The organism is Klebsiella sp. Lac1, assembly GCF_009825425.1.
In the GTDB taxonomy this organism is placed as follows: Bacteria; Pseudomonadota; Gammaproteobacteria; order Enterobacterales; family Enterobacteriaceae; genus Klebsiella; species Klebsiella electrica.
Map to the genome: position 1 here is coordinate 1603724 of NZ_VJZJ01000001.1, position 57671 is coordinate 1661394.

Genomic DNA, 57671 nt, shown 5'->3' on the forward strand with positions numbered 1-57671 from the left:
ACTTCTGCTTGCCGAGGTTGCCTACCGTAGCCTGCTGTTCAGCGGCAGGCGTAACATCATCAAGGGATTGCGTAAGCGGTTCTGCGGTGACAACCAGGGTTTCTGCCGCATATACGGGCATTGCCGGCATAATGAGAGAACAGGGAATCATCCCGGTAAATAAAACGAGTTTATATGAGCGCATTAATTTTGAGTTCAGACAAATGAAAGCGGAATGAGGCGGGTAAAATCTCGTCTCTGCCTGAAGGGTACGGTTTTTATTTGTATGACAAAAAGATAAAAAACATCGCTGTATATGTCAATATATAACGTTGGTTTTTGTAGGTCGGCACAGTCAACCTGCTACTGAATAAACAATGCTATTTATCTGTTTTTGCAGGTTTTAGTCTGCTGATGTGCCCCTGAAGAGAGCGATGGATTTTTTTCAGGTCCGCGAGAGGTATAAAACCGTTGTGCTGCAGATAAGCTTGTTATTGTCGTTCAGGGAAGGTGTAATCGATGAGGATTCCTCATCTTTTTCCGGGGCAGATGCGCCGGTAACACCACGAAGAGCGAAAATGACGCAAGGAATGACTGAATTCAGGTTTACTTCGTTTATGGCGCAGCGGGCTCAGGAGCTGGCGTTGGCCCTTGATGCAGATCAGCAGGCGCTGGTTAATCAACTGGACACGCTGGGGCGCGGACTGACCTCAGGCAAGGCCGCCGGCGCCAAAGGGCTGTACGTCTGGGGGCGTACCGGGCGCGGCAAAAGTTTTATTATCGATCATTTCTTTACCAGCCTGCCGCTGGCGGAAAAGCGCCGGGTGCATTTCCACTATTTCTTTCGCGAACTGCACCAGCGGCTGAACGCGCAGCCCGCGCTAACCCTGCCTGAGATGCTGGCACAGATGACCGACGGCTGTCGACTCCTGTGTTTTGATGAGTTCCATCTGCACGATCCGGGCGACGCCATGTTGGTGAAAGCGCTGCTTACGCTGCTGTTCCAACGCGGCATCATTCTGCTGGTTACCTCCAACTACCCCCCGGATCAATTACTGGCTAACCCGCTGTATCACGAACGTTTTGTGCCGTCGATTGCGCTTATCAAACAGCACATGACGATAGCCGCGCTCAATGGTGAAGAGGATTACCGGGCGCGCCATGCGCCGGCGGAAAATCCATTCTGCCGCGGGAGGTTTCTGGTGCAGCCCTCTGCACAAACCCGCCAGCGACTTGAACTACCGGATCCCTGCGTCAGCGCGCAGCCGCTGCAGGTGGGCTATCGTACGCTGCACGCCGCCTCTGCGCCGGCGCATTTTCTGCATTTCACCTTCAACCAACTGTGCATGGCGGCAACATCGGTGATGGATTATCTGGCGCTCTGTGAACGGCATGAGCGCTGGCTGCTGGATGCGGTTCCGCCTTTGCGTCAGGCAGGCCCGGCGGCGCAGCAGCGTTTTATTAATCTGGTGGATGTGCTCTATGAAAAGCAGTGTCAGCTGATCGTGGTGGCTGCCTGCGGACTGAGCGAACTGGTGGCGGATGTCGAACAGGAAGATATTCAGCGTACCTACAGCCGGTTATTGCAGCTGGGGAAAACATAAGAGGGGAAGGGGAAAAGCCCCGGCGGGCGTAGCGCCAGCCGGGGAGGGAGATTACAGATCGTAACGGTCGAGGTTCATCACCTTGGTCCAGGCCGCCACAAAGTCCTTAACCAGTTTCTCCTGCGCATCCTGGCTGGCGTAAACTTCCGCCAGCGCCCGCAGGACTGAGTTTGAACCGAAGACCAGGTCGGCGCGGGTTGCTGTGTACTTGCTCTCACCGCTCTGACGATCGCGGCCTGCGAACAGTTCGCCCTGCTCGTCGGTGGCGTTCCAGACGGTGGCCATGCTGAGTAAGTTGACGAAGAAGTCATTGCTCAGTACGCCGACGCGGTCGGTAAAGACCCCGTGCTGGCTGCCGTCATAGTTGGCGCCCAGTACCCGCAGGCCGCCCACCAGCACCGTCATTTCCGGCGCGGTCAGCGTCAGCTGCTGGGCTTTATCCAGCAGCAGCGTTTCTGTCGAGACGCCACCTTCGATACGGCGATAGTTACGGAAACCATCCGCCAGCGGTTCCAGCAGTTCGAAAGAGGCAATATCCGTCTGATCCTGACGGGCATCCACCCGGCCCGGAGCGAATGGTACGCTGACCCGCACGCCGGCAGCCGCAGCGGCCTGTTCGACACCCACCACGCCTGCCAGCACGATGATATCGGCCAGCGACGCTTTCCCCGAGGCTTTCTGAATGGCCTGCAGCGTCGGCAGTACTTTCGCGGCAACGGCGTTCACCGGCCATGATTTCTGCGGCTCCAGCGCCAGACGAGCACCGTTAGCCCCGCCACGTTTGTCACCGCCGCGGAAGGTGGAGGCAGAAGCCCAGGCCACCGACACCAGCTCGCTGACCGACAGGCCGGCATCGGCGATGGCGGTCTTCAGGCTGGCAATATCCGCCGACGTTGGGTGGTGGATGGCGGCGGGTAACGGATCCTGCCAGATCAGGTCTTCTTTCGGCACTTCCGGCCCGAGGTAGCGGGATTTCGGCCCCATATCGCGGTGGATCAGTTTGAACCAGGCGCGGGCAAAGGCTTCGTTAAAGGCCTGCGGATCGTTGAGGAAGCGACGGGAAATTTTGCCGAATTCCGGGTCGAAGCGCAGCGTCAGGTCGGTAACCAGCATGGTCGGCTTGCGTTTTTTCTCCGGATCGAACGGATCGGGGATCAGGTCCGGGGCGTCTTTGGCTTCGAACTGAATAGCGCCTGCCGGGCTGCGGGTCTGGACCCATTCGTATTTGAACAGGTTCTCGAAGAAGTAGTTGCTCCACTGGGTCGGAGTCTGTGTCCAGACCACTTCCAGACCTGAGGTGATGGCATCGGAACCGGCGCCGCTGCCAAAGCTGTTAGCCCAGCCGAGGCCCTGCGCTTCAATCGGAGCGGCTTCAGGTTCTGCGCCGACGTGAGTCGTCACCGCTGCGCCGTGCGTTTTACCGAGGGTATGCCCCCCGGCGATCAGCGCGACGATCTCTTCATCGTCCATTGCCATATTGCCGAAGGTGGCGCGAATGGCTGCGGCAGCGGAGAGCGGGTCGCCGCTGGCGTTCGGGCCTTCAGGGTTTACGTAGATCAGACCCATTTCGGTGGCGCCCAGCGGCTGTTGCGCCAGGCTTTCCGGGTGACGATGTTCGAGCCAGGCTTTCTCATGGCCCCAGTCTACGTCCAGATCCGGTTCCCAGACATCTTCACGACCGGCGCCGAAACCGAAGGTCCGGAAACCAGCATTTTCCAGCGCGACGTTACCGGCCAGCATATAGAGGTCGGCCCAGGAGATTTTCTGGCCGTATTTTTGTTTTATTGGCCACAGCAGGCGGCGGGCTTTATCGAGGCTGACGTTATCCGGCCAGGAGTTCAGCGGCGCAAAGCGCTGCTGTCCGCGGCCTGCGCCGCCGCGACCGTCAACGGTACGGTAGGTGCCCGCGCCATGCCAGGCCATACGAATAAACAGCCCGATATAGCTGCCCCAGTCTGCCGGCCACCACTCTTGCGAATCGGTCAGCAGCGATCTCAGATCTGCCTTCAGCGCGGCATAGTCGAGTTTTTTAAACTCTTCACGATAGTTAAAGTTTTCGCCGAGGGGATTTGAGCGGTTGGAATGCTGGTTCAGCAGGTCCACGCGAAGTTGATTAGGCCACCAGTCGCGGTTGGCGGTGCCGCCACCGGCACTTTGTGTGGGCTTCCCTGTGTGAAAAGGGCACTTCCCGGCGGATGCGTTGTTAGATGAATCGTTAGACGTGCTCATATCAGGCTCCGTTTGCTTTTGTGAATGCCATTACGATATACACTGCAACCAATAAGTGATACTTGAAAGAATCTACGGAATTAATAGTTATATCCTTTTAACAACAGGCAATAAAGAAATCCATGAAATATTTGTGGATTAAAACCAAAATACGTAAAGCCGCTTACGTAGGCTGCCGTTTGCTAATCAGTATAGGACACTGTCGCGAGGCGTCTGACGATAAAATCAGCGGTTGAAAAAATGCTAAGCGGGTGAATTCTGGTCATTTACTGGCCGCTGTCGTTACCGCGATAAATAAGGTTATCGCGGTTGATCGCCTGCGTTTCTGTCACCCGGCGGTGGGTTGCAAAATGTGCCCGGCTCCAGTTTTCGCTTTATTGCCTGCGGCGGCTTGTCCGCCGCACAGGTTGCCTGCACTAAATCTACGCATTGCCCTAAAACCACTCCCCATTATGGTGTGATGTCACGCCGCATCCAGCTATCTTACTGAATTAAAGATAATAATTTCCTGGCATGCACTTTGCAAAGACAAGCAAGAAGGCAGCGCAACAGACAATCAAGATGATCCAATAGCTGGCTAGGGTTCCGGTTCACGCAGGTGAATGTCTGGTCCGAGAGCTGGCGACCTCTGCGAGGTTACACGGCGGGACAAAAGCCCGGGAGACAGCAGCACCGTCAGGTGTCGCGCTGCTCCTGTTTTGTGCCAACCAGAGGTTCATAATGAAGACATCCCGCGTAATCCGCTCTTTCATGCTGTCGCTGGCGCTACTGGCCAGTTTCCCTTCCTTTGCCGCCGTAAAAAAAGAGTTCAACGTCTGCTGGACTATCTATGCCGGCTGGATGCCCTGGGGCGCCATCAGCAATGAAAAAATCATTGATAAATGGGCCGCGAAATACGGCATCAAAATCAATATCGTCCAGCTCAACGACTATATCGAGTCAATCAATCAGTACACCGCCGGCCAGTTTGATGGCTGCACCATGACCAACATGGACGCGCTGACGATCCCCGCAGCGGGTGGCGTCGATACCACCGCACTCATTACCGGCAGCTATTCCGACGGCAATGACGGCGTAGTACTCAAAGGTACCGGTAAAACGTTGGCCGATCTGAAAGGCATGCAGGTCTATCTCCCTGAGCTGTCGGTTTCTCACTATCTGCTGGTTCGCGGTCTGGAGAAGGCTGGTCTGCAGGAGAAAGATGTCAAAGTGGTGAATACCTCCGATGCTGATATTGTCTCCGCTTTTGGCACCCGCAGCGTCCGCGCTGCGGTAGCGTGGAACCCGCAGCTGTCGGCGATTAAAAAGACGCCGCAGACCAGCGAAGTCTTTAGCTCGGCGCAGGTTCCCGGTGAGCTTATCGACATGATGGTGGTCAACACGCAAACCCTAAAAGATAACCCCGCGCTGGGCAAAGCCCTGACCGGAGCCTGGTTTGAAATGATGGACAAAATGCATGCCGGAGACGTCCAGGTGTTGAACGCGATGGCGGCAGATTCCGGCACCGATCTGGCGGGCTACCAGGCGCAGTTGAAAACGACCCACCTGTTCTGGACCCCAGGCGAAACCCTGACGTTCATCTCCAGCCCGGAGCTGGCAAAAACTATGCAGCGGGTGGCGCAGTTTTCGTTTGATAAAGGGCTGTTGGGTGAAGGGGCACAAAGCGCCGACTTTATTGGCATGCGCTTCCCCGGTAACGTCACCGTCGGCGATAGCGCGAATACCCGACTGCGCTTCGACGATAGCTACCTGAAAATGGCCGCTGCTGGCCAGCTGTAATCATCGATGACGGGAGTGAACGCCATGCGCCAAATTAACCGCCATCCACAGCAGGGCATGCGGCTGATGCTATTGCTATTGCCCTTTGTGTTGCTGATCGCCGCCTGGTTTATTGGCTCCGCTATTCGCCTTGAAGCTAACCCGCAGGACAAGCTGTTGCCCGGCCTGTCGCAGATGGCGGCGGCCGTCGAACGGATGGCGTTTACGCCGGATAAACGCAGCGGCGAATACCTGCTGTGGGGCGATACGCTGATCAGCCTGACCCGCCTGCTCATCGGGCTGGCGGTGTCGGCGCTGCTTGGCCTGAGCATCGGGATCGTTGCCGGGGTGTTTCCGCTTTATCGCGCGGCGCTGTCGCCGTTGATGACCGTGGTCTCAATGGTGCCGCCGCTGGCGATCCTGCCGGTGCTGTTTATCGTCTTCGGTCTCGATGAGCTCTCTAAGGTGATGCTGATTGTGATTGGCATCACGCCGATGCTGGCACGTGACCTTGAACAGCGGGCGCGGGAAATCCCGGCGGAGCTGTTTATCAAAGCCCAAACCCTCGGCGCCAACAGCTGGACGGTGGTCCTGCGGGTGGTGCTGCCTCAGTTGCTCTCTCGCCTGATTACCTCGCTGCGTTTATTGCTGGGATCGGCGTGGCTGTTTCTGATTTCGGCGGAGGCCATTTCCGCCACCGCCGGACTAGGCTACCGCATCTTCCTCGTACGGCGCTATATGGCGATGGACGTCATCATCCCCTACGTCATCTGGATAACCCTGCTGGCCTGGCTGATGGATCTGGGGCTGCGCCAACTGCATAAATTCTGCTTCCCGTGGGCTGAAGGAGGCCGGACATGAGTTTTATCCGTATCAACAATATCTGGCAGGAGTATGGCGATCATGTGGTGCTGGAACGTATCAACGTAGAGGTCAAAGAAGGGGAGTTCTGTTCGCTGGTCGGAGCCTCCGGCTGCGGAAAATCCACCTTTTTGCGTCTGCTGCTGGGGCAGGAGCAACCGACCCGGGGCGCGATTACGCTCGACGGTCAGCCGCTGGCTCCTGAGCCGGATCGCTGTCGTGGCGTGGTGTTTCAACGTTATTCGGTCTTTCCGCACCTCAGCGTGTTGGATAACGTGACCGTCGGTCTGGAGCTGCCGTCTTCGCCGTGCCTCGGTCGCCTGTTCGGCGCCGGTAAACGCGCTGCTCGCGACCAGGCGGCGCAGATGCTGGACAAAGTCGGGCTCTCCCACGTCCTTGATCGCTATCCGGCGCAGTTGTCCGGCGGCATGCAGCAGCGGCTGGCGATCGCCCAGGCCTTTGTGATGCAGCCGCGGGTTCTGCTGCTCGACGAGCCTTTCGGTGCGCTCGACCCCGGTATCCGTAAAGATATGCACGCGCTGCTGCTCCAGTTGTGGGGCGAGACGCGAATGACGGTTTTCATGGTCACCCACGATCTGGCCGAAGGATTCAACCTCGGCACCCGTCTGCTGGTCTTCGATAAGGTACGCCACGACCCGCAGGCCCCTAACGCCTACGGCGCGCGTATTACCTACGATATTCCGCTTAATGAGACCCGGATGTCGCAGATGACCGGTACCGATAATACCGATAACAATGTCTACGCCTTAAGGAGATAGTCCGATGACAGCGCTTTTTCATACCTCACCGAGTCTGCGTGAAGAACTTCTACCGGGCGGGGGGCATACCTCGTTTGTTCTGCGCCGTGGTCAGATCCTGCGTCTGAGCGATATCGACGGCGGAGCGAACGTCAGCATGATGATGCTCAACCCGCACGAGAAAAGCGAACGTCTGAACCTGCCTGATACCCTTAAAGGGCAGCATACCGCGCGGCTAAGTGCCGGACACTGCTTCTATTCCGATATGGGACGAGTGCTGGCGGGCATCATCGCCGATAGCTGCGGCTGGCACGATCCGTTCGGCGGCGTACTCAATGCGCAAGAGACGGAGGAAAAATATGGCACGGGCCGCTACCAGGAGCTGCGCAACGCCTTCCATCGTAACGGCAGCGATAATCTGCTGGTCGAAATGGGCAAATGGGATCTCGGCCTCGAGGATCTGCTGATGGTGGTCAACTTCTTCAGCAAAGTCACCGTCGATGGCGAAGGACGCTTTCAGTTTTGTGCGGGCCATTCCACCCCAGGTAGCTACGTCGAACTGTTCGCGCCGATGGACGTGCTGATGGTCCTGACCGCGCTGCCGCACCCGATGGATCCGTCGGCCGAATATGCTCCGCGCCCGGTTCAACTGAGCTGGTATCAGGCCGACGATGAACAGGCGGCGATTGAATCGCTGTTTACCCGCGATGAAAACCAGCGCGCCTTCACCAACACCCAACTGTTTACCCATTGAGGAGCCCGCGATGAGCCTTGTAACCAGTACCCGTAACCCCGCCGATGCCGTCTATCGCCACGTGATTCCTGCGGGCGAACCCTGGTTGTTTGAAATCAAAGCGGGGCAGACCCTGCGTCTGCACGACCTTGAAGGCAATCAGGCGATCGACACCTTGTTTTATTGCGCTGACAGCCCGCGCGAGCGTTACGATGCGCAGCGCACGCTGCGTCGCCAGGGCAATGCTTACCTGACAACCGGCAGCGTACTGTACTCCAACCTCGGGAATCCGCTGTTGACTATCGTGGCTGATACCTGCGGGCGGCACGATACCCTCGGCGGGGCCTGCGCGCAGGAGAGCAATACCGTGCGCTATGCGCTGGATAAGCGCTACATGCACAGCTGCCGGGATAATTTTCTCTGTGCCTGCCTGCATGATGGCCGGCTGCATAAGCGCGATATCGCCGCCAATATCAACTTCTTTATGAACGTTCCGGTGACGGAAGCTGGCGGCCTGACCTTTGAAGACGGGATTTCTGGCGCCGGGAAGTACGTCGAGCTGCACGCGGAGCGCAACGTTATCGTGCTGATTTCCAACTGCCCGCAGCTGAATAACCCCTGCAACGGCTGGAATCCGACGCCGGCGGAGGTGCTGGTATGGAACTGACCCGCTGGCAGCGCTGGCGTCTGCTGGCCTGGCGTCTGTTTGCCGTTCGTGCCGACCGCCTGTTAAGCACACCATCGCGCAAGCCCTGAACGCCTGCGCGCCTCGGGGACGACCCCGGGGACGTCGAATTTTTTTGCGGGACGACCCGCCACGACGTGAGTCCCTTGTATGTTCAAAACCTTACTGATTGCTAACCGCGGTGCCATCGCCTGTCGAATTCTGCGCACCCTGCGCGCGATGCAGGTGAAGGGCGTGGCGGTCTATTCCGCCGCGGATCTCAGCAGCCTGCATATTCGTGAAGCCGATGAGGCTGTCGGCCTCGGCGACGGTCCGGCGGCGCAAACCTATCTGATGACAGAAAAAATCATCGCCGCCGCCATATACAGCGGAGCTGAGGCTATCCACCCCGGCTACGGTTTTTTAGCGGAAAACGCCGCCTTCGCCGAGGCCTGCGAAGCCGCCGGGCTGACGTTTGTTGGCCCGACGCCAGAGCAACTGCGCACGTTTGGCCTGAAACACACCGCCCGGTCGCTGGCAAAAGCACAGGGCGTACCGCTGCTGGAAGGTACCGGTCTGCTGGCCGATAGTGCCGAGGCATGCCGGGCGGCGGACACCATCGGCTATCCGGTCATGTTAAAAAGCACCGCCGGGGGCGGCGGCATCGGGATGCGCGTCTGTCGCGACGCCCGCGAGCTGGCGGATGCTTTTGACGTCGTCCAGCGACTGGGGCGGAACAACTTTAGCGACGCGGGCGTGTTTGTTGAGAAATACATTGAGCGCGCGCGCCATCTGGAAGTGCAGATATTTGGCGACGGGCAGGGCGAAGTCATCGCGCTTGGGGTGCGCGACTGCTCGATACAGCGTCGCAATCAGAAAGTGATTGAAGAGACGCCGGCGCCCAATTTACCCGTCGCAACGGTAGAGGCCTTGTGTGCGGCGGCAGTCGCGCTGGGCAAAGCGGTCAGCTACCGCAGCGCCGGGACAGTCGAATTTGTCTATGACAGCGCCGCGCGGCGCTTCTATTTTCTCGAGGTGAATACCCGGCTCCAGGTGGAACACGGTGTTACCGAGCAGGTGTGGGGCGTCGATCTGGTTCATTGGATGGTGGCGTTGGCGGCCGGTGATTTACCGCCGCTCACCACGCTGCTGGCCGACCTGAAACCACAGGGGCACGCCATCCAGGCGCGTATTTATGCCGAGGATCCGGGTCGACAGTTTCAGCCATCTCCGGGGCTGCTGACTGAGGTGGTTTTTCCGCCTGCGGATGGCGAGACGCTCCGTGTCGATCGTTGGGTGGAGGCCGGCTGCGATGTACCGCCATTTTTTGATCCACTGCTGGCCAAAATGATCGCCTGGCGGCCAACCCGCGATGAGGCTATCGCCGAACTGGACCGGGCGCTGGCGAACACCCGCCTGTATGGTGTGGAAACCAACCGCATCTATCTCCAGCAGATTCTGACCTTTGATCCCTTTACGCTGGGCGAGCCCTGGACCCGTTGCCTGGAACAGTTGAGCTATCGGACCGCGACCGTCGAGGTGCTCAGTGCCGGGACGCAGACCAGTGTCCAGGATTATCCTGGACGACTGGGCTACTGGGCTGTGGGCGTACCGCCGTCGGGACCGATGGACGATCGCGCGCTGCGTCTCGGCAACCGGCTGCTGGGTAACCTTCCGGGCGCGGCGGCGCTGGAAATCACCCTCAGCGGACCCACGCTAAAGTTTCATTGCGCAGCCCGGGCGGTGGTGAGCGGTGCCTGCGTTTCGCTCACCGTTGACGGTAGAGCGCAAGAGATGAACCGCGTATTCCGTATCCCAGCCGGGGCGACGCTGAAAATCGGTGCCATCGAAGGGGCGGGAGTCAGGAGCTACCTCTGTCTGCGCGGCGGTATCCAGGTGCCGGAATATCTTGGCAGCAAAAGCACCTTTACTCTTGGGCAGTTTGGCGGCCATGGCGGACGTGCGCTGCGCAGCGGAGATGTTCTGCATCTGGCGCCCGATGGCGAGGAGGAAACCGGCGCCGCGCTACCTGTTGCGCTAGTGCCACCGCTGACAACGGTGCGTACCCTGCGGGTGATTTACGGTCCGCACGGTGCGCCGGAATTTTTTGCCGCAGACTACATCGACACCTTTTTTGCCACCGACTGGGAGGTGCATTTTAACTCCAGCCGTACCGGCGTGCGGCTGATCGGCCCTAAACCGCTGTGGGCCCGCGACAGCGGTGGCGACGCAGGGCTGCATCCGTCAAACATTCACGATAACCCTTACGCCGTCGGCGCGGTCGATTTTACTGGCGATATGCCGGTTATTCTAGGCCCGGATGGCCCGAGTCTCGGCGGTTTCGTCTGCCCTGTGACGGTGATTGAGGCCGATCTCTGGCAACTGGGGCAGCTGAAAGCCGGCGACAAGGTGCGGTTTGTCGCCGTGGATCTGTCCACGGCCCGTCGACTGGCGGCAGGCTACCGGGAGGAGCTGGCGACGCTGGAGGCAATGCCCGTGGCGTGGCAACCCGCGCGGTTAACTTCCCCAGTGGTGATGAGCTGCGGAGAGGCGGATAAGCGTCTGGTGGCCCGTCTTTCCGGTGATACCCATCTGCTACTGGAAGCGGGCGAGGCGGAGCTCGATCTGGTGCTGCGCTTTCGCATTCATGCCCTGATGCAGGCGCTGGAGAGCCAGGCCCTACCGGGGGTGATTGACCTGACGCCGGGTATTCGCTCTCTGCAAATTCATTTCCAGCCGGAAACCCTGACGCCTGACGCGCTGTTAAGCTGGGTGAGCGCAGAGTGGGCGGCGGTGTGCGTCAGCGACGATCTGCAGGTACCGACCCGGGTGGTGCATCTGCCGCTGTCGTGGGACGACCCTGCCTGTCGCACCGCTATCGATAAATATATGACCACCGTGCGGCGTGACGCGCCATGGTGCCCGAGCAACCTCGAATTTATCCGCCGGATTAACGACTTACCGGACGAACAGGCGGTATGGCAGACGGTGTTTGACGCCAGCTATCTGGTGATGGGGCTGGGCGATGTCTATCTCGGCGCGCCGGTGGCGACGCCGCTCGATCCGCGTCATCGTCTGGTGACCACTAAATACAATCCGGCACGGACCTGGACGGCGGAAAACTCGGTGGGGATCGGCGGCGCCTATCTGTGCGTCTACGGTATGGAAGGACCTGGGGGCTACCAGTTTGTTGGTCGTACGCTGCAGATGTGGAATCGCTATCATGAGGTTGCCGACTTCGCCGGTAAACCCTGGTTGCTGCGCGTTTTCGACCAGCTGCGTTTTTACCCGGTTTCTGCCGAGGAACTGCTGCAGATCCGCCGCGATTTTCCGCTTGGCCGCTATCCGCTGCGCATTGAGCACAGCACCCTGCGGCTGGCGGAGTATCAACAGTTTCTGCAGCGGGAAGCCGTAAGCATCGACGCATTTCGCCAACATCAGCAGCGGGCCTTCAATGAGGAACGCGAGCGCTGGATAGCCAGCGGCCAGGCGCATTTCGATAGCCAGGAGGTGGCGGCTGAAGTGGATGACGAAGCACCTCTGCAGCGCGGGCAGCAGGGCGTGGAGAGTCCGATCTCCGGCAACCTGTGGCAGGTGCAGGCCGCCGTGGGGAGTCATGTTCGCGCTGGCGACGTTCTGGTGGTGCTGGAGTCAATGAAAATGGAGATCCCGCTACTGGCGCCGTGCGACGGCGTGGTGCAACAGATGAATTTTCAGCCTGGGGCGTCGGTACGCGCCGGGCAACGTGTGGCGGTGATCATGGAGGAGAACGTATGAGTCAGCCAACCTTTGATTTACGCCTTGCGACCCTCGCAGAGGCTTACCGACGCGACGAATTGACCCCGCGCACGCTGCTGGCCGAACTCCGCCAGAAGGCGCAGGTGTTGAATCCGGAATATCAGCTGTTTATTCATATCCTGACGGCGGAAGAGCAGGAGCCCTGGCTGGCGGCGCTGGATACGGTTGCACCGGAGTCGCTACCACTGTACGGCGTGCCGTTTGCCATCAAAGATAATATCGATCTTGCGGGAATTACCACCACCGCTGCCTGTCCGGCTTTCGCCCGCACCGCGACTGAGGATGCCACTATCGTGGCCCAGTTGATCGCCCTTGGCGCCATCCCGGTCGGCAAAACCAATCTCGATCAGTTTGCCACCGGCCTGAACGGGACGCGTTCGCCCTATGGCCGCTGTCGTAACGCTTATCACGCGGACTATCCCTCCGGCGGATCCAGCGCCGGTTCCGCGCTGGCGGTGGCGCTCGGGGTTGCCAGCTTCGCCCTCGGCACTGACACCGCGGGCAGCGGGCGGGTACCGGCTTCGCTCAATAACCTGACGGGGCTGAAGGCCAGCAAGGGGCTTATCTCTACCGCTGGAGTAGTGCCAGCCTGTCGGACCCTCGACTGTACGACGTTTTTTACCGCCACGGCCGACGAGGCCAGCCAGCTGTTGGCCCTGACCGCCAGGCCCGATCCGCGAGATGTCTACAGTCGCCGTAACCCGCTGTGGAACGGTCGTCAGGCGTTTGGCGCCCCGGCGCCGGGTTTTCGCTTCGGCGTGCCGCAGACGTTGAACTTCCTTGGTTGTGCGCAGAGCGAGTCACTGTTTATGCAGGCGAAAGCACGTTTGATGGATCTTGGCGGCGTCCCGGTCAATCTCGATATGACGCCGTTTCTCGCCGCCGCACGCCTGCTGTACGACGGCCCGTGGGTCGCAGAACGTTATGCGGTGGTGGGGCCGTTGATTGCGCAGCAGCCTGACGCGGTGCTGCCGGTGATTCGCGACGTTCTGGCGAAAGCGCCGGATACCGATGCCGTGGCCACATTCCGGGCAATGTACCAACTACAAGAGTACAAGGCGCAGTGTGATGCGTTGCTGGAGACACTGGACTGTGTGCTGACGCCAACCTGTCCGCGCCCGGTGACGCTGGCTGAACTGGCGGCAGAGCCGGTGCAGCGCAATGCCGATCTGGGCTACTACACCAACTTTATGAACCTGCTGGATTATGCGGCGGTGAATGTGCCGGTCGGTTTTCTGGCAAACGGATTGCCCTCCGGCGTCACCTTGTTTGGCCGGGTTTTCACCGACCAGTACCTTCTCGGTGTGGCCGATGCTTTCCAGCGCGTACAGCCACTACCGCTGGTCGGCGGGAGCCTGCTGGCCGCATCTTTGCCTGCCGCCACCGGCAGCCACGATCGCATGGCGCTGGTAGTCTGCGGTGCCCATCTTGACGGCCTGGCACTGAACGGGCAGCTGCGGGAGCGGGGCGGGCATTTGCTGGCGGCCATGCACAGCGCCCCGCATTATCGGCTGTATGCGCTGGCCGACGGGCGCCGTCCGGGGATGGTGCGTGATGAAAACGACGGCACGGCCATCGCCGTGGAGGTCTGGGAGCTGCCTTCGTCCGAGCTGGGCTCGCTGCTGGCGGCTATTCCCGCCCCGTTGGGACTTGGCAAGGTCGAACTGTCTGACGGGCGCTGGCTGAGCGGTTTTATCTGCGAAGGATATGGTCTGCAGGGCGCCACCGACATTACCGGCTACGGAGGCTGGCGGGCCTGGCTGACCCGCGGCTGACCCCTGGGCCTCTGTCTTAACCGGGCAGAGGCCGATTTACGACAACGTCACATCCATTTTCATCCCCTGGTTTTTGCGATGGCCTGTCGGGCATCTAACATGCTGAAACATTTCTGCTAAATCATTAGCAACCTTTCTGTAGGGCTGGCGCGTCGATAACGCTATTCTGCCCCGCTTTTTATTTTTTTCGCTTTTTATGCAAACTCAAGTGAATTGCCGCTAATGACCCTATTGAGAGATGAAATTCGCGATCACTCAGCGGAAGAGATGCTGTTTATTCATCGTGCCGCGATCGCGTTTCTACTGGTGGTGGTCTGCTTTGGCGTGCTGGTTTTTAACCTCTATCGTTTACAGGTTGAGCAGCACGATTTCTATCAGACCCGATCGAATCAGAATGACATTAAAATGCTGCCTATCGCGCCAAGTCGTGGGCTTATTTTCGATCGCAACGGTATCCCGCTGGTACAGAACATCACCCTGTACCGCCTGCAGGTGATCCCGAGCAAAATTACCGATATGACCGCGTTGCTGAACGCGTTGACGCCGATCGTCGATTTGACCCCCGATGATATCGCCAGCTTCCGCGACGATATGCATCACAACAGTCGTTACAAGCAGGTGACGCTGAAGTCGGCCCTGAGCGATGTTGAAGTGGCGCGGTTTGCGGTGAACGAGTTTCGTTTTCCTGGCGTCACCGTGGAGAATTACCAGCAGCGTGACTACCCCTATGGCGCCCAGCTGGCGCACGTGGTCGGCTATGTGTCGAAAATCAACGATAGCGATCTGCAACGACTGGCTAAAAAAGGCGAGTCGGAGAACTATGCCGCGGACCATAATATCGGCAAGCAGGGTATCGAAGGCTATTACGAAAAAGAGCTGCACGGTATTACCGGTTATCAGGAGGTGGAAGTCGATAACCACGGGCGCGTGGTGCGTCTGCTCAAAGAGGTGCCGCCGGTCGCCGGGAAGAATATCTACCTGACGCTGGATCTGCATTTACAGCAGTATATTGAAGGGGTACTGAAGGGGCAGCGGGCGGCGGTGGTGGTGGTTGATCCGCGCGATGGCGGCGTGCTGGCGATGGTCTCCAGTCCTAGCTATGACCCGAATCCCTTCGTGAAGGGAATTGGCTATAAGGCCTACCGTTCTCTGCTTGATAATCCGGACCGCCCGCTGATTAACCGCGTGACCCAGGGGCTCTATCCGCCGGCATCGACGGTAAAACCCTATATGGCGCTGTCGGCGCTTTCCGCTGGCGTGATTACGCCCACCACCACCTTTTTCGGCGCGCCGACCTGGACGCTGCCCGGTACCCAGCGCCGCTACCGCGACTGGCTGAAAACCGGCCACGGGATGTTGAATGTGACCAAGGCGATTGAGGAGTCGGCGGACACCTTCTTCTATCAGGTGGCCTTTGAAATGGGCATTGACCGCATTCACAGCTGGCTGAGCAAGTTTGGCTACGGGCAGTTGACGGGGATTGATTTGAATGAAGAGTATGCCGGAGTGTTGCCGAGCCGCGAGTGGAAGCAGAAGGTGCACAAAAAACCGTGGTATCAGGGGGATACGATTTCGGTCGGCATCGGCCAGGGCTACTGGATCGCCACACCGGTCCAGATGGTCAAGGCCCTGACGACGCTTATCAACAACGGCAAGGTAAAAAATCCTCATCTGCTCTATTCCATGAAGCGCGGCAATAAAGTTGAACGCTATCAGCCGCCGGATAATACGCCGCAGGTGGGCGACCCGAAATCGCCGTACTGGGGTATCGTGCGCAACGGGATGTACGGTATGGCTAATTTGCCAAACGGCACCGGTTATAAACTGTTCCATACCGCGCCGTATCAGATTGCCGCAAAATCCGGTACCTCGCAGGTCTTCAGCCTGAAAGAGAATCAGACCTACAATGCGAAGATGATCCCGGTCAGATTACGCGACCATATTTTCTATACCTTGTTTGCCCCGTATCAGCATCCAAAGGTGGCGATGGCGCTGATTCTGGAAAACGGCGGCGGCGATGGCGTTGTCGCCGGGCCGACGGCGCGTGCTATTCTTGACCACATCTTTGATCCAGCCAACGCCCCGGATGTGGCGCAAGGGGCTGAAACCGGCGTTCCGCAGATAGACAGCGCCGACGCGCAGTAGTGGCGAGTCGTGGCGGAGAGTATCGCCCGGCGCGGGCATGGCTTCACCTTGCCGGCGCCGCGCTTATTCCCGCACGGCGGTCATTCATAGAGATTGGTTATTTGTCGAAACAGCCGCTTTTCTCCATAGTGAAAGAACTGAGGAAAGCATCGAAGGGTAACGGGGTATGGCGTTGAGAAACAAACTTCTTATTGTGCAGACCGGGGCGCCGCCGGCGGAAATTGAGGCTGAACAAGGCGATCTTCCACTGTGGTTTGGTCGGCTGCTTGCGCCCTGGCAGCGGCAGATAGCTACCGTGCGTGTCTATGCGGGGGAAGCGCTGCCGGCTCCGGATAGTCAGACCGTGGCGGTGTTGACCGGCTCATGGGCGATGGTCACCGATCGGCTGGCGTGGAGCGAGAAAACCGCGGCATGGATCCGTTCAGCGATGGCGGTGGAGATGCCGTTATTTGGCATCTGCTATGGTCATCAGCTGATGGCCGACGCGCTGGGCGGCGAGGTGGCGTATCATCCGGCAGGGCGCGAAACGGGATGCAAGGCGATTACGCTTTCCGCCGCCGGACGAACGGACCCGCTGTTAAGCGACCGTCCGGCACATTTCCCTGCGCACCTCAGCCATCTGCAAACGGTCGTCAGACTGCCGCCGGAGGCGACGGTGCTGGGCGCTTCTGAGCACGATCCCCACCAGATAGTGCGCTATGCCCACCATGCGTTGTCAACGCAGTTCCATCCGGAATTTACCCCTGAGATTGCGCGTTCATTAATCCGCTATCGCGACGACGTGCTGCGGACAGAGGGGATCGACCCGCAGCAACTGCTGGATAAGGTGGAGCCGTGTCCGGTTGCCGCAGGAATATTAACCCGCTTCGTGGCCAACTATCTGGAGCCGGATATCTCGCATCCGTAATACGCCGCTGACCGCGCGTCTATGTTTAGGTGACAGTGTCACTTATTTCAGGCGGCAAACCGACGTAAAAAGCCGATAAGGTGAGTTATCGGCTGTTATCAGGCAAGTTTCCCGGCGGGGATTATTGAGCGGGGCGGCCTGTTACTGCCGCCCCGCTTGATGTTACTTCGCCAGCAGTTCCTGCGCGGTGCGTTCCACCAGATTCAGCAGCACCTTCACGTCCTCAAGCGTCACGATCGGGTTCAGCAGCGTCAGCTTCAGGCAGGTCATGCCGTTGTGCTCGGTCACGCCGACGTTGGCTCGCCCGGAGTCGAGCAGCGCATCCCCGACACGTTGGTTGAGCAGGGCGATAGCGGCATCATCGCTGCCGGCCATCTGCGCCGGGCGAGAGCGGAACAGCACGCTCGCCAGCTGCGGCTGCATGACCAGCTCCAGCGTTGGCTGAGATTTAACATACTCCGCCACGTTTTTCGCCATGGTGACGCCGTGATCGATGATCTCTGCGTACTGCTTCTGCCCCAGCGCTTCCAGACCCATCCACAGCTTCAGCGCATCGAAGCGACGGGTGGTCTGCAGCGATTTGGCGACCAGATTCGGCACGCCGTGTTCTTCATCGAACTCGGAGTTCAGATAGGCCGCCTGATAGCGCATCAGCTCGTAGTGGCGCGCATCTTTTAACAGGAACGCGCCGCAGCTGATGGTCTGGAAGAACTGCTTGTGGAAGTCCAGGGTAATGGAGTCCACGCACTCAATGCCGTCCAGATAGTCGCGGTAGTGCTCAGAGAGCAGCAACGCGCCGCCCCATGCCGCATCCACGTGCAGCCAGATCTGATGTTCCGCCGCCACGCCAGCGATAGCACGCAGCGGGTCGATAGCCCCCGCGTCGGTGGTACCAGCGGTGGCGACGATCGCCATAATCTGCTCGCCGTTCGCCTGCGCATCTGCAATTTTCGCTTTCAGGTCAGCCACGTCCATCCGCGCGAATTCGTCGCTTTTCACCGGCGTTACGGCGCGGTAGCCGAGGCCCATCAGCGCCATGTTCTTCTGCACCGAGAAGTGGGCATTTTCAGAGCACAGCACTTTATACTGACGCACGTCACCCGGCAGACCGTCCTGCTGGATGGAGTGTCCCCGACGAGCGAAGAAGGCATCGCGCGCCAGCATCAGCCCCATCAGGTTGCTTTGGGTACCGCCGCTGGTGAAGACGCCAGCGTCGCCGGCCGGGTAGCCGACCTGCGCGCGCAGCCATTCGATCAGCTTCATCTCGATGATAGTCGCCGACGGGCTTTGGTCCCAGGAGTCCATGCTCTGGTTGGTGGCGTTAATCAGCACTTCCGCCGCCTGGCTTACCACCAGGCTCGGACAATGCAGATGCGCCACGCACTGCGGGTGATGCACCGACAGGCTGTCTTTCAGGAAGTACTCGATAGCCCGTTCAATCGCCGCCTGGTTACCCAGGCCCTGCTCGGTGAACTCAAGAGTAATGCGCTCGCGCAGTTCGCTGACGCTCTTACCCTGATACATCTCAGGCTGCTGCAGCCATTGCGCGACGGCCTGGCTGGTCTGGGCGATCGCCTGCTGATAAGCCTCAATACTTTGCGGCGAACCAGCAAGAATCGGATTCAATTTGGACATTGCGGTCACTCGCTCCACTCAGACCGGTTGCACACCGGCGGCCAGCATGGCCTGTTCAAATTTGTCGAGGAAAATTTCCAGCTCGGCGTTGCTGATCAGCAGCGACGGCAGCAGGCGCAGGACGCAGCCGCCACGGCCGCCGCGTTCGAGGATCAGACCCGCTTCGAAACATTTCTTCTGCAGCAGGGCGGACAGCGCGCCGTCAGCCGGGTAGCAGCCCATATGATCCTGCTCGCCGTTCGGGTTGACTATCTCGATACCGATCATCAGACCCAGACCGCGAATGTGACCCATGACCGGGAAGCGTTTCTGCATGTCGGCCAGTTTGCCTTTCAGCCACTCGCCCTGGGCGGCCACTTTGTCAGCAATGCCGTTATCTTTCAGATGACGCAGAGTGGTCAACCCGGTGGCCATTGCCAGCTGGTTACCGCGGAAGGTACCGGTATGGTGACCCGGTTCCCAGGCGTCAAACTGCTTTTTGATACCCAGTACGGCCAGCGGCAGACCGCCGCCTACAGCTTTCGACATCACGATGATGTCCGGCTCAATACCGGCGTGTTCGAAGGCAAACAGTTTACCGGTACGGGCAAAGCCAGCCTGAACTTCGTCGATGATCAGCAGAATGCCGTGTTCCTGAGTCACTTTGCGGATGCGCTGCAGCCACTCGACCGGAGCCGGGTTCACGCCGCCTTCGCCCTGAACGGCTTCGAGAATCACCGCCGCCGGTTTACGCACGCCGCTTTCCACATCGTTGATCAGGTTTTCGAAGTAGTAAGTCAGCGCTTTCACGCCCGCTTCGCCGCCGATACCCAGCGGGCAGCGGTACTGATGCGGATACGGCATAAACTGTACTTCCGGCATCATGCCGTTGACCGCTTCTTTCGGCGACAGGTTGCCGGTCACCGACAGCGCGCCGTGGGTCATCCCGTGGTAGCCGCCGGAGAAGCTGATGACCGAAGAACGGCCGGTGTATTTTTTCGCCAGTTTCAGGGCCGCTTCCACGGCGTCAGCGCCGGACGGGCCGGTGAACTGCAGGCAGTATTCTTTACCTTCACCCGGTAACAGGGAGAGCAGGTATTCGGAGAAGCGATCTTTTAACGGGGTAGTCAGATCGAGCGTATGTAACGGCAAGCCGCTGGTAATGACACTTTGGATGCTTTGCAGCACATCAGGGTGGTTATGGCCAAGAGCGAGGGTACCAGCACCGGCAAGGCAATCCAGATACTGTTTGTTATCCGCATCGGTTAACCACACGCCTTCCGCTTTTGTGATAGCCAGCGGCAGCTTGCGCGGGTAACTCCTGACGTTCGATTCGAATTCAGCCTGACGGGCCAAAAAGGTTTCGTTGTTAGCGTCCAATAAATCTGCACTTAAAGTATCAATACGGACTTTATCCGTCATCATATCACTCCCACAACCAGCGTTACGGTTGAACTCTGGTTGAATAATTGGTTTAAGAAAATGAATCGCCATTCATAAAGCGCGCACAATATATGGCTTTTTAAATCGTCATTCAATGTTTTATTTATTGAGGTATTTTTACGTTATTTTTACACCGCAAAAATCAATGCTAATGCATTGATTTTAATGGATTATTCAAAGTGTTGTAAAACCATTAAAAGTGTAATTCTTAGTGAGGGAAAGCGCCGGGGTTTATTACCGCTTCGCTAAATGAGCTGACGGAAATTCTTCCGTCAGCAGTAAGGTTACTCAATCCAGTTCGACCGCATATTGCGTTAAAGGTGTGATTTTTTTAACCAACTTGTTGTTATATAAAAACTGTTCATAAGCCTCGTAGCGGGCCTTATCCAGCGCCGCAGGCCTGGCGGCAAACAGGGGGGCCGTCTGCTGCCAGGCCTGCTTGTTCAGTTCGCTATTCAGCTCCGGATGGGCGGCGGCAAACGCCTGCCAGGTTTCCTGCGGATGTGCGCGCAGATAGGCGACACCTTCCTGCAGCGCGGCGAGGAATTTTTTGATTTTGGCCGCATGAATTTCATCGCGCCGCGCGACAATCACCAGCTCATCGTAGGCCGGCACGCCGAAATCTTCGACGTTCATCACCTGCGGGTCTTTACCCTGCAGTTTAAGCTCCAGCGCTTCAATATTACGATAGCCGCCAATCACCGCATCAACCTGACCGGCCAGCAGGGCGCTGGTCAGCTGGAAATTGACGTTAATCAGCTTGATGCTTTGCGGATCGATATGGGCATGTTGCGCCATCGTCGCCAGCGTAGCCTGCTCGATACCGCTGACCGAGTAGCCGACTTTTTTCCCTTTTAGGTCGGCGGGGGTTTTGATGCGTTTATCCAGGGCGATCACCGTGTTCAACGGCGAGTTAATCAATGTACCGACCCGCACCAGCGGTAGCCCCTCATCAGCAAAAAAGTGCACCTGCGGCTGATAGGTGATAGCCAGATCCGCCTGACCGGCGGCCACCAGACGCGGCGGCAGGGCCGGGTCAGACGGCGGTACTATCTTAACGTCCAGCCCTTGCGCTTTAAAGGCACCAATCTGTTCCGCCACCATAATCGGCGCGTGGTCCGGGTTAATGTACCAGTCCAGCACCAGGGTCAGCTTTTCGTTGGCCATCGCCTGTCCGCTGATAAACGCGGTTAATGCGACGGCGGTGAAAACGGGTTTACGCATGATTATTCCTTATTCCGGCGTCCAGTTGATCAGCCGGTGTAACAGAGCATCCACTGCCAGCCATAGCACAATGGTCAGCAGCACTAAAATAAACAACGCCGCAAAGCAGACATCGGTTTGCATGCGCGCATTGGCATTGAGCATCACATAGCCCAGTCCTTCGGCGGACCCGACCCATTCGCCGATGATCGCGCCGATTGGCGCGACGGCAGCGGCCATGCGCAGACCGGAGCCCAGCGCCGGCAGGGCGGCCATCAGGCGGACATGGCGGAGCTGCGCCCCTGAGGAGGCGCCCATTGTTCGAGCCAGATCGAGGTAGTCGTGATTAACCCGCCGCAGACCGTCAAAAAATGCCGACGTCACGGGGAAGAAAATCACCAGAACCGCCATCATCACTTTGGCGCTCATCCCGAAGCCAAACCACAGCACCAGCAGCGGGGCGAGGGCGAAGACCGGAATCGCCTGACTGGTCAGCACCAGCGGCATCAGCCAGCGCTGTAAGCGCGGCGATATCATCATGCACAGGGCCAATACCACCCCGAGCAGCACCCCGAGCGCCAGACCACTGAGGATCTCGCTCAAGGTAACCAGCGCGTGCCAGCCCAGCCAGCTGCGGTTGTCCCACAGGGCGACAGCCACCGCCGATGGCGACGGCAGCAGGAACGCCGGGATGCCGCTGCGACTGAGCAGCCACCAGAACACCAGCAGGCCGCAGAACACCACGCCGCCGCGACAGAGTTTCCCTCTCATCTGTTGGCCCTCATCAACTGTTGCAGCAGCTCTGCCTGGCCCAGCAACAGCGCCGGATCGTCAGGCGCCCGCGGCGGTATCCCCGCCAGGTGATGGGAATCATCGATGCCGCCGGGCGGCGGCGCGAGCACCAGCAGGCGATGGCTGAGCCGGCAGGCTTCCATCGGGTCGTGGGTAATCAACACCACGGTACGCTGAGTCAGCAGTTCCGCCGCCAGCGTCTGGATACGCGTGCGGGTAAGGGTGTCCAGCGCCGAAAAAGGCTCATCCATTAACACGATCGGCCGATCTTCATACAGCGTGCGCGCCAGCGCCGCCCGCTGACGCATGCCGCCGGAGAGCGAGGCCGGACGATCGTTGGCGCAGTGGCTGAGCCCCACCTGCTCCAATAAGGTTGCGACCCGCTGGCGATCGACGCGCTCCCCGCGCAGGCGGGCGCCAAGCGCAACGTTGTCGCGCACGCTCAGCCACGGATAGAGCAGATCTTTTTGCCCCATCCAGGCCAGACGAGGGCCCAGCGGCCGCCCGTCGCTGGCCTGAACCTGACCGTGGGTGGGGGCGGCCAGTCCGGCGATAATTCGCAGCAGACTGGTTTTTCCGGCGCCGCTGGCGCCCAGCAGCGAAACCCACTGTCCAGCGGGAATATCGAACGACAGCTTGTCAAAAATGACCCGCGAGCCGAAGCGCAGGCTTAATTCCCGCACGGCAATGGTCGGAGCCATCACCGGCCAACCGCCGCGGCATTCAGCCCCATCTGCCAGAAGTTGGCTTCCAGACGGGTGGCGGTGGTGAAGATGACGCTCAGCTCTGCGAGGCGCGACTCGCCGCCGCGCTGCTGCCAGACGCTTTCCAGCAGGCCGATGGCCGCGGTGACGCCGTCGAGATAGCCCGCATCGCCGTAGTTACGGATCCAGGAAGCATAGGGGTTGTCGGTGAGTCGGGTGGCCGGGTCGTGGAGCAATCCAAGGCCGATTTCCGCATAGCCAGCCACGCAGGGCATCAGCGCCGCCAGCAGATCGAGCGCATCGCCGGCATGACCGATATCCAGCACGTAGCGGGTGTAGTTCACCGTTTCCGGCGCTTCGCTTTCGGCGGCCATTGTGGCTTCATCCAGCCCCCAGCTCGCGCAATAGCCGACGTGCAGCGGCAGTTCGCCAAGGATCTCGTTCATTGAGGCGGCCGCGGCGCGCATCTCCGGGAGCGTGCGCAGTTTGCTGACCAACAGGGCATAGCACCGGGCAAAGTGGAGCAGGAACAGGTAGTCCTGCGTCAGATAGCGTCGGAAAGCGCGTTCGGGCAGGGTTCCCTCGGCAAGCTGGCGGAGAAAGGGATGGGCGACGTACTGTTCCCAGTCGCATCCCGCCTGCTGGCGCAGACGACCATAAATACCCTGGGTAAAGATCGGCAGAATCACAGGACCTCCTGATAGCGGGGAGATCCGGGTGTGCGGAAGTATGAACAGGCAATGGCGGTAAACTGGCAAAATTGCCGACCCGTCCCTTCGCTGGCATGACCCAGATCAGGTTCAAAGGGTTCGGCTTACGCCATCTCAGCCCTCACGGGACACCCCTCGGTTGCGCCATGTTATACGGCATTCACTTTTTGATTACAATCCCGGCCGCGGGTGATTTTGCGCCGGTTTATGTGACACTGTCACGTTTTATGGTGCTTAAATGCTCAACGGCGGCTGGCTTTGGGTGTGTTTTTAGCTGGCTGTTTGTGCAGAATTAAGCGTATCGGCAAATCACTCAGCAACGGCGGACACCATGCCGGGCCCGGCTTCTGTCATCGACAGCGCCGTTTTGCTTTCCCGATATCCTTCCCGTAAGCAAAAAGGAACTATACTTCCGGCGTCTGCATCTCGGTTCTGAACTTTCGACATCATTTCATTAGCTTACGCCGTTGGACTATATTGACGATAAGCGCGTCGTTCAGGGACGTGATGCCTGCTTGCTGGAGGGCTGCATGTTATTAAAAGAGTTAATGATTTTTGATTTACTCACTACGCCTGTCTGGGTGGTTCATCCTTTCAAAGAAGCCGTCGTCTATTGTAATCAGGCCTCCAGAACTCTTAGCGGAGAGATGTCGCTGGATGACATGCGCAAAGGCCCGCTCTCCACCTGTCCAGAGCGCAGCCTGCAGAATTATCTGTACTACTTCAAAAACATTGCTGAAGTATTCGAAGTATGGACCATTCAAACGACGGAGGGTCCGCGTCCGGTTTATTGTAAAACCACCCTGATTAAATCAGCAGAATATGACACTCTAATTCTTTTCGAAGCCGTCAAAATCCTGCAGCAAAATGACGCGGTTAAGGTGCACCCCACACATCATTACAAACGGCGCAGTAATCGTTTCTTCGCGCGATTTTTTATGACCAGTTCCGCCCCGATGCTGCTTATCGACCCTGAACAGGACGGCCGAATTGTTGATGCCAATATCGCCGCGCTGCGGTTTTATAACTACACCGCCGATGAGATGCGCACCCGCCATACCTGGCAAATCAATATCCTGGGAAAGGACGTGCTTCCCGTTATGCACGGCGTGGCAAGCTTGCCCGGTGGCCACAAGCCGCTTAACTTTACCCATATTCTGTCCGATGGCTCTATCCGCTATGTTCAGACTTATGCCGGGCCGGTGGTGCTGAATCGTACCCGGTTGATGCTGTGTATTATTCATGACGTTACGGAAGAGGTGCATCTGAAGGCAGAACTTGAATTTGCGGCCACTCACGATCCTTTAACCGGATTACTCAATCGACGTGAGTTTTATCGCATTGTGGATTCCTCGTTATCTCACGCTGAAGGTTTTTGTCTGCTGCTGGTTGATGTCGATAATTTTAAAGCGATTAATGATAACTACGGACATCAAAAAGGCGATGAGGTACTGCAGGCGATTTCCCGAATACTTGAGTCCACCGCCAAAATTGAGGACAAAATCTATCGCTGGGGCGGAGAGGAGTTTTTATTATTTCTCCCCGGAGCGTCAATCGCGCCGGCGCTGGCGATGGCGGAAGCGATTCGCCACGCGGTCAGCTGTTACCATACCCCTGAGTATACCGGTACGGTAACGGTCAGCATTGGCGTCGCTGAACATCAAGAGGGGGAAGAGATCAATCAGCTGTTTAATCGCGTCGATAAAGCGCTGTATGCGGCGAAGAAAGAAGGGCGCAATCAAGTGAAGCTGTATCTGGTCGAAAAATATTAAAAATCGGTAGCAAGACTGGTCTGCCGAACATCTTTTTTATTTTTTTAGCAATATTTCCGCCGCTCATTCGTCTACCTCAGCACAAGGTTACTTTTCACTACGTTAATGAGGTCATACTGATGAGAGGTTTTGGAATGCACGGATATGAGCGCGATCGCCGCTTCGGTCATCATCGCATGGCTAAGCCGCTGATTATCGGCGTGGTACTGATCGCAATTCTTGGCCTGCTGGTGATGTCGCTGTGGAATGCGTTGCTGCCGGCCATTCTTGGCGTCAAGAGCATTGGTTTCTGGCAGGCGTTAGGTCTCCTGGCGCTGTCGCGTATTCTGTTTGGCGGTCTGGGCTTGCATCCCGGTATGTTCGGGATGCGGCGCCGGATGCACGAACGCTGGATGAAGATGAGCCCGGAACAGCGCGAAGAGTTTGTTCAGCGCTTCCACCATCGTGACCCGCGTGGGCACTGCGGCTGGCGCGAACGCCGGGAGGAGAAAGCCCCGCCGCAGAACGATGCGGTCAAAACGACGCCAGACGAGTGAGTCAGATGAAAACAGGGGGCGCCGGGGAGTCGCTGTTGCTATCGGCAATCAACGCCTGTCGCTCACGGCTGAGCGCGTTTATTCGCGGCCGGACGCCGGTACGCGACGATGCGGATGATATCCTGCAGGAAGTCACCTGTCAGCTGATGACCGTGGAACAGCCGGTGGAGAACGTGGCGGCATGGCTGTTTCGCGCGGCGCGCAACGAGATGACCGACCGGGCGCGCAAAAAACACGAGCTGCCCTTAGCGGGCTATGTGAACCCGGATGACTTTCTGCCGGAGGATGAGCTTGCAGAGACGCTGTTTGGCGTACCGCAGACGCCGGAAGAGGAGTATCTGAAAGCGTTGCTGTGGGAGGCGTTGAATCAGGCGCTGTCCGAACTGCCTCCAGCCCAGCGCGAGGTCTTTGAGAAGACCGAACTGCAGGGATACAGCTATAAGGCGCTGGCTGAAGAGTGCGGTGCCAGCGAGCAGGCGCTGCTCTCGCGCAAACATAAAGCCGTGCTCTATCTTCGTACCCGTTTGCGAACCTTCTACGATGAGCTGGTCGGCGGCTGAGTCCGCCGCCCGGCCCGCGCTTTCCCCTTGCGCTGCGCGCCTGACAAAATCCTGAATACCACCACAATATCCCCACCAGGGGATATTTTTATATTTATCCCCTGGTGGGGATATTAAGGAGAGTGGTGCGGAACCGCTCCGGTTGACATTATCCCCGGTAGGGTATAAATAGTGTTTTATCCGCAGAAGAGGATAAGGAGACACGATGAGCCCTTCACCAACGATATACAGCCCGGTTCAGCTGGCAAACTATCTCAAGCTGGTACGCCAGAAAAACCAGTGGACGCAGAGCGACCTCGCGCAGCGAATGGGGATTAAACAGGCCACCGTCTCTAACTTTGAAAATCATCCCGAGAAAACGACGTTAACCACGGTGTTTAAAATTTTACAGTCGCTGGAACTGTCGATGGCGATTTGCGAAAAAAATGCGCCGGATAGCGGCGATAACCATGATAACCCACAGGATCTGGACTGGTAATGGCCACTCTCGTGACATGGATGAATAATGAGCGAGTCGGCGAGCTTATCAAGCAGGCCAACGGCGCGCATCTTTTCCGCTATGAAGAGGCGTGGATGCGCAATCCTCGCGCCAGGCCGCTCTCACTGTCGCTCCCGCTGCAGTACGGTAACATTACCGATGAGGCGGTGTTTAACTACTTTGACAATCTGCTGCCGGACAGTCCGCGGGTACGGGACCGCATTGTTAAGCGCTATCGGGCGCGTTCAAAGCAGCCGTTTGATCTGCTGGCCGAGATCGGCCGGGACAGCGTCGGCGCGGTGACATTACTCCCGCCAGGAGAAAATGCGCCCCGGGGAGCACTAAGCTGGGAGCCGCTGGATAACCACGCCCTGGACGCGCTGCTGACGGCCTACCGGTCGGATATACCGCTCGGGATGGTCAACGAACATGATGATTTCAGGATCTCGGTGGCCGGAGCCCAGGAGAAAACCGCGCTGCTGAAAATCGGCGAGCAGTGGTGTATCCCGACGGGTACCACGCCGACCACCCACATCATTAAGCTGCCCATTGGCGAAATCAAACAGCCGGATGCGGTGCTGGATCTCAGCGAAAGCGTCGATAACGAATATTTGTGTTTAGCTCTGGCTCGCGCGCTGAGTTTTGCCGTTCCGCAGGCCAGTATTATTCAGACCGCCAGCACCAGGGCGCTGGCGGTTGAACGTTTCGATCGCCGCTGGGCGCAGGAGAAGACGGTGCTGCTGCGTTTGCCGCAGGAAGACCTGTGTCAGGCCTTCGGCATTCCGTCATCGATTAAGTATGAGTCCGACGGCGGGCCGGGCATTCGGGCAATTATGGCTTTTCTGGTTGGCTCCAGCGAGGCACTCGAGGATCGCTATAACTTTATGAAGTTTATGGTGTTTCAGTGGCTGATTGGCGCAACCGATGGCCACGCGAAAAACTTCTCGATTTACCTCCAGCCGGGCGGCAGCTACCGCTTAACCCCGTTCTACGACATTATCTCCGCGTTTCCGCTGCTTGGCGGGAAGGGGCTGCACCTGAGCGATCTCAAGCTGTCAATGAGTCTGAAGGCCAGTAAAGGACGTAAAACGGAGATCCAGACGCTCTATCCGCGTCACTTTCTCGCCACGGCTAAAGAGGTCGGGTTTGCCCGGCCGCAGATGCTGGAGATTCTGCGCTATTTTGTCGATAACGTTCCCCGCGCGGTTGAGGCGGTAAAGGGGACTTTACCGCCTGACTTTTCACAACCGGTGTATGAGGCGATCACCGATCGCTTACTGTGGGTCCATTCACGCTTGCAGAACGCAATGGCGGCGTCGCCGGCGGGCTGAGTGCAGGCCCGGCGTAACTTCCCCAGCGGCTTTTCAGGTAGTTCACCGCCTGCTGGGTCTGCGGCTGGTTGAGATAGTTTTCCCGGAACAGGATAGTCCCCTGGATTTGCGGCATCGACTCGTTCAAATCCAGCTGTTTCTTCAGCTCCGGCACGCCGCCGTTGACCATCCAGTCGGGTTCATTCTTCGACGGTTCGCCAATTTTATACAGCGCCACGCCGATATACAGCCGGGTGCCGGTCGGTTTCACCACGTCGGCCCACCATTTCGCCAGCACATCATAGCGGGCCGCGTCACGGGCAAAGGGCCAGTACAGCTGGGGGGCGATGTAGTCGAGCAGACCCTGCTGAACCCAGCTGCGGGTATCGGCGTAAGACTCATCATACGCCGCCGCGCCGCGGGTATCAGAGCCCGCCGGATCGTGGGAGCGGTTACGCCAGACGCCCGCCGGACTGACGCCAAACTCCACATCGGGATTGAGCTGCTTGATGGTGCGTGATACCTGGGCTATCAGCTGCTGGGTATTGTGTCGCCGCCAGTCCGCTTTGGAAGCATATCCCTGCCCGTACTGCTGGTAGGTCTGCGAGTCGTTCAGCGCCGAACCCGGCGACTCGGTGTAGAAGTAATCGTCAAACTGCACGCCGTCAACCGGGTAGTGTTCCACCACTTCGGCAACGATGCTGGTTATCCAGTCGCGCACTTGCGGAATCCCCGGGTCGAGGACAAAGCGGTCGCCGGCGGTACGAATCCAGTCGCGATGCAGCACGAAGACGCTGGAGGGAACTTGCGACAGCGTCCCGTTGAGTTCGCTGACGGTTTTGGGCCGGGTGTTCACGGAGACGCGATAGGGGTTAAACCAGGCATGGACCCGCATACCGCGTTTGTGGGCTTCATCGAGCATAAACTGCAGCGGGTCGTAGCCCGGATCCTGGCCGATGTGGCCGGTCAGCATATCGGACCACGGCAAAATTTTTGACGGCCATAGCGCGGTGCCATCCGGTTTGACCTGAAAGAAGACGGTATTAATGCCGAGGCTTTGCAGCTTATCCAGTTTATCGGTCAACGCTTTCTGCTGCTGGCGGATACGCAGCGCAGGATCGCCAGTCGTCACCGAGGCGACCGGCGGCCAGTCAAGACGAGACACCGTTGTCAGCCAGACGCCGCGTACCGGCTCATGGGTTTTGGGGGCATGGGGCTGTTTCTGCGCCGGGGGGAGCGGAGTCACCAGAGAGCCGGGCGGTTTGCCGGAACAGCTCACCAACAGCAGCGCGGCGGCCACAGCCGCGGCGGACAGAGTCACTTTAGAGAAAACAGGGACGCTACGAGAGCAGAAAATCATATTCGTCATCGTTATAGGTCGTTGCGTTGAAGAGGCATTTTCCTACGATTCGAATTCAAGTCAATCAGTGTGTGTATTCTCCCGCTGTTTCCTGGGCAGTACGGGCCCCGGCGGTTGCTTGCGCCGCCACAGCGGCGGGTTGTTATCGCCCCTTTTCCTGTCAGAGGAGGCCCGCTTTCACGATGGGAATAATAAGGGTGAGTTATGAGTGCGTAGCGTGGAATCCGCTGTTAACGCGCCGCTTGTCATGCGTCTTGTTATATTGTTCACAATACCGCAACAAAATTATTCACACTCATGATCATTTTCGCACTTTTGCACCAGGGCAGTGCGCAACGAGTGAAAAGAGCAACTATGTTTAGCTCGCTGGTCGATATGGACGCCGCAGTTCCCGACTCGCCACGTGATGGCAACCGACCTCCTGACTGGTGCTGAAATGCGCGTCAGCCGCAGGCGATAACGGTGTTATCACGCGTTATTGCCATCCATTACCCGGCTGTCTGACGCGCCATCTCTCCCTGGCGGGATTTTTGCTTCTTCCACTCTGGCCGTGACGGCACATTGTCAGCCTTCGGCAAACCAAACAGTAATTGATATTTTCCGTGCCATAACCGGGCGCAAGGCTATAAATCGCTGAGGAATATCGAATGTCTCTGAAACTGAAAAAGTTGACGCTTCATGTTGCGATTGCGGGTTGTATGAGCGTGGCATTTTACGCGCAGGCGGATGTGAAGATTGGTGTTGCCGGACCGTTTACCGGGCCGAATGCGACTTATGGCGCCCAGTACTGGAAAGGGGCCTCGCAGGCGGCGGCGGATATTAATGCGGCGGGAGGAATTAAAGGCGAAAAAATTGTGCTGGTTCAGGGTGATGATGCCTGCGAACCCAAACAGGCGGTAGCGGTGGCGAACCGCCTGGTCGATGAGTCCGGCGTCTCTGCCGTGGTGGGGCATTTCTGTTCGTCATCCACCATGCCGGCTTCCGAGGTCTATGACGAGGCCGGTATTCTGACCATCACCCCGGGCTCGACGAACCCGCAAATCACCGAACGCGGTATGAAAGATATGTTCCGTATGTGCGGTCGCGACGACCAGCAAGGGGCGATTGCGGCGAACTATATACTGGATGTGCTGAAGGCGAAAAAAATCGCCGTGATCCACGATAAAGATACCTATGGTCAGGGACTGGCGGATGCCACCCGCGCCGCGCTGGCGAAACGCGGGACGAAAGAGGTGCTGTACGAGGGGCTGTCCCGTGGTGAGAAGGATTTCAACGCGCTGGTCACCAAAATTGGCGCGCTGAAGCCTGACGTCGTCTATTTCGGCGGCTGTCATCCGGAAGCCGGTCCGCTGGTTCGGCAGATGAGAGAACAGGGGGTACAGGCGAAATTCTTCTCCGGCGATTGCATCGTGACGCAGGAGCTGGTGACCGCCGCCGGTGGCCCACAGTTCACTGACGGCGTGCTGATGACCTTCGGTCAGGATCCGCGAACCATTGCCGAAGGGAAAGCGGTGATTGAAAAATTCCGCGCCAGCGGTTTCGAACCGGAAGGCTATACCCTGTATGCCTACACGTCGATCCAGGCGATCGCCGCCGCCTATAATGCCGTCGGAACCGATAACACCAAAGCCAGCGAATGGCTGAAAAACCACAGCGTCGATACCGTCATGGGCAAAAAGGCCTGGGATGGCAAGGGAGACCTGAAGGTATCGGATTACGTGGTTTATAAGTGGGATGATAAAGGCAAATATCACCAGCTTTAACCGCCATAACTCTCCGCCCCTGAGCAAGGGGCTATTCGCGAAAAGGCAGGCCAGGCTGTTTGCTGCCCGTTTGCCGGCAGGATGGTGTCTATGGAAGCGTTCTTTTTACAACAATTGATCAATGGGCTGACGCTGGGCGCCGTATATGGATTAATCGCCATCGGCTATACCATGGTGTACGGCATCATCGGCATGATTAACTTCGCTCACGGCGAGGTGTATATGATTTCGGCCTATCTGTGCGCTATCGGGCTGGCGTTGCTCTCCGGGTTTGGGATTCACTCTTTTCCTTTGCTGATCTTTGCCACGCTGATCTTCACTATTGTGGTGACCGGCGTCTACGGCTGGACTATCGAACGTATCGCCTACCGACCGTTGCGCAACTCCACCCGCCTGGCGCCGCTGATCTCAGCTATCGGCATGTCGCTTATCCTGCAGAACTATGTCCAAATCAGCCAGGGACCCAATCAACAGGGGATCCCGACGCTGCTCTCCGGGGTACTGCGTTTTGAGGTTGGCGACGGCATCGTGCAAATCACCTGGACCAAAATATTTATCCTCGTCGCGGCGCTGGTGGGCATGATTGCCCTGACGTGGATAATCCAGCATACCCGGCTCGGGCGTATCTGTCGGGCGACGCAGCAGGATCGGCGCATGGCCGCCATCCTTGGGATTAATACCGACAGGGTTATCTCGCTGGTTTTTGTCATTGGCGCGGCGATGGCCGGTCTGGCTGGCGTGCTGGTGACCATGAACTACGGCACCTTTGATTTCTATATCGGTTTTATTATCGGTATCAAAGCCTTTACCGCCGCCGTGCTGGGGGGGATTGGCTCGCTACCTGGCGCGATGCTCGGCGGTTTACTGCTGGGAGTGGCCGAAGCGCAGTTCGCCGGGCTGGTGAACTCGGATTACAAAGATGTTTTTTCCTTCGCGCTGCTGGTGGCGATCCTGATTTTCCGTCCGCAAGGGTTGCTGGGTCGTCCGATGGTTGCCAAGGTTTAAGGGGGCGAACATGGCTGAAGTGTCCCGTAAGCCGGGGCTGGATATCAGGCGCTGCCTGATCGACAGCATCCTGGCCGGATTGTGCGCGCTGATCGTATTTGGCCCGATCGTGGGCATTGTGCTTAAAGGTTACAGTTACAATCTGTCAACGCAGCGGGTGTTGATACTGGTTGGCATCGTGATGCTCGGGCGGCTGCTGCTCAGTCTGCTGTTGCAAAGTCGCAGCTGTCGCCAGTTCCTCGCCCGCTTTGAAGGAACGCATGATGGCGTATATGTGAGACCCGCGGGCTATCGTTCGCGGCTGCGCTGGGTGATTCCGCTGCTGGTGGTCCTCGCCATCCTGTTCCCGATTATCGCCACGAAATATCTGCTGACGGTAGCCATTCTCGGGCTGATTTATGTGCTGCTGGGACTGGGGCTGAATATTGTGGTCGGTCTGGCGGGTCTGCTCGACCTGGGCTATGTGGCCTTTTATGCCATTGGCGCCTACGGGCTGGCGCTGGGTTATCAGTATCTGGGGCTGGGTTTCTGGGCAATGCTGCCGACAGGCGCCATTATGGCGGCGCTGGCCGGCGCGCTGCTGGGATTTCCGGTGCTGCGCATGCATGGCGATTATCTGGCGATTGTTACCCTTGGGTTTGGTGAAATTATCCGCCTGGTGCTGAACAACTGGGTCAGTTTTACCGGCGGACCGAATGGGGTTTCCGTCCCGGCGCCGACGCTGTTCGGTCTTGAGTTTGGCCGGCGGGCCAAAGACGGCGGGGTGCCCATCCACGAGTTTCTGCACATCAGCTATAACCCCAACCTCAAATTTATCTTTATCTACGCCGTGCTTTGCCTGGTGGTCCTGCTGGTGCTGTTTATTAAGCACCGACTGGCGCGGATGCCTGTCGGACGCGCATGGGAGGCGCTGCGTGAAGATGAGATAGCCTGTCGGGCCATGGGACTGAATCATGTGCTGGTGAAACTCTCGGCGTTTATGCTGGGGGCGTCTACGGCGGGGATTGCCGGGGTCTTTTTTGCCACCTATCAGGGGTTTGTTAACCCGACCTCGTTTACCTTTTTTGAGTCGGCGCTGATTCTGGCCATCGTTGTACTGGGCGGTATGGGCTCGACGCTGGGCGTGGTGCTGGCCGCATTTGTCCTGACGGTGGCCCCGGAACTGCTCCGCGGGTTCGACGAATATCGGGTGCTGCTGTTTGGTGTCTTGATGGTGCTGATGATGATCTGGCGGCCGCGTGGGCTGGTACGTACCAGTCGTACCGGGGTGGCGGTACGCAAGGGAGTGGCGCCATGAATGACCATATTTTGCAGGTCGAGCATCTGATGATGCATTTTGGCGGTATTAAAGCGCTCAATGATGTCAATCTTGAGGTCAAAAGAGGGTCGATTACCGCGCTGATTGGCCCTAATGGCGCGGGAAAAACCACGGTATTTAACTGTCTGACCGGGTTTTATCGCGCGACCGGCGGGACGATCAGGCTGCATGCCCGTTCGCGGATGACCGACGTGATTCAGGTACTGGGACAAAAGCTTCATCCGACGGATTTTCTCCATCCTGCCGCGCTGGGATCGCGGCTGTATTACAAAATGTTCGGTGGGGCCCATCTGGTTAACCGGGCGGGGCTGGCGCGGACCTTCCAGAATATCCGGCTGTTTCGTGAGATGTCGGTGATTGAAAATCTGCTGGTGGCCCAGCATATGCAGGTAAATCGTCATTTACTCGCCGGGATCTTCAATACCCGTGGGTATCGCAATGCCGAAAGCCGGGCGCTGGATCGGGCCTTCTACTGGCTGGAGGTGGTCGGGATGGCGGATTGCGCTAATCTGCTGGCGGGAACGCTCTCCTACGGGCAGCAGCGGCGGCTGGAGATTGCCCGCACGATGTGTACCGGGCCCGAGATTATCTGTCTCGATGAGCCGGCGGCGGGGCTGAATCCCGTTGAGACTCAGGCGCTAAGTCAGATTATCCGCTTCCTGCGCCAGTATCACGGCGTGACGGTATTATTGATTGAACATGATATGGGGATGGTGATGGCGATTTCCGATCACGTGATCGTGCTCGATCATGGCGATGTTATCGCCCGTGGCGAACCGAAGGAGATTCAGTCGAATATCAGCGTGATCGCGGCCTATCTGGGAACCGATGAAGAGGAGCTTGCCGAATGAGCCAACCGTTGCTGGAATTTCGTCAGGTTGATGTGTTCTATGGTCAGATTCAGGCGTTGAAGCAGGTCTCCTTAACGGTAAAGGAAGGAGAGACGGTGGCGCTAATCGGCGCCAACGGTGCCGGGAAATCGACGCTGTTAATGTCCATTTTTGGTCAGCCGCGCATCGCCGAAGGAGAGATTCGCTATCGCGGCGAGGATATCAGCCGACGGTCCACCCATTTTATTGCCAGTAACGGTATCGCCCAGGCGCCGGAAGGGCGGCGGATTTTTGCCGATATGACGGTGGAAGAAAACCTGCTGATGGGGACAATTCCCGTGGGCAGCCGCTATCAGAATGAAGACAAGGCGCGAATGTATCAGCTTTTTCCTCGTCTGGAAGAGCGACGGGCGCAGCGCGCCATGACGCTATCGGGAGGCGAGCAGCAGATGCTGGCGATTGCCAGGGCATTGATGAGCCGGCCAAAACTGTTACTGCTGGATGAGCCCAGTCTTGGCCTGGCGCCGCTGGTGGTCAAACAGATATTCCAGATCCTGCGTGAGCTGACGCAGCAGGGTATGACGCTGTTTCTGGTGGAACAGAATGCGCATCATGCGCTGAAGCTTTCCGACCGCGCCTACGTTATGGTGAATGGTCAGATTCAATTAACCGGAACGGGCAGGGAGCTGTTGAACAATCCGCAAGTGAGGAATGCCTATCTCGGCGTGGCCTGATAAGTGACGGTGTCACTATTTCGCGTAATTCAAGCGTAAAACTATCCCCCTCCGCCGACGATTTTCTGCCGGCGTTTGCCTTTCTCGCCAGGGCAAGCTGCTGATTTGTGCAGGATAAAGGCGATAAACGTGCTGGCCTTTATTCCGCGGATGCGGGCATACTGAATGACCTTTATCTGCTCAGCGCGCTACCGACGTCAGCGGGACGCAATGCAGGTGCGAAATTCACGCGGGAGAAATGGAATGAACTTACCGGTAGTTGCCGTTATTGGGCTCGGTGCCATGGGGCATGCTTTTGCCAGCAATCTGTTAAAAAAAGGTTTCACTGTTCATGGCTGGAACCGTACCCCTGAGCGGGGTGAGGATTTGATAGCCAGCGGATTAACTCTTCATGCGACGCCGCAACAAGCCGCGGCAGCGGCGGAGGTGATTCTGTCGGTTCTGACCGATGGCGAAGCGACCCTGAATGCGATTCGCGAAATAGCTCCGGTTTGCCAGCCAGATGCCGTTTTTTGCCAGATGGGGACGATTGGCGTGGAAGAAACGCAGGAGGCTGTGGATCTGCTGGCGTCGCTTCGCCCATCGATGGTCTACCTCGATGCGCCGGTGTCGGGAACCAAAAAACCGGCGGAGAATGCGCAAATTCTGGTGCTGGCCAGCGGGGATCGTCAGCGAGGGGCGAAGGCCGAGAGCGTCTTTGCCGCAATAGCGCGCGGCACACAATGGTTTGGCGACGCCGGCAACAGTCAGAAAATGAAGCTGGTACTGAACGCCTGGCTGATCACCATGATGGAAGGGGTGGCTGAAAGTACGTTACTGGCGGCGAAATTAGGTTTTACTCCCGAAGCGTTGTGGGGCGCGCTTGACGGCGGCCCGCTGGCGGCACCGTATGTGAAAGCCAAGCTGGAGATGATCGCGGCGAATGATTTTACTCCGCAGATGCAGCTCAGTCATGCGCTGAAAGATGCGCGGCTGGCGCTTGACGCGGCGGAAGAGACCCAACTGCCGATTCTCTCCGCCATTGCCGACTGTTGGGATGAAGCCGCCGCCGAGGGATTTGCCGGGCGTGACCTGGCGTCGGTCTATGCCTGGCTGGCGGGAAGACCGACTGGCGGACAGTAATGCCAAAAAAAGCAGGGTGCCTGCGTGAATTGTTGTGCATTCCCGGAGTGCTAACAGCCTGGAATTCACGTAGCGCACGCATTTTTCATTAAATCGTTATAAATCATAATGTCATGCGTAGCGATTCCCGTTTTGGGCACCGCTACGCCGACAAAGTATGGCGGGCTGGCTATTTCACCAGGCTTAACACCCTATCCGACAGCCATAGACTGAAACTGTCGGATAGCGTTAGCCATAGAGACTTACATCAGGATTTACCTTGGGGTTCCATCACAATTGACCCGGACGATGTTATCCATCTCCGGCTTCATGCTCGCAGGCGTCCAGTTAATTAATCCCAAATCGAGTTGGGCATTCGCCGTGGTCGTCAGAATAAATGGCGTATTGGTTTTAGAAAAATCCATATTTTCTTTGAAACAGGTTAACGGAATGCTTAGCGTGACCCATTTATTTAGCGGGAGAGTATTTAAGGTATCATTGATGGCAATGGAGGAGGCGCATGGCCAACCGCACTGCATACCGATTTCCATTTTGCGGTCGGGGTTTTTCTTAAGGCGCAAAGTTACCATCAAGTTACTGTTCGCCTTGAGGTAATTATTCCGGTTGATCCCTTTAACATTGGTTGTCTGTAATTGAACAGAGGCCCCGGTACTCTCGCTGGTCCCCATAAATGTGACCTCACGTGCATCCTGCTGCCTTTTATAATCGACAGGGCGCACGCTAATATACTGCATTGCGGATTTACCGTTTACCGATACCTCAGTACCGGTCCAGTTACTCTCATCTCCCATTCTTAAACGATGCTCTTCAGAAGCCTTTTCACCGAACAGCTCAAGTCGGGTGGTGGCGACTGGCGATTTCTCCATGCTTAACTCCCGGCACCCCAGACGACGCTTATCAAGCGGTAAGCGATCCAGATCTTGATAATTCGCCGCCGGTCGTGAAGGCGAGTTGTAGGACAATCCGTAACCGAAATTAAATAATACATTCTCTTTGTCCGGCTTTTGCTCAAATTCCGGGCGCTGCCATTCAGCGATATTGGTTGGCGTTCTGTTGATGGTGGTCGCACATTTTTGTGCTGGCCATGAGAACGACAACGTTCCCTGGAAATCATGATTTATCGTGTTGTTAGCATCACGGAAAATAACATCGGTAATGCCTTGCGCTTCGGTCCCGGGTAACCAGGCGGCAACGAATGCATCGGCAAGATTGATCTCTTCGTTGACATAGAGCGGTCTGCCAGAGAGCAAAATAACAACCGTCGGGATGCCGGCTTTATTGAGTTGCCTTAATAGTTTGACATCACCGGAATAACCAGCCTTCAGCTCTGAGTAAGATAGCGTTTTATTATCAGGAATATCACCTAACCACTCTGCATAAGAGTCTTCACCCATGGCAACAATCGCCACGTTGGGCCTTTCTTTAAGATCCAACTCGCTTGAGGAGAGGGTCATGACGTTGTGTTTGCCAATGGATTTCTCCACTGCCCCCACGATGGTAACGGCGCCAGGAAAATCCGATAAGTTATTCTCCGTCCCTTGCCAGGTGAGGCTCCAGCCGCCAATTTGCTTGCTAATATCATTCGCGGCGCTACCCGCCACCAGGACTTTAAGATCCCGGCTAAGGGGCAGGATATTATTCTTGTTCTTTAGTAAAACTAATGATTTACGTACCGCTTCCCGTGCCAGGGCGCGGTGGTCAGGATTCCCAAGAATGCTCTGACTTCCTGCAAGACTGCGCTGAGACGGCATCGGTTTATCCCACATACCGGCCCGCATTTTGACCCTCAGGATGCGACTGACAGCATCGTCAATTCTGGAAACGGGAATAGTTTTGTTATTTACACTATCAAGTAAGCTGGTCCGAAATGACATCCAGTCCTTTCTTGCCGTGACCATGAAAATATCTATTCCAGCCATGACTGCTGCTTCGCAGGCCCCCATACTACAACCTGATATTTCACTATGGCCGTTCCAGTCGGATATGACTACGCCATCAAAACCCATTTTGTCCTTAAGTACCTGGGTGAGCATATAATAGCTGCCGTGCAGTTTACCGTTATACTCGCTCCCGGCCTTCATTCCCTGCGCGGAATTTTTATCGTTTTTCCAGCTATTAAACGAGGCCATCACGGCCTGCGCGCCGGCATCCAGGCCTGAAAAATATCCTACCGCGTGTATATTACGCAGGTCATCCTCTGAATAATGGGTATCGCCGCGATCAACACCGTACAGGGTACCGCCATCGCCAACAAAATGCTTGACGGTGGAAATAACGTGATGTTGTCCCTTCAGGTCAGATGCAGAACCTTGTAGACCCCTGACCATCTCTTTTGCATAGGCATAAACGATCGACGGGTCCTCAGAATAGCCTTCGTAAGTGCGTCCCCAGCGATCGTCACGTGGTACAGCGACAGTGGGAGCAAAGGTCCAGTCAAGACCTGTGGCCGCAACTTCGAGTGCCGTTGCCTGACCAATTCTATAAATTAAATCCGGATCGCGGGCGGCCCCTAAGCCAATATTATGTGGGAAGAGTGTGGCCTGGAAGACGTTGTTATGGCCATGAACAGCATCGGTAGCCCACATAAAGGGGATTCTGAAACCACGGCCAGCAAAAGCCTTATCCGTTGCTTTCCAGTATTTATCTGCTTCAGTGACCCAGCTACGGGCCAGGGAATGCTTATTGTTATCCGGCCAACCTCCGCCGCCGTTAAGAACGGAGCCAATTTTATATTGAACCACTTCCTCAGGCGTGATTTCCCGAAAGTCGGGCTGCAGCATTTGACCAATTTTTTCTTCAAGGGTCATCTTTGCAAGAATGTCTTTGACTTTATTCTCAAGTATTTCATCTTTGGCAATGGCGCTATGTATCGTAGGCCAGTCGGAAAAGTAAGGCGCAACGGCAACTTCATTCGATGCCAACGCGACATTGGCGGTCAATAAGGCAGCCAGCGCGCAGTTAGCCCCCAGCATGATTTTCATACACTAACCCCAGAGTAAGTTTCATAGAAATCGATTTCACATGCATGTCTATGCCGTGTTCATGTTTTATGCATGACGCATTCGTGAGCTATAAGAGCATGAACAACCTTCGCAATCTATGCCTTGCTGAAGGAACTGCAAGGCTCATCTTCTAAACATAGATGGCAATCACAAAAATCGATCGGATATCTAGAAATCGATTTCAGATGAGTAGTGATGTGGCTATGATGGCAATGGAGTCGTACATGACACAAGGTGCTTTACATGTAGTTCCTTATGGAAATCATATGGTCAGCTATATTTACTGAGGTTGCTTAATGACTGCCGACTGGCGTTGATAGTAATTCCGGGATGGGCTGTGTATATGAATTTGTAAATCAACACAAACTACAAAATATTTAGCACGTAAACAATTCCATTCATCAGAAGGCGGCGAAAGGAGTTGCATCAATCTATTTAATTGCTGATTGATTTTTCTGTGATCTATTTTGTTGAATCATTAGGTTTAGGGTGCCTCAATTCGGAGAGTTTACAATGAAAATACGCAGAACAGTTAAGTTCTCACTCATTTTCTCAAGTCTTTTTGCTTTACAGGGTTGTGTCAACGGTGATGGCAGCGCGAATGATCCGAGTGCCAGCCCGGCAGAGGAATTAGTGAATAATGGTAGTTTCGCCTCTGGGACGGATGGTTGGTGGGGCGCAGGCGGCCAGCTGGAGCGGGTAGACAGTATGGGATGTTTCACCTTCACGAATGGCGGGGCGAATCCCTGGGATGTCATTTTTGCGCAGTCCGGGATCCCGCTGGCCGAAGGTCAGTCTTATAATCTTAGCTTTACAGCAGTCACGAAGAAGCCGATTAGCGCCAAGATTTTGGTTCAACAAGATGGCGCGCCATATACCAACTATTTCGTGCAAGACGTTGAATTAAACGAAACGCGAAAAGATTTTAATTTTAAATTCACGCCGAAATCAGCAGATGAGAAGGCCCAGTTCCAGCTACAGCTGGGTACCCAGTCTCCGACAACGGTTTGTCTTAGCAACGTTTCCTTGAAAGGGCCCCGGCTGAAGTTAGCAACGAACTTTGCGCCGATTAGGGTAAACCAGGTCGGGTACTTGCCGCATGCCTTGAAACGAGCAACCATGGTGAGTGATTCGACGCAGCCATTGAACTGGACTCTGCTCAATAGTGTGGGGACGAAAGTCGCAGAAGGTCAGACTAAACCTTTCGGTATTAATCGTGCCTCGAATGAGAACGTTCATATTATCGATTTCAGCCAGTACACTGAAGAAGCAGACAAATTAACTTTGGTTGTTGATGGTAAAAAGAGCCATCCATTTAATATCAGTAGCAAACTGTATCATCAGCTGAAGTACGATGCGCTCTCTTTCTTCTACCAGCAGCGTAGCGGTATTGCTATTGAGAAAGAGTATGTTCAACGCCCCGATCTTGCTCGTCCGGCGGGGCATCCATCAGAGCGAGTAACCTGCTTTAATAAGACCGACGCCAAAGGTAATAAATGGCCTGGCTGTGATTATAAACTGGATGTTACCGGTGGCTGGTATGATGCGGGGGACCAGGGTAAATACGTGGTAAACGGGGGTATTTCCACATGGACCTTAATGAATTTCTTTGAGCACGAGAAATACTCTCGCAATATTAAGGAAAGTGCATTTCGCGATGGTAAGGTAAAAATCCCAGAAAATCACAATAGCAAGAACGATCTTCTGGATGAAGCGCGCTGGATGATGGACTTCATGCTGGCAATGCAGGTCCCTGATGGCAAGAAGGCGTGGGTGCCCGTCGGAGATCAATCCGCGCATCTTGAGGCGCTCAAGCTGACAGAGATCGATGCTTCAGGGATGGCGTTCCACAAAGTGGCCGATGAGGCCTGGACCGGCATGCCGCTTCCTCCACATAAAGATCCTCAACCGCGTTATTTAAGTCAGCCGAGTACTGCAGCGACCTTAAATCTGGCGGCGACGGCGGCGCAATGTGCACGTGTCTGGAAAGATACGGACGCGGCCTATGCGAAACGCTGTCTCACTGCGGCAGAGAAAGCATGGAAATCGGCTAATAAACATCCGAATATTTATGCCTACGATAACTTTGTTGGTTCTGGCCCGTATGATGATACCAAAGTGGATGATGAGTTCTATTGGGCTGCGGCTGAGCTGTTTACCACAACAGGTAAAGCGGAATATCTCGATGCGATAAAACATTCGCGCTACTACCTCGCCAGTCCTAAGGGCGATAAAGAGGCGACGGGCGATCTCTTCTGGCAGGATGTCTCTGCTGCCGGTACCATTACCCTGGCGATGGTGCCTAACAATCTTCCAGCTGAAGAAGTTAGCAAAGCCAGACAGACCATTATTAATACTGCGAATGCCTACGCGCAAAGCGTTCAGACCGAAGGATATCTGATCCCTTATTCTGCTGAGCAGTATCCATGGGGTTCTAACTCGAATCTGATGAACCGGAGTATTTTCCTTGGTCTGGCGCATGATTTCACCGGAGACCGCAAATATGTCCAGGCGATGTCTGACGCCATGGATTATATTCTCGGTCGCAACCCGCTTGATCAATCCTATGTATCCGGTTACGGTAGCCGGCCGCTCAAGAATCCACATCATCGATTTTGGGCACAGCAGATCGACCCGTCATCACCGCTTGTGCCGCCAGGCGTAATGTCCGGCGGGCCAAACTCGATAAATTTCAGCGACCCTATCGCTGCCAGTCTCAAAGGACATTGTGTCGGGCAAACGTGCTGGAAAGATGAAATTGGCGCATGGACTCTGAATGAAGTGACGATTAACTGGAATGCTCCTTTCTTCTGGACAACCAGCTATATTGATGAAGGCTATCTGAATAAGTAAAATTGAAAATATAATATGAGGTGCGGCATGATGATATGCCGCACCTTTTTTTATGGCTGCTAATGAGTGTGAGTTCAACGGGTCATGGAATGGGGATGCGTGAGGGCAGTCACTGAGGACGCTTATTCGCCGTTGGCGGGCAACGAGGGGTAGTGACCGGGTATAGGTGCGATATCTGCCAGCTGCTCGTCTCGTCGGGGCAGAAAACAGGCGCTGATACCGTCTGCCTGTTCTGGGTTTACCCTTCCACCATGGTGCGTTTTCTCGCCAGACACCGGATGACTGAGATCAGACAGACATAAAAATTATCACAACAAGTGGCCGCATTCGCTTACAAATGAGAGGGAGATGTCCATGAATACTAATAACGAAATACTGTTTGTGCTAATCCCAGAATATGCCGACTGGGAGTTTGCTCTGCTGGCTCCAGGACTGCGCCGGGGATTCGGTATTTGGGAGCCGCAATATGAAGTCAGGACCGTTGCTGCCGACGATGGGCCAGTAATGTCAATCGGAGGAGTTCGCTCTCTGCCGGATTATACTTTCCAAACTTTGCCTGACGATTATGCCGCTCTGGTGCTGGTAGGCGGTACGAATTGGTGGGGGAAAGAGGCGCAGCGAGTTGTGCCCCTGGTAAAACGAGCGATGGAGCGGCAGATTGTGGTCGGTGCAATATGCGATGCTTCAGCGTTCCTGGGCGCAAATGGTTTTCTCAATGATGTCGACCATACTTCAAATGGGCTGACATACTTACAGAACAAGGCGGGAGCAGCCTATAACGGAGCAGCAAGGTACCTAAATGCACCTTCTGTTCGTGATGGCAATCTGGTAACCGCCAGCGGCGTCGGTTTTCTTGATTTTACCTGCAATATGCTTGCCGCATTAAATGCTGCTCAGGAAAAGGAAATTGAAGCAATGAAAGCGGCGTTTACATCCGGGATGTTTCCCGAAGCCTGATGCGGTTACTGATAACGGGACAGCAAAGTGAAACGGATCTGGGATATTGATGAGCTGAAAGAACACTGTAGTCTGAGGTTTGAAGAAAACCGACGGCTCAAAACCAAGCCCGCCAGAAATCACCTGCCATTTGCTGTTCAGCTTAAGTTTTATCAGAACACAGGACGTTTCCCTTCGACAATCAATGAGATCCCGGAAACACCACTCCATTATTTAGCCGATCAGTTGGAGGAGGAAGGCCCGCATTAATTTTCAGGCCGGAAGGAGAGTAGACTGGCAGCATAAAATGAAACCTTCCTGGCTCACAAGGAAAGGTTTTTCTCGATATGGATCATGATTAGAGAATGTAAAACATCCATGAACTTTCGCTAAAATTGAGTTGACCAAAAAGCTCACTCATCAATGGTCACTTATTTGAATTCCAGAGCGGTTTTCCGGTTGACAATCTGTAGCTCAGGAAGCAGGGATTCATTTTCGTTTTTTACTTCATCACCACCGTTAATTAAGCTAAGCAGCGTCTGCGCTAACTTAACCCCGGTTTCATAAATTGGCTGCTTAATGGTGGTGAGGGGAGGGTTGCTGTATGTTGAAAAGGGCAAATCATCGAAGCCAATGATGGAAATATCATCAGGCACATCTAAATCAGCCTCTTTGAGGCCAAGTATTGCGCCATATGCAGTTTGATCATTGGCACAGAATATGGCGCTGAAATCAATATTACTGGCGACCAGATTCTTGATCGCCTGACGACCACCTTCTTCGCTAAAGTCACCTTGCACAACGAGGTCGGGATTATACTCAATACCGGCAATGCTCAGCGCCTGACGGTAGCCATTGAGACGATCAATCGCATCCTTTTGATCCGTCTTACCAACAATATGCGCAATCTTTCGATGCCCGAGATCTAATAAGTATTGCGTTGCCATATAACCGCCGAGGCTATTATTGACATTAAACGAACGGACCTGCGCTGTATTAATATCATGGCCTGCTGCTACGATAGGGACCTGAAGAGATAATTCGATAAGACTCTGTTGGCTAACGTGCCCGGTTAATATAATTATGCCATCCACGCGTCGATCTATTAATAACTGCATACGTTCGAGTTCCTGCTGCGATTTCCAGTGACCGCTCACAACAACAGGAACGTAACCGGTTCCTTCAAGGGTTTTTTCCACACCACGCAACATTTCATTAGAAAATGGACTATCAAGATGCTGTGTCAGCACGCCAAGCGTCATTGACTGGCCGCTCTTTAATGATTGCGCCATGAGATTGGGCCGGAAATCTAACTCCTTTATAGCCTGCTCAACCGCAATACGCTTCTCTTCAGCAACTTTAGCCGATCCTGTCAATATACGAGAAACGGTACTTGCAGAGACACCTGCGACACGAGCAATATCATAAACTGTCGTGCTTTTCATCCTGGCTTTCTTCACGTTCTTCACGTTGCTCTCTATTACATTTAATGGTTCAATAGAATCGTCATGGTTACCCATAGAGCAGGGTACGATAGATGTGGTGAGTACTCAACTATAAATTTTTCCTTTCATTATCCTCAATCACAGAAAAGAAAACATCTCTGGCTTTTGTAAATCCGGAACATTCAGCTTCACGAACATAGCCGATCGCTTGTTCATAGTCTTTGAAAGATAAAGATTTTCGTATCATTTCATAATATTGTTGCGCGCTAATACCGGCAACAGGTCTGGGTGTATTTTGCAGACAAACAGGCGTCCTTGCCGGGATTTCGTCAGGAGCATAACGCTCATCAGCACTTTTTATAAGTTCAAGCTTTATCCGGCCCGTGGTTGAATGGGGGACAGCGAGCTTAGAAAATTTACCAACATCTGAAACCCGATCGTAACGCATGCTATTTTGTAACAATTCATTGTTGACAACAGTACTTCCGGAAGCGTCTTTCGTGGTTGTAAAAATTAACAAATACAGTTTTGTATAACCATCCGGTAATGAGAATGAGCCTTTGTAGAGGTTGGCGCCGAATGAATCCTCGCTATAGGGGAAATGGCTACTTTTTATTACATTAATAACGTTAAAGTTTTCATCTAAAATCATCACCGATGGAATGAACACGCTAAAATCTAATGGCGAGCTTAGTTTTACAGAGCGACCTGCCTGTTTGCCTTCGACAGAATAGGCCGCAACATAACTTTTCTCTGAGTTAAAAGAAAAAACCTGGCTGTTTTCATTGATTTGGGCTATGACACTATCGCCCTGGACAGGGATATAATTGATATTACTGAGTTTATCGATAGCAGTCTTTGCCTCAAGAGCATTTCGGTCGATGGCGACCTGTTCCTGAAATGAATGAGCATTCATACCTGATGTCGATGCTACAAATGAATTACAGCCAGTCACCATCAGGCTGATGAGTAATAGAGACAGATTTAGCGAAGATTTTTTATTTTTCATACTTAATAAAGCCCCTGTGATAGTAATTTTTTAAAATCGAGTAAGTATTAGCGAGAGCTGTTTATTATAAAATTAATTATGCTAGTGCGGTGAGCGTCACATCAGATGTAAAGCGGATCTTTAGATCCGCTTTACTATCGACCTGCCGTCATTACCACCACATATCGGCCTGGACACCGACGAGGAAGTCGCCGCGACTGTCCATCCAGCTCACATCGTATTTACGGTCAACATAAGTCGCGAGCAGTCGAATTTCCGGGGATGGCCCCATTCCCGTATTTACGGTGAATGTCGGAACAAAACTAATTTTACTGGAGCGGCTGCCCTGGTCCATATTGTTCACGACAAGTTTATTATCGGCATAGCCAACTTCTGTCTGTATTGAGAAGAACTCATTGAATGGGAAAACAGAGCGTAATGATGCTGCATACCATGAGTCATGGTGGCCCGCTTCATAATCATTATATTGATAGGTGAAGGTTGGTAAAATATGGACATTCGCGCCATACCATCCCCCCCATACAAACATGCGATACGATTGGTCGCCCTCCTGGACCTTTGTTTGATATGGTTTGTAGCCACTATTTACGTCTTGCAATGTTTTCTGGTAGAGAGAGCCTTTACGATACATCGATGTATTCGTTAAGGTCGCTCCCAATAAATCTCCGGAACCTAGTCCACGACCTGCCTGAAAAATAACTTTTGAAAAACCACCCGTAGCTGTAAAGAAATCATCCCGGGAATAGATGACTGTTCCTTCTATGCCTTTAGTTGCATACTTTTTATCATCACCAATGAATGAGTTATCTGGCATCTGTTTAGCGGCGATCTCAAAATCCCATGCGCCATATTTTGCGCTGGAGTGCACAGTGTGCATGATCGCCGAACTACCGTCCGGGCGTTCAGTATGGTCAGTATCATTACTGACGATGTAAGCCAGATCCCATTTTCCACCACCCAATTCAAGGTCTTTAACCCCAATACCCGTGCCTGAGTAATCGGTATAGAAATAATCGGTTGTGAATACATAGTTTTCGCGATCGTAGTATCTCAGTCCACCCCATACTTTCCCCGTCGGGGTGATGCCGCCGAGTTCTACATAACTTTCAGAAATACCCGTTTCGCGCGGCGCCGCGCGGGTTTGTAATCCATCACCTTTAGATTCGATTGTCAGATGAATATCGACAGATTTACCATCATTTAAATTCCATAGTTTATTCAGTCGACCCTCCCAGCTGTTGTCAACTTCAGCCCCAAGACGGCCCATGTTTTTATCAATTTCATCAGCATAACCCGCTTTGCTAAAGTTATCTCTGGCATCAAAAAGGGACCCGGCTCTTATATATCCGTGGAAACCGATGGCTTCACTCGCCGTTACCTGCGAGGAAAGCATGATCCCAAAGCAGAGCATGATTGAACGTGCGAGGTAGTTCTTTTTCATAGTAATCCCTTTTCAAAGTATATTGATATGTTAAAAGTCTTTAAGTAAAAACAATCATCGATAGGGTAGTGCTATTTAAACAATGGATGATTAATCCCTTGCTCTTGTTTATTGTTAGTGCAAGTCCGGTCCTTTCTTTATTAAATAAAATTAAAATCTGGGCGCAGTTAATCAATAATGAGATTAACTGTTTTTGTGTTAATCGTTTTGAAAAAATAATGACTGTACTTATACCGATTATGAGATCTGCGTTAACGATAACCGTTCTGCAGCAATGCACTTCGCATTTTATAATCTCAATCTCACAAGCCAATGCCCTGCGATGGGGAAATCTCAATACATTACTTCAGCGTTCATTTCAGGACTTGATACTCCTGATGATTTCCACTGTTGTCACATTAAAGATATCCCGGCATGAATATCACCCAGTATTAATCAATTTCATAAGCCATATCCTCATAGAGGTTTTACATAATTAACAAAGTCACAATGAGATAAGAGGGGGGTATTCACGTGACCCTGCTTCGCCTATGCCACCTTAGAACCGGTTTGTGGATTTTACGCAGTCTTAAACCAGCATTAGACATCGATTGGTATTTAATCTCTAAGAAATCGGTTTCATGATCAACTGTATTTTAACCTTTTGTTATGAATTGTGCGATTCGTCACATTTGTTAATTGTTAATAACATGATGAATTTATTGTATTTTTTGTTTAAATCCAATCAATATGCGACTCAGTGAAATTTATTTTTGGTTGCTGATTTTTTAGATATCGGTTTCATTATGTCTCTGGAGATACTCATGCACATCTCAAGTTGTAGCGCTCAGCCTCTGAAGGTCTTGCCGGGGCAAACAGCGAGGAACAGGGTATGAAAAGTGCGATTTCATGGCGTTTCCCAGGTAGTTATGCAGATGATAGCCCCTGTCATTTCTGTCGGTTTTACGACGAACGATGGGCTGGCACAGTAGGTTATGCCTGTTACGTATGAGACAGAACAGGGTTTGATACCGGTATCTATCCAGTTCGAGAAGGGGGATGATGATTAAGTGAAAAAAGTGCTTTTATAACACATTGTTATTTATTGTGTTTTTTAATTTGTGTAGTGATCGTCATCACGATTATAGCATTTATTCTTGAAATCGATTTCCTAGAAAAGGATATGGATTTATATTGCATCGAACTATCAATATGGAGATTTAAAAATGAAGAAGATCATGCTTTGCTGCTCTGCAGGTATGTCCACCAGTTTGCTTGTTAAAAAAATGGAAGCAGCTGCAGCAGCGAAGAACCTGGATGTCGAAATCAAGGCTTTTGGTGTTGCTGAATTTGATGAGAATATGCCCAACTACCATGTTGTACTGCTTGGACCACAAATCAAGTATATGCAGAATAATTTATCCTCCAAAGCGGCCGTTCATGGAATTAAAGTCCATCCTATTGAAATGCTGGATTATGGGATGCTGCGCGGAGATCGGGTGCTGGATATTGCATTAGAACTGGCTAAATGAATGTAGGGTGGAATAGCAGATGAGCTCATTTTATAATTTTTTGGTTGGCATAATTGAAAAACGGCTTGCACCGATGGCTGGCGTTATTGCACAGCAACGGTATGTCCTGGCAATACGTGATGGATTCATCGCCGCGCTGCCGTTTATGATTGTCGGCAGTTTTATGCTTGTTTTTATCTTCCCCCCCATATCGAGTAATACCAGCTTTCAATTTGCGAAAGCATGGCTAAATTTTTCGGCAAACTATCGTGAACAGTTGATGTTGCCGTTTAATATGAGTATGGGATTAATGACCATATTTATTTCAGTCGGGGTAGGGGCCAGCTTAGGAAAACAATATTCTTTAGATCCTATCACTACGGGTCTTCTGTCGTTGATGTCGTTTATGCTGGTTGCAGCCGATCTTAAGAACGGCGCCCTGTCAATGCAGTATTTTTCCGGGCAAGGTATCTTCACCGCGTTACTTTGTTCAATATATGCGACAGAAGTCTATCGTTGGTTGAAAAAACGCAATATCACCATTAAGTTGCCGGAGCAGGTACCACCTGGCGTTTCCAGGTCGTTTGAAGTCCTTATTCCCGTCATTGTCATTATGATGACCTTGCATCCTCTGAACCTTTTTGTTCACCATGCTACAGGGATGATTTTACCTGAGGCTATTATGGCGATGCTTAAACCCTTAGTGGCTGCATCAGATAGTCTTTTAGCTGTTATTCTGGCTGTGCTGTTGTGTCAAATCCTGTGGTTCGCAGGTATACACGGGACGATGATTGTTACCGGGATTATGAATCCTTTCTGGATGGCGAATCTTGCGTCTAACCAGGCTGCATTGGCTGCCGGGGAAGCAATTCCACATACTTTTGTACAAGGATTCTGGGATCATTACTTATTTATAGGAGGAGTGGGTTCAACCCTACCACTGGCCATCCTGTTGATTAGAAGCAGGGCGGCTCATCTTCGGACTATCGGACGTATGGGGTTTGTGCCCGGTCTTTTCAACATTAACGAACCTATCTTGTTCGGCGCGCCGATCATCATGAACCCGATTCTATTCATTCCGTTTGTATTTATTCCGGTGATTAACGCAATTCTTGCATGGTACGCAATTGATCTGGGATTAGTAGAAAAGGTTGTGATGTTGACCGCATGGACTACTCCCGCACCCATTGGCGCATCATGGGCGACTAACTGGGCTATTGCCCCTGTAGTCCTGTGCTTTATCTGTATGGCAATAGCTGCGTTAATGTATTACCCGTTCGTAAAAGCATATGAGAAAACGTTGCTAGCGGCAGATGATTCAAACGTAGAAAGTAATAATGAAGAAAGCTTTGAATTAAAGTCAGAAAAAGTCTGATACGTAAAATTTAAATATTTAAAGTCATGAGGTTATGTATGGAATACAAATTCCCGGATGGGTTTTGGTGGGGGAGCGCTTCATCTGCGACGCAATCAGAAGGTTCGGTTGATGGCGATGGAAAAGCAAAAAACATATGGGATCATTGGTATGATATTGAGCCAAACAGATTTCATGACCAGGTTGGACCTGCTGAAACGTCAACGTTCTATAAGAATTATCATCAAGATATTCTTTTAATGAAGCGTATTGGACACAATAGTTTTCGGACCTCTATCTCCTGGGCACGATTGATGCCGGATGGCGAGAAAATTAACATCGAAGCCGTCAAATTTTATAATAATGTCATTGATGATCTAATCGCAAATGGCATTGAACCTATTTTCGGGCTATTCCATTTCGATATGCCGCTATACTGGCAGGAGTTGGGTGGCTGGCAAAGCAGGGAAACTGTTGCAGCCTATGAAACGTATGCCAAAGTTTGTTTCGAACTGTTTGGCGACAGGGTTAAGCACTGGGTTACTTTTAATGAGCCGGTAGTCGTCGTTGAAGGGGGATATTTATACGATTTCCACTATCCCAATAATGTAAACTTCCGCAGCGCTGCGCAAGTTGCGTTTCATATCATGCTGGCACACAGTAAGGCGGTAAGAGCTTATAAAAGTATGGCGTTGTCCGGTAAGATTGGCATAGTGCTCAACCTGACGCCTTCTTACCCACGTTCAAATAACGAAGAAGATTTGAAAGCATCTTTTATTGCTGACCTGTTCTTCAACCGTTCGTTCCTCGAGCCAGCAATAAATGGTATATATCCGGTCGAGCTGGTAGAGATTTTAAAGACCTACGATCAACTACCAGAATTTGAAAGTGAAGACTTAGAAATCATCAAACAAGGTAAGGTTGATTTCCTCGGGGTCAACTATTATCAACCACGAAGAGTCAAAGTCAGAGCAACGATGATCAATCCTGATTCACCGTTTATGCCTGATTGGTTCTTTGAAAATTATGAAATGCCTGGCCGAAAAATGAACGTCTATCGTGGCTGGGAAATTTATGAAAAAGGTATTTATGATATCTTAATCAACCTGCGCGATAACTATGGGAATATCCCTTGCTATATTTCAGAAAATGGCATGGGTGTTGAAAATGAGACAAGATTTATTGCTGATGATGGGCAGGTAAAAGATCATTATCGGATTGATTTTATCCGAGAACACCTGAAGTGGGTACACCGTGCTATTAGTGAAGGGTCTCAATGCCATGGCTATCATTTATGGACCTTTATTGACAACTGGTCGTGGATGAATGCTTACAAAAACCGTTATGGTTTCATTAGCCTCGATCTGGATTCTCAGGTTCGCACCGTCAAACAGAGCGGTGAATGGTTTGCAGAAGTTTCCGTGAATAATGGATTTTGATGAGGAAAGTATGTTAGATACTGAAGAAGTCGTAATGGGCATTATCGTTAATGCCGGCCACTCCAGAAGTTTATGCTATGAAGCGTTACATCATGCGAAGGCGGGTGATTTTGATCAGGCCACTGAATTACTTGCAATGGCTGCTGAAGCTGGCAAAGAAGCACATGCCATACAAACTAAGCTGATAGAAGAAGATGAAGGGATGGGGAAAACCACGATGACTCTTGTGATGGTACATGCGCAAGATCATCTGATGACATCTATTCTTTGTCGCGAAATTATCACTGAGCTGGTTCAAATTTATAAAAATAAATTGAATTAGAATTGATAATAAAGGCGCCCATTATTTGGTATCACGCTAGCTCAGCAACTATAGCGTAGCCATATTATCCGGGCGCCATTTTAACGTCGTCTACATCATGACTTTTATAGCGCCGACCTTATCCAAGAAGGGTGGGGATGCCAGAATAATAAAGCCAGGCCTGGTCAGTAAAAACGACATAAACGCCATATTCTGGAATTAGCGCTCTGATTCAACTGTTGCAGTCGCTGCCGGAAGTGCCAGTCTGCATCGCCTTTATCGCCCCGGACACTGTGAATAAAGACGGACCAGATGCCATCTGATTATTTCTGACAACAATACCGGTATTTACCTCGGAATAAAGGGTGATTAAATATGACATTAAAGCATGCGCTGTGCGGATGGGTACCTTCGGATTTTGACCTCTATCAGGAAACCTACCTGAAGTACGGAGGCAGCGTGAATATGCACCCGGACGTTGTACGCTTTTTTATGGATGAAAAAAAATTAACATTCGATTTCTGGCATACCGAGCATAACGGGGATATCACCGCCGCGTATTTCGTGACGGATAAAAAATATCCCGGTCTGAATGTCTGTCAGGATTACCCGGTATCGTATGACGAAATCATTCTGCCCGCAGCCCCCGATCAGAAGGTTATCCTCCCGACGAAAACCAACCGACTGTCGTCGGTCCTGCGAGGGTGTGTCCGTAATTCCATCCCGGCCTTTGGCCAGGCGCCCGAGGTGTACCGAATTAAAGAGACGTTTTCGACGAAAACGACCCGGAAGCGGAATGGTGAACTGAAACGCTTTATTAATGCGGGCGGGGAAATCCGCTCCCTGGCTGAGATGGCAGCCGGCGAGATTGCTGACCTGTACGTCACGCTGTTCAGGTCCCGGTTTGTGGATTCGGTCAGGTGTTATGACAAATTCAGGATTGAAGCGCTCCTTAGCGCGCTACCGCAGATGGTTTCCGGGAATGCGCTCTTTTTTCACGGGGCGCCGTGTGCTCTCGACCTGATGCTCTGTGCGGACAACCGTAGCTTTCTGTATGTCGATGTGCCGAACGGGGGATTCGATCCGCAGCTGTCCGCGTTCAGTCCGGGCAGCCTGGTGATGTGGACAAATATCCAGGCGGCGCAGGAGCGGTGCCGGCGAGACAATAAGACGCTGTATTTCTCGATTGGCCGGAATGGTAAGGGGTGGGGCTATAAACAACAATGGGCTGACCTCTTTCCCGTGAGGAAAGTCCTGATGTTATAACCGTCCATGGCTATTTCCTGTTACAGGGATGAAAAAGATCATGAATACAGTTTGTCAGGCTTCGTTTCTGCCATTCTGTTGGCAGTACCAGTGATAAAAATCGGATGCTGGCATGGGTCTGCCATAATGATATCCCTGAACGTAAGGTACCTGGTTTTTTGTCAGCCAGTCGACCTGGTGCGCGGCGGTAACACCTTCTGCAATGGTAGTAAGGCCCAGGCGCTTACTGAGGCCGACAATGGTGTCCAGTACCGGCGTATCGGCCCCGGCTGAGGTCAGGCTGTCGATGAATATTTTATCGATTTTCAGATAATCTACCGGCAGACTCTGAAGTAAACTCAGCGAGCAGTAACCCGTTCCAAAATCATCCACGGCCACCTGGCAGCCTTTCTTGCGCAGCTCATAAAGTTTCTCTGCGGCCACACCGGTGTCTTCAACCAGACTCCGCTCGGTAATCTCCAGCACCAGACGGAAAGATGTGTCGAGGGACACCCATAGCCTCAGCACATCGGTAGTGAATGACCGCTCCATCAGGTGGGCTGCAGCAATATTCACGCCCAGATGGAAAGGGTCTGTCACCTGCCAGTTCCTGACATTTTTCCCAATCAGACCGAACAGATGTTGCGTCAGACTGACAATCAGGCCTTCCTCTTCAGCCGCGCGGATGAACACTAACGGCGAGATGGTTCTGCCGTCGGGGCGCTGCCAGCGCATCAGAGCCTCCGCACCGGAACACGCTCCCGTAGCAGTTTCACAGACCGGCTGGTAGTGCACGGTAAATTCACCGTCCGCCATCCCTTTCCTGATTTCATCTGCCAGAGACATCTTTCTGGATTCCCAGCGGCGCCACATGTACAGCATGGCAAAGGTCAGTAACAAAGACAGGGGGCCGAGGAAAAGCAGGTTACGCAGCATGTAATAGCGAAGCGACAGCAGGGGGGTAAGAACCAGAAGATGCGCCTGACTGACGTCAGAACGAAACTCAGATCTTAACATTGTCTTATGAGGAATTAATTTCTCCTCGCCCGAGATAACGGGCCCGTCACCAAACCGGAGTTGCTGAACTGCATGATTCCCTTCATCAAGGGAATCCATCAGATCGGTGAAGTACCGGGTGTCCACCATGCTGAACGCAGTCATTCGGTTGCCGGCACCATATGCGTAGATGACTGCCGCATGCCCTGGCACGCTGCTACCATTTTCCCGGGTGATAATCATAAAATCCCTTTCGTTTCAGGGGCATTTAAGCAGGCACCGGTGCCCGGAGGTACTCTGTGGTGAGCATTATCGCAAGATATTATACCGATAAATATTTTGAGCAGGGTTGATTTTTTTCTTTAAGCGGTGTCAGGAATTATTGCCGGAGAGGTCTGGTCGCTCTCGGGCAAGTGGCGGGCTGATAAATCCATGGAGGAGATCGCTATGCGCAAAGTACGATTCACCGAACACCCGATCTGACCGCGCAATTTGCCATGAGCTTACGCCTGATCTGCAGGACACTGTTGCTGAACAGGGCGGTATTCCTTTATCAGCCGGATAACAGCGAGCATCACATGAATCCCTGAATGACCAAGACTGCGGAAGAATTGATCCGAAGCCTGAAAAAGGGCCCGGAAGCTGATTTAGCCTGGCATTGATATTGGGAGGGATCATAACCTCTCGTGTATGCAGCATTGATTTAACATAATATACATTATGCGCACCGTTGGTGTAATGGCTCAATAGTAATGTCCGCCTGTGGCTCAATTCAGATGTCCGCGCTATGGTAAGCTTCACTGGTCCGTTTAAACTACCGGGAGGCATATCATGAGCGCAGAAAGCTCAGGAGTGTTTACTTTGAAAGAGATCAACCGGATCAAGATTATACAGGACGTCATTGAACGTCGCATCACAACGCGCCGTGCGGCCGAGCACCTCGGTATCAGCGACAGGCAATGCCGCAGACTTCTTGCCCGTTACCGTGAAGGCGGACCGCTTGGTATGGCCAGCAGACGATGTGGCATGCGTGGTAACCGCCAGTTGCCACCCGGGCTCGCAGATCAGGCTCTGGAACTGATCAAGACGCGTTATGCTGATTTCGGTCCGACTCTGGCGCGTGAAAAGCTCGAAGAACTCCACGGACTGTTTCTTGGCAAAGAAACTGTCCGGCGCATCATGGTGCGGGCTGGCTTATGGGTTCCCCGTAAACAACGTGCCGCAAGGATCCCTCAACCACGGTACCGGCGTCCGTGTACTGGTGAGCTGATACAAATAGATGGCTGTGATCACGACTGGTTTGAAGGCCGTGGCCCGGCCTGCACCGCGCTGGTCTATGTTGATGATGCAACCAGCAAACTGATGGAACTGTTGTTTGTTAAATCGGAGTCCACGTTTTCTTACTTCGAAGCCACGCGGCGCTATATCGATAAGCATGGTAAACCGCTGGCACTGTACAGCGATAAAGCCGGTGTTTTTCGTGTTAACAATAAACACGCCACAGGCGGAGACGGGCATACTCAGTTTGGGCGAGCCATGCATGAACTGAACATCCAGACTATCTGTGCAGAAACCAGTCCCGCCAAAGGGCGTGTAGAACGAGCTCACCTCACTTTACAGGATCGTCTGGTCAAAGAGCTGCGGTTACAGGGCATTTGTTCAATGGAGGCTGCAAATGACTTCGCTGAGGCCTATATGGCTGACTATAACCGCCGTTTTGGCAAAGTACCGCGACATGATTTTGACGTACACCGTGCTGTAGAACATGATGAGGACCTGGGGCTTATTTTCACTGTTCGTGAAAAACGTAAAGTCTCAAAATCGTTGACGATACAATATGATAAAATGTTGTACCTGATTGAAGACAGCGAACTGAGTCGCCGTGCAATAGGTAAATATATCGATGTGTATCACTATCCTGATGGCAGAAAAGAGCTGCGCCTGAACGGTACGCTACTTCCCTACTCTACCTACGACCGACTGTCAGAAATCGACCAGGGCGCGATTGTCGATAACAAGCGTCTTGGCCGAACCCTGGAGTTTATCAGTCTGGTGCAGAGCAAGCGGGATAACACGCGCTCTCAGTCAATTCCCGCTGGAGATGGCCCTTCCCGACGACGGCCAAAGCAGGAAGGGAAGAAATCCCAGCGCTCACTGGATAATGATGACATGCTCGAAGCACTCAAACAGCTTCAGTCACGTTCAGAGGACATTTTTGGTAAAAGAGCCCGCTGATGGTACTCACTGGCCGGACAGTGGTTGCTCACCAGTTGATATTGTCCGGCCAGACCCATGATGTATTATTCATTTCGTTCAGCATCTTTATGTCCTGCTTTTCACGGGCATACTTACCCCATAATGAATGAAAAGAACGAACAATACTGATTAACTGCTTTTTTCTTTGCTCCGGAGATAGGCTGATAAAATAGCAGCACCTGCTGTCAATATTATCCTCAATGAAATTAAAATCAGAGTCTGATGCATATTTTACTGTTAGCATAATATCATTCGACGTTGTTCTCTCAGACTCTGTTAATGCTGATTCTATCAGGTATTCAAAGGCATACATGACAGACAGCTGGTTTTTGTCTGTCTGAATATAACCCATTGAGTTTCTGAGTATTGAGGACTGTACCAGGACCAGAGGCCATAAAAGCTCAACACCATAAAGCTTATATGTATCATGTTGATCATACTGATGTTGCTCAACACGACGATTACCTTCCCGTGCTTTACGAATATCATAGGCAAGGGATAACATAAATCCGTCTTTAACTTTAATCAGTGGGCTTTCATCCACGATGTAATGAATGAGTTCATGTAATTCATTCAGGGCTTCTGAATCTCCCCACAGTATAAAACCTGCATTGTTCGGCGTTAACTCGTATCGAAGCATGGGCTCAATCATCCTGTTGTTTCAGTCGGAGGAAAGTCTATCAGTAAAGAGAATGAGAGATCAAAGTGGTCATTTTAATTGAGCTGGATAACGGACATTTCAATTGAGCCTTGACAGTTGGTGTATCAGCTAAATTGAGATGTCCGTCTCTGACCAAATAGACATGTCCGCGCTACAGTCTCACCACAGAAAGGATGAGACTCATGACGGCATACGGAACGGAGTTTTTCTCAATGAACGATGTAAACCGACTCAGGATCCTTCAGGACGTTATCGACCGCCGTCTTACCACACGTCTTGCAGCAACCCGGCTTGAGATATCTGACAGACACTGCCGACGGTTGCTGGAGCGCTATCGTGAACATGGGCCACTTTCACTTGTTAACCGCCGTCGTGGCCAGCCTGGCAACCGGCAACTCATGCCGGGCCTCGCTGAACGAGCACTACGTATTATCCGCGAACGCTACGCTGATTTTGGCCCGACTTTAGCCTGTGAAAAGCTCGCCGAGGTTCATGGGCTGTATCTGGCCAAAGAGACGGTACGCAAGCTGATGACACAGGCTGGTTTATGGATCCCCTGCAAGCAACGAGCACCAAAGATTCAGCAGCCACGCTATCGCCGTGCCTGTTGCGGTGAACTGATCCAGATTGATGGTTGCGACCATCACTGGTTTGAGAACCGTGCTCCCGCCTGTACTGCTCTGGTTTATGTTGATGATGCGACGAGCCGCCTGATGCAAGTTGCTTGATGTCTGCTGTGAGCGAAGCGGACCTTAAATGCCCTGTAATACCTTATAAA

The 57671-nt window shown here is 53.9% G+C and carries 45 protein-coding genes, 1 pseudogene and 2 riboswitches (1 of these 48 cut by a window edge); of the genes and pseudogenes, 31 read left to right on the top strand and 15 right to left on the bottom strand.

Translation table 11 applies throughout. The features are described from left to right. Positions 1 to 130, bottom strand: partial view of a TonB-dependent receptor gene (locus FNY10_RS07600; RefSeq protein WP_407081234.1) — the beginning only. The gene continues 1940 nt to the left of window position 1, outside the view; only the first 130 of its 2070 coding nucleotides appear in the window; its start codon is at positions 128 to 130; its stop codon lies beyond the left edge, outside the window. 427 nt (positions 131 to 557) lie between these two features. On the opposite strand from FNY10_RS07600, the gene zapE reads away from it, so the two are divergent. After that, positions 558 to 1583, top strand: a complete 1026-nt coding sequence (zapE, locus tag FNY10_RS07605; protein ID WP_160703383.1) for a cell division protein ZapE — start codon at positions 558 to 560, stop codon at positions 1581 to 1583. A 51-nt stretch (positions 1584 to 1634) separates the two neighbouring features. Here the strand turns inward: zapE and katG are convergent, their stop codons facing one another. Further along, positions 1635 to 3812 (bottom strand): catalase/peroxidase HPI, encoded by a 2178-nt coding sequence (katG, locus tag FNY10_RS07610; protein ID WP_141964615.1) that lies wholly within the window; start codon positions 3810 to 3812, stop codon positions 1635 to 1637. A 566-nt stretch (positions 3813 to 4378) separates the two neighbouring features. Continuing rightward, positions 4379 to 4477, top strand: a riboswitch (guanidine-I (ykkC/yxkD leader). A 55-nt stretch (positions 4478 to 4532) separates the two neighbouring features. Between katG and FNY10_RS07615 the strand changes: the two genes are divergently transcribed. The 9 genes from FNY10_RS07615 to FNY10_RS07655 all read left to right on the top strand — a co-directional run bounded on the left by FNY10_RS07615 (position 4533) and on the right by FNY10_RS07655 (position 17211). Continuing rightward, the gene (locus FNY10_RS07615; RefSeq protein ID WP_100684237.1) at positions 4533 to 5591 is read left to right on the top strand and encodes a putative urea ABC transporter substrate-binding protein; all 1059 of its coding nucleotides are present in this window, start codon (positions 4533 to 4535) and stop codon (positions 5589 to 5591) included. 24 nt (positions 5592 to 5615) lie between these two features. Next, positions 5616 to 6431, top strand: a complete 816-nt coding sequence (locus FNY10_RS07620) for an ABC transporter permease (RefSeq protein WP_131049076.1) — start codon at positions 5616 to 5618, stop codon at positions 6429 to 6431. Further along, positions 6428 to 7210, top strand: coding sequence for an ABC transporter ATP-binding protein (locus FNY10_RS07625; protein WP_131049077.1), 783 nt, complete (start codon positions 6428 to 6430; stop codon positions 7208 to 7210). Before FNY10_RS07620 ends, FNY10_RS07625 begins: the two co-directional genes overlap by 4 nt. Positions 7211 to 7214: 4 nt before the next feature. Then, positions 7215 to 7943, top strand: a complete 729-nt coding sequence (locus FNY10_RS07630) for an urea amidolyase associated protein UAAP1 (RefSeq protein ID WP_131049078.1) — start codon at positions 7215 to 7217, stop codon at positions 7941 to 7943. 10 nt (positions 7944 to 7953) lie between these two features. Beyond that, positions 7954 to 8589, top strand: coding sequence for an urea amidolyase associated protein UAAP2 (locus FNY10_RS07635; protein WP_131049079.1), 636 nt, complete (start codon positions 7954 to 7956; stop codon positions 8587 to 8589). Between the two features lie 168 nt (positions 8590 to 8757). Continuing rightward, entirely contained in the window at positions 8758 to 12363 is a 3606-nt protein-coding gene (gene uca, locus FNY10_RS07640; protein ID WP_160703381.1) for an urea carboxylase, read from the top strand. Then, positions 12360 to 14159: an allophanate hydrolase gene (atzF, locus tag FNY10_RS07645; protein ID WP_131049081.1), complete on the top strand. Its 1800-nt coding sequence runs from the start codon at positions 12360 to 12362 to the stop codon at positions 14157 to 14159. The genes uca and atzF overlap by 4 nt, the downstream gene beginning before the upstream one ends. Positions 14160 to 14381: 222 nt before the next feature. Then, the gene (mrdA, locus tag FNY10_RS07650; protein WP_202395388.1) at positions 14382 to 16304 is read left to right on the top strand and encodes a penicillin-binding protein 2; all 1923 of its coding nucleotides are present in this window, start codon (positions 14382 to 14384) and stop codon (positions 16302 to 16304) included. Positions 16305 to 16470: 166 nt separating this feature from the next. Beyond that, the gene (locus FNY10_RS07655; RefSeq protein ID WP_160703379.1) at positions 16471 to 17211 is read left to right on the top strand and encodes a glutamine amidotransferase; all 741 of its coding nucleotides are present in this window, start codon (positions 16471 to 16473) and stop codon (positions 17209 to 17211) included. Positions 17212 to 17373: 162 nt separating this feature from the next. On the opposite strand, the gene FNY10_RS07660 is transcribed toward FNY10_RS07655, so the two are convergent. From FNY10_RS07660 to FNY10_RS07685, 6 genes are all read right to left on the bottom strand, one after another. After that, positions 17374 to 18855, bottom strand: coding sequence for a pyridoxal phosphate-dependent decarboxylase family protein (locus FNY10_RS07660; protein WP_160703377.1), 1482 nt, complete (start codon positions 18853 to 18855; stop codon positions 17374 to 17376). 9 nt (positions 18856 to 18864) lie between these two features. Then, positions 18865 to 20250: a diaminobutyrate--2-oxoglutarate transaminase gene (locus tag FNY10_RS07665; RefSeq protein WP_131049083.1), complete on the bottom strand. Its 1386-nt coding sequence runs from the start codon at positions 20248 to 20250 to the stop codon at positions 18865 to 18867. 306 nt (positions 20251 to 20556) lie between these two features. Beyond that, positions 20557 to 21492: an ABC transporter substrate-binding protein gene (locus tag FNY10_RS07670; RefSeq protein ID WP_141964611.1), complete on the bottom strand. Its 936-nt coding sequence runs from the start codon at positions 21490 to 21492 to the stop codon at positions 20557 to 20559. A 9-nt stretch (positions 21493 to 21501) separates the two neighbouring features. Next, positions 21502 to 22242: an ABC transporter permease gene (locus FNY10_RS07675; RefSeq protein ID WP_131049085.1), complete on the bottom strand. Its 741-nt coding sequence runs from the start codon at positions 22240 to 22242 to the stop codon at positions 21502 to 21504. Continuing rightward, positions 22239 to 22967: an ABC transporter ATP-binding protein gene (locus tag FNY10_RS07680; protein ID WP_160703375.1), complete on the bottom strand. Its 729-nt coding sequence runs from the start codon at positions 22965 to 22967 to the stop codon at positions 22239 to 22241. Before FNY10_RS07680 ends, FNY10_RS07675 begins: the two co-directional genes overlap by 4 nt. Next, complete coding sequence (locus FNY10_RS07685) at positions 22964 to 23656, bottom strand: TenA family protein (protein ID WP_160703373.1); 693 nt, start codon at positions 23654 to 23656, stop codon at positions 22964 to 22966. The genes FNY10_RS07680 and FNY10_RS07685 overlap by 4 nt, the downstream gene beginning before the upstream one ends. Before the next feature lie 65 nt (positions 23657 to 23721). Continuing rightward, positions 23722 to 23823: riboswitch (TPP riboswitch) on the bottom strand. A 384-nt stretch (positions 23824 to 24207) separates the two neighbouring features. On the opposite strand from FNY10_RS07685, the gene FNY10_RS07690 reads away from it, so the two are divergent. The 5 genes from FNY10_RS07690 (at position 24208) to FNY10_RS07710 (ending at position 28354) form a co-directional block, all read left to right on the top strand. Further along, positions 24208 to 25449 (top strand): sensor domain-containing diguanylate cyclase, encoded by a 1242-nt coding sequence (locus FNY10_RS07690; RefSeq protein ID WP_160703371.1) that lies wholly within the window; start codon positions 24208 to 24210, stop codon positions 25447 to 25449. Positions 25450 to 25568: 119 nt separating this feature from the next. Continuing rightward, the gene (locus tag FNY10_RS07695) at positions 25569 to 25985 is read left to right on the top strand and encodes a hypothetical protein (protein ID WP_160703369.1); all 417 of its coding nucleotides are present in this window, start codon (positions 25569 to 25571) and stop codon (positions 25983 to 25985) included. A 5-nt stretch (positions 25986 to 25990) separates the two neighbouring features. Further along, positions 25991 to 26545, top strand: coding sequence for a sigma-70 family RNA polymerase sigma factor (locus tag FNY10_RS07700; protein WP_160703367.1), 555 nt, complete (start codon positions 25991 to 25993; stop codon positions 26543 to 26545). A gap of 205 nt (positions 26546 to 26750) precedes the next feature. Beyond that, positions 26751 to 27023: a type II toxin-antitoxin system antitoxin HipB gene (hipB, locus tag FNY10_RS07705; RefSeq protein ID WP_160703365.1), complete on the top strand. Its 273-nt coding sequence runs from the start codon at positions 26751 to 26753 to the stop codon at positions 27021 to 27023. Further along, positions 27023 to 28354 (top strand): type II toxin-antitoxin system HipA family toxin, encoded by a 1332-nt coding sequence (locus FNY10_RS07710; protein WP_160703363.1) that lies wholly within the window; start codon positions 27023 to 27025, stop codon positions 28352 to 28354. The genes hipB and FNY10_RS07710 overlap by 1 nt, the downstream gene beginning before the upstream one ends. On the opposite strand, the gene FNY10_RS07715 is transcribed toward FNY10_RS07710, so the two are convergent. Beyond that, positions 28287 to 29693 carry a glycoside hydrolase family 10 protein gene (locus FNY10_RS07715; RefSeq protein WP_160704009.1) on the bottom strand — a complete coding sequence of 469 codons (1407 nt, stop codon included), beginning with the start codon at positions 29691 to 29693 and terminating at the stop codon, positions 28287 to 28289. The two genes, FNY10_RS07710 and FNY10_RS07715, sit on opposite strands and share 68 nt — an antisense overlap. Positions 29694 to 30397: 704 nt before the next feature. Between FNY10_RS07715 and FNY10_RS07720 the strand changes: the two genes are divergently transcribed. From FNY10_RS07720 to FNY10_RS07745, 6 genes are all read left to right on the top strand, one after another. Next, positions 30398 to 31456, top strand: coding sequence for a branched-chain amino acid ABC transporter substrate-binding protein (locus tag FNY10_RS07720; RefSeq protein ID WP_416309040.1), 1059 nt, complete (start codon positions 30398 to 30400; stop codon positions 31454 to 31456). A 90-nt stretch (positions 31457 to 31546) separates the two neighbouring features. Beyond that, positions 31547 to 32461 (top strand): ABC transporter permease subunit, encoded by a 915-nt coding sequence (locus tag FNY10_RS07725; protein WP_160703359.1) that lies wholly within the window; start codon positions 31547 to 31549, stop codon positions 32459 to 32461. Between the two features lie 10 nt (positions 32462 to 32471). Next, entirely contained in the window at positions 32472 to 33758 is a 1287-nt protein-coding gene (gene livM, locus FNY10_RS07730; RefSeq protein WP_160703357.1) for a high-affinity branched-chain amino acid ABC transporter permease LivM, read from the top strand. After that, a complete protein-coding gene (locus FNY10_RS07735) occupies positions 33755 to 34630 on the top strand; it encodes an ABC transporter ATP-binding protein (protein ID WP_141964603.1) in 876 nt (291 codons plus the stop codon). The genes livM and FNY10_RS07735 overlap by 4 nt, the downstream gene beginning before the upstream one ends. Beyond that, the gene (locus FNY10_RS07740) at positions 34627 to 35343 is read left to right on the top strand and encodes an ABC transporter ATP-binding protein (RefSeq protein ID WP_141964602.1); all 717 of its coding nucleotides are present in this window, start codon (positions 34627 to 34629) and stop codon (positions 35341 to 35343) included. Before FNY10_RS07735 ends, FNY10_RS07740 begins: the two co-directional genes overlap by 4 nt. A 210-nt stretch (positions 35344 to 35553) precedes the next feature. After that, complete coding sequence (locus FNY10_RS07745; RefSeq protein WP_160704007.1) at positions 35554 to 36465, top strand: NAD(P)-binding domain-containing protein; 912 nt, start codon at positions 35554 to 35556, stop codon at positions 36463 to 36465. 254 nt (positions 36466 to 36719) lie between these two features. On the opposite strand, the gene FNY10_RS07750 is transcribed toward FNY10_RS07745, so the two are convergent. Further along, on the bottom strand, positions 36720 to 39446 hold the full coding sequence (locus FNY10_RS07750) for a glycoside hydrolase family 3 protein (RefSeq protein WP_131049096.1): 2727 nt from the start codon (positions 39444 to 39446) through the stop codon (positions 36720 to 36722). Between the two features lie 534 nt (positions 39447 to 39980). Between FNY10_RS07750 and FNY10_RS07755 the strand changes: the two genes are divergently transcribed. The 3 genes from FNY10_RS07755 to FNY10_RS07770 all read left to right on the top strand — a co-directional run bounded on the left by FNY10_RS07755 (position 39981) and on the right by FNY10_RS07770 (position 43526). Further along, on the top strand, positions 39981 to 42320 hold the full coding sequence (locus tag FNY10_RS07755; RefSeq protein ID WP_131049097.1) for a glycoside hydrolase family 9 protein: 2340 nt from the start codon (positions 39981 to 39983) through the stop codon (positions 42318 to 42320). A 354-nt stretch (positions 42321 to 42674) separates the two neighbouring features. Next, positions 42675 to 43277 carry a DJ-1/PfpI family protein gene (locus FNY10_RS07765; RefSeq protein WP_131049099.1) on the top strand — a complete coding sequence of 201 codons (603 nt, stop codon included), beginning with the start codon at positions 42675 to 42677 and terminating at the stop codon, positions 43275 to 43277. Positions 43278 to 43304: 27 nt separating this feature from the next. Next, positions 43305 to 43526: a DUF4158 domain-containing protein gene (locus FNY10_RS07770; protein WP_131049100.1), complete on the top strand. Its 222-nt coding sequence runs from the start codon at positions 43305 to 43307 to the stop codon at positions 43524 to 43526. A gap of 161 nt (positions 43527 to 43687) precedes the next feature. Here FNY10_RS07770 and FNY10_RS07775 read toward each other — a convergent pair whose 3' ends face one another. The 3 genes from FNY10_RS07775 to FNY10_RS07785 form a co-directional block, all read right to left on the bottom strand. Further along, positions 43688 to 44701 (bottom strand): LacI family DNA-binding transcriptional regulator, encoded by a 1014-nt coding sequence (locus FNY10_RS07775; protein WP_227699357.1) that lies wholly within the window; start codon positions 44699 to 44701, stop codon positions 43688 to 43690. 109 nt (positions 44702 to 44810) lie between these two features. Next, the gene (locus FNY10_RS07780) at positions 44811 to 45710 is read right to left on the bottom strand and encodes a MalM family protein (RefSeq protein WP_224742467.1); all 900 of its coding nucleotides are present in this window, start codon (positions 45708 to 45710) and stop codon (positions 44811 to 44813) included. A gap of 151 nt (positions 45711 to 45861) precedes the next feature. Continuing rightward, positions 45862 to 47151, bottom strand: coding sequence for a carbohydrate porin (locus FNY10_RS07785; RefSeq protein WP_100684207.1), 1290 nt, complete (start codon positions 47149 to 47151; stop codon positions 45862 to 45864). Positions 47152 to 48356: 1205 nt separating this feature from the next. Here FNY10_RS07785 and FNY10_RS07790 point away from each other — a divergent pair. The 5 genes from FNY10_RS07790 to FNY10_RS07810 all read left to right on the top strand — a co-directional run bounded on the left by FNY10_RS07790 (position 48357) and on the right by FNY10_RS07810 (position 53001). After that, positions 48357 to 48662, top strand: coding sequence for a PTS sugar transporter subunit IIB (locus tag FNY10_RS07790; RefSeq protein WP_131049102.1), 306 nt, complete (start codon positions 48357 to 48359; stop codon positions 48660 to 48662). 19 nt (positions 48663 to 48681) lie between these two features. After that, positions 48682 to 50016, top strand: a complete 1335-nt coding sequence (locus tag FNY10_RS07795; RefSeq protein WP_131049103.1) for a PTS sugar transporter subunit IIC — start codon at positions 48682 to 48684, stop codon at positions 50014 to 50016. Between the two features lie 38 nt (positions 50017 to 50054). Then, complete coding sequence (locus FNY10_RS07800) at positions 50055 to 51434, top strand: glycoside hydrolase family 1 protein (protein WP_160703355.1); 1380 nt, start codon at positions 50055 to 50057, stop codon at positions 51432 to 51434. Positions 51435 to 51444: 10 nt separating this feature from the next. Beyond that, positions 51445 to 51756, top strand: a complete 312-nt coding sequence (locus FNY10_RS07805; protein WP_160341985.1) for a PTS lactose/cellobiose transporter subunit IIA — start codon at positions 51445 to 51447, stop codon at positions 51754 to 51756. 354 nt (positions 51757 to 52110) lie between these two features. After that, a complete protein-coding gene (locus FNY10_RS07810; RefSeq protein ID WP_100684202.1) occupies positions 52111 to 53001 on the top strand; it encodes a GNAT family N-acetyltransferase in 891 nt (296 codons plus the stop codon). A gap of 54 nt (positions 53002 to 53055) precedes the next feature. Here FNY10_RS07810 and FNY10_RS07815 read toward each other — a convergent pair whose 3' ends face one another. Next, positions 53056 to 54219, bottom strand: a complete 1164-nt coding sequence (locus FNY10_RS07815) for an EAL domain-containing protein (RefSeq protein ID WP_160703353.1) — start codon at positions 54217 to 54219, stop codon at positions 53056 to 53058. A 588-nt stretch (positions 54220 to 54807) separates the two neighbouring features. Here FNY10_RS07815 and FNY10_RS07820 point away from each other — a divergent pair. After that, positions 54808 to 56211: an ISNCY-like element ISKpn21 family transposase gene (locus tag FNY10_RS07820; RefSeq protein ID WP_001567368.1), complete on the top strand. Its 1404-nt coding sequence runs from the start codon at positions 54808 to 54810 to the stop codon at positions 56209 to 56211. A 28-nt stretch (positions 56212 to 56239) separates the two neighbouring features. On the opposite strand, the gene FNY10_RS07825 is transcribed toward FNY10_RS07820, so the two are convergent. Next, positions 56240 to 56872: a DUF6904 family protein gene (locus FNY10_RS07825; protein ID WP_001567369.1), complete on the bottom strand. Its 633-nt coding sequence runs from the start codon at positions 56870 to 56872 to the stop codon at positions 56240 to 56242. Between the two features lie 203 nt (positions 56873 to 57075). Between FNY10_RS07825 and FNY10_RS07830 the strand changes: the two are divergent. Continuing rightward, a pseudogene (locus FNY10_RS07830) lies at positions 57076 to 57615 on the top strand (helix-turn-helix domain-containing protein); the annotation flags it as partial. Positions 57616 to 57671 lie beyond the last annotated feature (56 nt).

Excerpts from the sequence above, each read along its gene's own strand:
- zapE (WP_160703383.1), top strand. The coding sequence starts at position 558 with ATGACGCAAGGAATGACTGAATTCAGGTTTACTTCGTTTATGGCGCAG.
- katG (WP_141964615.1), bottom strand. The coding sequence starts at position 3,812 with ATGAGCACGTCTAACGATTCATCTAACAACGCATCCGCCGGGAAGTGC.
- FNY10_RS07615 (WP_100684237.1), top strand. The coding sequence starts at position 4,533 with ATGAAGACATCCCGCGTAATCCGCTCTTTCATGCTGTCGCTGGCGCTA.
- FNY10_RS07620 (WP_131049076.1), top strand. The coding sequence starts at position 5,616 with ATGCGCCAAATTAACCGCCATCCACAGCAGGGCATGCGGCTGATGCTA.
- FNY10_RS07625 (WP_131049077.1), top strand. The coding sequence starts at position 6,428 with ATGAGTTTTATCCGTATCAACAATATCTGGCAGGAGTATGGCGATCAT.
- FNY10_RS07630 (WP_131049078.1), top strand. The coding sequence starts at position 7,215 with ATGACAGCGCTTTTTCATACCTCACCGAGTCTGCGTGAAGAACTTCTA.
- FNY10_RS07635 (WP_131049079.1), top strand. The coding sequence starts at position 7,954 with ATGAGCCTTGTAACCAGTACCCGTAACCCCGCCGATGCCGTCTATCGC.
- uca (WP_160703381.1), top strand. The coding sequence starts at position 8,758 with ATGTTCAAAACCTTACTGATTGCTAACCGCGGTGCCATCGCCTGTCGA.
- atzF (WP_131049081.1), top strand. The coding sequence starts at position 12,360 with ATGAGTCAGCCAACCTTTGATTTACGCCTTGCGACCCTCGCAGAGGCT.
- mrdA (WP_202395388.1), top strand. The coding sequence starts at position 14,382 with ATGACCCTATTGAGAGATGAAATTCGCGATCACTCAGCGGAAGAGATG.
- FNY10_RS07655 (WP_160703379.1), top strand. The coding sequence starts at position 16,471 with ATGGCGTTGAGAAACAAACTTCTTATTGTGCAGACCGGGGCGCCGCCG.
- FNY10_RS07665 (WP_131049083.1), bottom strand. The coding sequence starts at position 20,250 with ATGATGACGGATAAAGTCCGTATTGATACTTTAAGTGCAGATTTATTG.
- FNY10_RS07670 (WP_141964611.1), bottom strand. The coding sequence starts at position 21,492 with ATGCGTAAACCCGTTTTCACCGCCGTCGCATTAACCGCGTTTATCAGC.
- FNY10_RS07675 (WP_131049085.1), bottom strand. The coding sequence starts at position 22,242 with ATGAGAGGGAAACTCTGTCGCGGCGGCGTGGTGTTCTGCGGCCTGCTG.
- FNY10_RS07690 (WP_160703371.1), top strand. The coding sequence starts at position 24,208 with ATGTTATTAAAAGAGTTAATGATTTTTGATTTACTCACTACGCCTGTC.
- FNY10_RS07695 (WP_160703369.1), top strand. The coding sequence starts at position 25,569 with ATGAGAGGTTTTGGAATGCACGGATATGAGCGCGATCGCCGCTTCGGT.
- FNY10_RS07700 (WP_160703367.1), top strand. The coding sequence starts at position 25,991 with ATGAAAACAGGGGGCGCCGGGGAGTCGCTGTTGCTATCGGCAATCAAC.
- hipB (WP_160703365.1), top strand. The coding sequence starts at position 26,751 with ATGAGCCCTTCACCAACGATATACAGCCCGGTTCAGCTGGCAAACTAT.
- FNY10_RS07710 (WP_160703363.1), top strand. The coding sequence starts at position 27,023 with ATGGCCACTCTCGTGACATGGATGAATAATGAGCGAGTCGGCGAGCTT.
- FNY10_RS07715 (WP_160704009.1), bottom strand. The coding sequence starts at position 29,693 with ATGATTTTCTGCTCTCGTAGCGTCCCTGTTTTCTCTAAAGTGACTCTG.
- FNY10_RS07725 (WP_160703359.1), top strand. The coding sequence starts at position 31,547 with ATGGAAGCGTTCTTTTTACAACAATTGATCAATGGGCTGACGCTGGGC.
- livM (WP_160703357.1), top strand. The coding sequence starts at position 32,472 with ATGGCTGAAGTGTCCCGTAAGCCGGGGCTGGATATCAGGCGCTGCCTG.
- FNY10_RS07735 (WP_141964603.1), top strand. The coding sequence starts at position 33,755 with ATGAATGACCATATTTTGCAGGTCGAGCATCTGATGATGCATTTTGGC.
- FNY10_RS07740 (WP_141964602.1), top strand. The coding sequence starts at position 34,627 with ATGAGCCAACCGTTGCTGGAATTTCGTCAGGTTGATGTGTTCTATGGT.
- FNY10_RS07745 (WP_160704007.1), top strand. The coding sequence starts at position 35,554 with ATGCAGGTGCGAAATTCACGCGGGAGAAATGGAATGAACTTACCGGTA.
- FNY10_RS07750 (WP_131049096.1), bottom strand. The coding sequence starts at position 39,446 with ATGAAAATCATGCTGGGGGCTAACTGCGCGCTGGCTGCCTTATTGACC.
- FNY10_RS07755 (WP_131049097.1), top strand. The coding sequence starts at position 39,981 with ATGAAAATACGCAGAACAGTTAAGTTCTCACTCATTTTCTCAAGTCTT.
- FNY10_RS07765 (WP_131049099.1), top strand. The coding sequence starts at position 42,675 with ATGAATACTAATAACGAAATACTGTTTGTGCTAATCCCAGAATATGCC.
- FNY10_RS07775 (WP_227699357.1), bottom strand. The coding sequence starts at position 44,701 with ATGAAAAGCACGACAGTTTATGATATTGCTCGTGTCGCAGGTGTCTCT.
- FNY10_RS07780 (WP_224742467.1), bottom strand. The coding sequence starts at position 45,710 with ATGAAAAATAAAAAATCTTCGCTAAATCTGTCTCTATTACTCATCAGC.
- FNY10_RS07785 (WP_100684207.1), bottom strand. The coding sequence starts at position 47,151 with ATGAAAAAGAACTACCTCGCACGTTCAATCATGCTCTGCTTTGGGATC.
- FNY10_RS07790 (WP_131049102.1), top strand. The coding sequence starts at position 48,357 with ATGAAGAAGATCATGCTTTGCTGCTCTGCAGGTATGTCCACCAGTTTG.
- FNY10_RS07795 (WP_131049103.1), top strand. The coding sequence starts at position 48,682 with ATGAGCTCATTTTATAATTTTTTGGTTGGCATAATTGAAAAACGGCTT.
- FNY10_RS07800 (WP_160703355.1), top strand. The coding sequence starts at position 50,055 with ATGGAATACAAATTCCCGGATGGGTTTTGGTGGGGGAGCGCTTCATCT.
- FNY10_RS07805 (WP_160341985.1), top strand. The coding sequence starts at position 51,445 with ATGTTAGATACTGAAGAAGTCGTAATGGGCATTATCGTTAATGCCGGC.
- FNY10_RS07810 (WP_100684202.1), top strand. The coding sequence starts at position 52,111 with ATGACATTAAAGCATGCGCTGTGCGGATGGGTACCTTCGGATTTTGAC.
- FNY10_RS07815 (WP_160703353.1), bottom strand. The coding sequence starts at position 54,219 with ATGATTATCACCCGGGAAAATGGTAGCAGCGTGCCAGGGCATGCGGCA.
- FNY10_RS07820 (WP_001567368.1), top strand. The coding sequence starts at position 54,808 with ATGAGCGCAGAAAGCTCAGGAGTGTTTACTTTGAAAGAGATCAACCGG.
- FNY10_RS07825 (WP_001567369.1), bottom strand. The coding sequence starts at position 56,872 with ATGCTTCGATACGAGTTAACGCCGAACAATGCAGGTTTTATACTGTGG.